This window comes from Nocardioides sp. zg-DK7169 (assembly GCF_013155365.1).
Lineage (GTDB): Bacteria > Actinomycetota > Actinomycetes > Propionibacteriales > Nocardioidaceae > Nocardioides.
The window spans coordinates 280,529-333,625 of record NZ_JABJRA010000006.1 but is presented as its reverse complement, the minus strand read 5'-3'; the positions used below and the strand labels follow the sequence as shown (position 1 = coordinate 333,625).

Sequence of the window (53,097 nt, the reverse complement as noted above, 5' to 3'; positions counted from 1 at the left end):
CGACATCCCTGAACAGACCAGGTCGAAGACCTCGTTCACATCGTCGTACGGCACGAACTTCGGCATCACCACACCGCCAATCACTCAGCGTTGCTTCGACCGCCTGACTCCGCCCTCGACTCGACCGTCAGAAGTCTCGATTGAACGACAGGCCGGGGTCAGAGGAGGCGGCGGTCGGAGGCCCAGCGGGTGAGCTCGTGGCGCGAGGAGAGCTGGAGCTTGCGCAGCACGCTGGACATGTGGGTCTCGACGGTCTTGATCGAGATGAAGAGCTCCTTGGCCACCTCCTTGTAGGCGTAGCCGCGGGCGATCAGGCGCATCACCTCGCGCTCGCGCTCGGTGAGGCGGTCCAGGTCCTCGTCGACCGCGGTGAGCTCGATGGAGCCGGCGAAGGCGTCGAGCACGAAGCCGGCCAGTCGCGGGGAGAAGACCGCGTCGCCGTCGGCGACCCGGCGTACGGCGTCGACGAGCTCGGGTCCGGTGATGGTCTTGGTGACGTAGCCGCGCGCCCCGCCGCGGATCGTGCCGATCACGTCCTCGGCGGCGTCGGAGACGCTCAGCGCGAGGTAGCGGGTGCCGTCCGGCGGCTGGCGACGCATCACCTCGACCCCACCGCCGCCGGGCAGGTGTACGTCGAGCAGCACGACGTCGGGTCGGTGCGCGCGCACGGCCGCGACCGCCTCGTCCACGTCGGCGGCCTCGGCGACCACGTCCACCACCCCGGCCCCGACCGCCGCGAGCTCGGCACGCACGCCGCGGCGGAACATCGCGTGGTCGTCCACCACGACCACGCGCACCGGCGCGCCGGAGGCGGCGCCAGGTGCGGTGCTGCCGCCCGCAGGTCCCGTCGTGGGGGCGTCCGGCTCGGTCATCTCTCGTCTCCTCGGTGCGGGTCGGTGCTGGTGGGGCGGGGCAGGTGCAGGCGCACCTCGGTGCCCTCGCCGGGCGCCGAGCGGATCTCGGCGCTGCCCCCGTGGCGCTGGAGGCGGTCCACGATGCTGTGGCGCACGCCGTAGCGGTCGGTGGGGATGTCGTCGGGGTCGAAGCCGCGGCCGCGGTCGCGCACGAAGATGTCGACACCTGCGTCGGTGACCTCGGAGTAGACGTCCGCGCGACCGGTGCCGGCGTGCTTGGCGACGTTGGTGACCGCCTCGCGGGCGGCGGCGAGGACCGGGCGCAGCTGCTCGTCGAAGTCGCAGTCGCCGACGGTCACGACGTCGACGCTGATGCCGTGGGCGTCCTCGATCTCGGCCATCGCGACGCGCAGCGCGCTGGCGAGGGTGCGCTCGTCGTGCGCCTCCCCCGCGTAGAGCCAGGCGCGCAGGTCGCGCTCCTGGGCGCGGGCCAGCCGGGCGACCGTGGCCGCGTCGGTGGCGTTCTTCTGGATCAGTGCGAGCGTCTGGAGGACCGAGTCGTGCAGGTGCGCGGCCACGTCGGCGCGCTCCTGGCTGCGGACCCGCTCCTCGCGCTCGGCCGAGAGGTCGGTGGCCAGGCGGAGCACCCAGGGCCCGACGACCACCGCGATGCCGAGCAGCACCAGGACCGCACCGGCGATCGCGCCCCGGGCGTCGGACAGCGAGGCCCCGTCGAGACCCACGATGAGCGCGGCGGCGACGACCAGGCTCACCCCCGCGGCGACCCGGGCGACCGCGCCCCAGCCGCCGGTGCCGAACACGATGCGCAGCGGGTCGACCCGGCCGCTGGTGTCGCGCCAGCGCTCCCGCTGGGCCTCGTCGGCCTGGCGCCACAGCAGCGCCAGCCCCACCAGCCCGAGGAAGACCGGCCAGAAGATCGCCCCGCGACCGAAGATCGCCTCCGCGGTCAGCACCAGGCCGAAGGCCAGGGTGTGCAGCGCGATCATCGGGCCGTAGTCCTGCCAGCGGCGCCGCTGGCCGGGGCGCCGACCGTCGCGGGTGGCGGCCTCCAGGCCCGGCGCGTCGGCGGCGAACCGGTTGTCGGCCGGCAGCACCATCCACAGCCCGGCGTACAGCGCGACGCCGAGAAAGCCGAAGAGCGCCAGCACCAGGAACGCCACCCGCACGGTGAGCACCGGCAGGCCGAGGTGCCGGGCCAGGCCCGAGGCGACGCCGCCGATCACGACGTCGTGGGTGTCGCGGTAGGCCTTGCGCGGCTGGTACGGGGCCCCGGCCGCCGGGGTCGGCGCGGTGCTGGACGGGCTGCTCATGACGGTTCCCATCGTCACACAACCGGCGCTCCCGCCGCAGGGGTCCGACCCCTGGTCCGACCCCGGTCCTTCCCCGGCACCCGAGCCGTCCCGCGGCGGGATTCCCCAGGTGCGGATCAGGGTCGTCCCCGATGGTGGGCGGGCCGCCGGGACGGCAGGCTGGGGCCATGACCACGACACCACCCGACGCCCCCGTCGGACCGGAGCAGGGCCCCCGGCCCCGCGCCGACGAGCTGCGCGACCTCGGTCGGCTGCGGCGCAGCACCACCGACCGCCACGTCGCCGGCGTCGCCGGCGGCCTGGGCCGCCACCTCGACATCGACCCGGTGATCCTGCGGGTCGCGTTCGTGGTCCTGATCTTCTTCGGCGGCGCCGGGCTGCTGCTGTACGGCGCCTGCTGGCTGCTGGTCCCGCAGGACGACGGCACCGAGGCCCCCGTGCGCCTCGACGACCGCACCCGCAGCATCGTGCTGCTGGTCGCCGCCGGACTCGCCGGGCTCGCGCTCGCCGGCGACTCGTGGGGCGTGATCGGCTTCCCGTGGCCCCTGGCGATCCTCGGCGCGATCGCGCTGGTGCTCGTCACCCGCAGCCGGCGCCAGGGCACCCCACCGCCGCCGCGGCCCTATCAGCACCCCTACGGCCCGCACCCGTACGCGCAGTACCCCTACGCCCAGCAGTACGCCGCGCCTGCAGCGCCCGGCGCCGCGCCTGCGGACTCTCCCGACGCGACCGTCGCGCCGGCCCCCGACGCCCCTGCCGACACCCCCGTCGACGCCCCCGGCGCCGCACCCCAGACCGAGCCCGCGGGCTGGAGCACCGGCCCGTACGCCGCGCCGTACGCCGGCCCGGGCACCCCCTACGTCTGGCAGCACGTCGCGCCGCCGACCCCGCCGAACCCGGCCCGCCGCGGGCCGCGGCTGTTCTGGCCCGCCATGGCCCTCGCGGCGCTCGGCGTCGGGATCCTCGGTCTCATCGACGCTGCGGGCGCCCCGGTCCCGGACAGCGCGTACGCCGCCCTCGTCACCGCCACCTGCGGGGTGATGCTGCTGGTCGGCGCGTTCTTCGGCCGCACCGGCGGGCTGATCCCCGTCGGGCTGGTCGCCGCCCTCGTGATGGGCGGCACCGCCGTCGGTGAGAACCTCACCGAGACCGACGCGCAGTACCGCCCGCTGACCTCGCTCGAGGTCGAGAGCTCCTACGACATGGATGCCGGCGACCTGGTCCTCGACCTCACCGCGCTCGAGGACCCCGAGGCGCTCGCCGGCCGCTCGATCGAGATCGACGGGGGCGTGGGCCGCGTGGAGGTGATCGTCCCCGACGACCTGCGGGTCGAGGTGACCGCGGACGTCGGCATCGGCAGCGCGGAGGTCTTCGAGCACGACGACGGGGGGCTGGGCATCACCAGCACCGGGACCACCGGCCCCTCGGGCGAGGCGCTCGAGATCACCGCGGACCTCGGCATCGGCCGGGTCCGGGTCCACACCGAGTCCCAGGAGGCGGGCCGATGAGCAGCTACGACGACCGCTGGAGCACCCCCGACACCGGTGGGCGGCACCCGCTCAGCGTCGGCCCGCTCGTGATGGGCATCGCCCTGGTCGGCCTGGTGGCGGTCTGGGCCCTGGTCAAGGGCGACGTGGTGACCGGCGACGCGATCCGTTTCCTGCTGCCCCTCCCGTGGGTGCTCGCGGGAGCCGGTGGCCTCGCCGCCAGCGTGCTCGCGGCGAGGCGCCGCTCCCGTCCGGCCGCGCAGGCCGGCCGGGACACCGACCTCGACGACCTGCTCTGAGGCAGCGCCGTCCGGGCGCGCACCGCTCAGGCGAGCGCCCGGACGGCGGGCAGCACCAGGTCGGGGTGGTCGGTGATCAGCCCGTCCACCCCGGCCGCCAGCAGCGCGGCGGCCGCGGCCCCCACGTCGCCGTGGCCGGCGGGGTCGGCGCCGCGCCGGTGCTCGCGGGCCAGGAACCGGTTCTCCGCGCGCAGGGTCCACACGTGGACGCCCAGCCAGCGCCGGTGCGCGTCGCGGACCAGCCCGGTCGCCGGCGCGAGAAACCCCTCGGGGGTGCGCGGCAGCACCAGCTCGTGGTGGACGCCCAGCCCGTCGGCGTACGTCTCGATCTCGTCGAGCGCCGCGGGGCCGACGTCGTCGCCGAGGTCGAGCAGCCGGACCAGCGGCAGGCGGGTCCGCGCGGCCAGGCGCCGCAGGACACCGCCGTCGAAGGACATCAGCACCACCGGCGAGCGCGGCCCGTCGAGCCCGTACCGGGCCAGGTCGGCGAGCAGCGGCTCCTCCACCGCGATCCCGCGCCCGGCGAAGTACGCCGGCTCCTTGATCTCGACCAGCAGCGCGATGCTCCGCCCGGCCCGGGTCGACTCGGCCCCCAGCATCGCCAGCACCTCGGTGAAGGTCGCCACCCCCTCACGGCCGTCGTGGCGGGTGTTGCCCGGCCGCAGCCCCGGCATCCGCTCGCGCGCCGTCAGGGTCCTCAGCTGCGCGAGGGTCAGGTCCTCGCTGAACCAGCCGGTGAGCGTCGTCCCCGCGACCACCCGCGTGGTGCGCAGGTGGGCCAGCTCCGGGCGCTCGGCGACGTCCGTGGTGCGGCTCAGCTCGTTCTCGTGGCGCGCCACCAGCACCCCGTCGGCGGTGGGCACCAGGTCCAGCTCGAGGGCGTCGGCGCCCATCCGGATCGCGGTGCGGTAGGCGTCCAGCGTGTGCTCGGGGCGGTGTCCGCTGGCGCCGCGGTGCGCGACGACCTCCGGGGTCACGACGAGGCTCGCCGTCCGCCTGGTCGGGCCCGGGCCGGGGCGCACGGTCGGGGGACGGGTCAGCAGGCTCGTCGGCAGGCTCACGGACCATGCCTCCCATGCCCGGGTCGCGCGGGGGTGGCGCGCCCGTGTCCGGACCGTGGCGCGGGGATGAATGCCCGGGGCCGCGCCATCATGGGCGCCATGCCTGCGCTTCCCTCGCTTCCGACGCTCCCCTCGCTGGCCGCCCGCGAGCACCCCGAGCTGCTCGCGGCGCCGGTCGCCGCCGCCCTCGCCGGCTGGGAGCACGCCGACCAGGTTGCCGTCGTCGAGATCGACCCCGCCCTCGCCGACACCGCCGCCATGAGCGAGGCGTACGAGGTCCCGCTCGCCTGGAGCGTGAACTGCGTGGTGGTCGCGGGCCGGCGCGACGGCGCCGAGCGGGTCGCGGCGTGCCTGGTGCGAGCCGACACCCGCGCCGACGTCAACAGCCGGGTCAAGCGGCTGCTCGACGTGCGCAAGGCGTCGTTCCTCGCGATGGACCGCGCGGTCGCGGAGTCGGGCATGGAGCACGGCGGGATCACCCCGGTCGGGCTGCCCGCCGGATGGCGCGTGCTCGCCGACAGCCGGGTGCTGGACTGCGAGGTCGCCGTCATCGGCACCGGGCTGCGGCGCTCCAAGCTGCTGGTGCCGGGGAGCCTCCTCGCCCGGCTCCCGGGTACCGAGGTCGTGGAGGACCTGGCCGTGCCGAGCGGGGGCGACCCCGCCTAGGGACGGGCAGCCCAAGCCCGAGCACCGGGAGGTGCGGTGGAGCCGATGGATCCGGTCGACCAGGGCGGGCGGCGCGAGACGCCCGCGGAGCGCCTGGACCGCAAGTTCGCCGACCAGCTCCAGGAGCTGCGGGTCATGCAGACCGGCGCCCAGCTCACCGCCGGCTTCCTGCTCACCCTCCCCTTCCAGGAGGCCTTCGACGACCTCGACGCCTTCCAGCGCGGCTGGTACCTCGGCCTGGTGCTGCTCGCCGCCCTGACCACCGCGCTGGTGCTGACGCCGGTCGCGGTGCACCGGCGACTGAGCGGTCGTCACGTCAAGGAGCTGATCGTCGACGCGACCCACTGGCTGATGGCCGGCGTGCTCGGCTGCCTGGCGCTCCTGGTCAGCGGCATCACGGTGCTGATCTTCGACGTGGTCGTGGACCGCAGCGCCGCACTCGTCACCGGCTCCGTGGTCGCGGCGGTGCTCCTCGTCCTGCTGGTCGTGCTGCCGCTGCTCCTGTCGGCCCCCGGCACCCACCGGCACCCTCGATAACGACTGGATCACGCCGCAGCCCCTTACGTACTGTCGGTCGGTGCACCAGCTCCCCCACGCCCATCCCGGCACCGCCGACCACCGCTCCCCCGGGAGGTTCCTGTGGTGGCTGGCCCGCCAGCAGTGGCGCACCCTGGTCATGGGGATGCTCTTCGGCATCGTCTGGATGTGCACCCAGGCCGCGATGCCGGCCGTCATCGGCCTGGCCATCGACCGCGGCGTGGCCGCGCGCGACCGTGACGCGCTGCTCGAGCTCGCCGCCCTGATGCTGCTCATCGGGCTGGTGCAGTCGGCCAGCGGCATCATGCGCCACCGCTTCGCGGTCACGAACTGGCTGATCGCCGCCTACCGCACCGTCCAGCTCGTCGGGCGCCACGCCGTGCACCTCGGCGGCACGCTGCCGCGCAAGGTCTCCACCGGCGAGGTCGTGGCGATCGGCACCAGCGACCTGTCCCACCTGGGCCAGGTCATGGACGTCTCGGCGCGCTTCGCCGGCGCCGTCGTGTCGTTCGTGGTCGTCGCGGTGATCCTGCTGCAGACCTCGGTCACCCTGGGCCTGGTGGTGCTCCTCGGCGTACCGCTGCTGATGCTGCTGGTCGGGCCGGTCCTCGCCCCGCTCCAGCGCCGCAGCACCGAGCAGCGCGAGCTGATGGGCTCGCTGTCCAACACCGCCTCCGACATCGTCTCGGGGCTGCGGGTGCTGCGCGGCATCGGCGGCGAGCAGGTCTTCCACGACCGCTACGTGCGCCAGTCCCAGGCCACCCGCCGCGCCGGCGTCCGGGTCGCCAAGGTGCAGTCGGTCCTCGACGCGCTCCAGGTCTTCCTGCCCGGCGTCTTCGTCGTGGTCGTCGTCTGGATCGGGGCGCGGTACGCCGTGGAGGGGCGCATCACCGCCGGTGAGCTGGTGGCCTTCTACGGCTACTCCGCGTTCTTGATGATCCCGCTGCGCACCGCCACCGAGTACGCCAACAAGCTGATCCGGGGCCGGGTCTCCGCGCGCCGGGTCGCCCGGGTGCTGGCGCTGACCCCCGACCACACCGACCCCGCGGTGCCGGCCACGCCCCCGCCCCCGGGCTCGGACCTGGTGGACGCGCGCAGCGGGCTGAAGGTGCGGGCCGGCTCGCTCGTCGCGATCGTCAGCGAGCACCCCGACGAGGCCGCGGCCCTGGCCGACCGGCTGGGCATGTGCGCGGCCGAGGTGGACCGCGACGTGACCCTCGGCGGGGTCGCCCTGCCCGACCTGCGCCGCGCGGACGTGCGCGAGCGGATCGTGGTCTCCGACACCGCCTCGGTCTTCTTCTCCGGGCGCCTGGGCGACCGCCTCGACGTCACCGGCACCGGCGGCGACCGGGTCGCCCGGGCGCTGGACACCGCGTCGGCCGACGACATCCTCGCCGCCCTCCCCGACGGCCTGGACACCCGCGTCGCCGAGCGAGGCCGCTCCTTCTCCGGCGGCCAGCGCCAGCGCCTGGTGCTGGCCCGCGCGCTCACCAGCGACCCCGAGGTGCTGGTCCTCGTCGAGCCGACCTCCGCGGTCGACGCCCACACCGAGGCGCGCATCGCGGCGCGGCTGCACGCCCAGCGCGCCGGTCGCACCACGGTGGTCACCAGCTCCAGCCCGCTGATGCTCGACGCGGTCGAGGAGGTCGCGTTCCTGCGCGACGGCGTGGTCGTGGCGACCGGCACCCACGCCGACCTGCTCGCCTCCTGCCCCGACTACCGCGCGGTCGTCACCCGCGAGACCGCCGCGGACGTCGCACCGGACACCGCCACGGACAACGAGGAGCTGCGCGCATGAGCACCACCGCCCTGCCGGTCGCCGACAGCCGCGCCCTGCGCTCCTACGTCAAGCGCCTCGCCCGCCGCCACCCGCGGCTGCTGTTCGGCGCCCTGGGCCTGCACGTCCTGGCCGCCGCGGCCGCGCTCGCCGCACCGCGCCTGCTCGGCGACCTCGTCGAGGCGGTCGAGCTGGGCACCACCGCAGGCCACGTCGACGAGATCATGCTGCTCCTCGCGGGGTTCGTGGTCCTCCAGACCGTCCTGACCCGCTTCGCCCGCTACCTCAGCCAGGTGCTCGGCGAGCAGGTGCTCGCCGAGCTGCGCGAGGACTTCGTCGAGAGCTCCCTCGCCCTGCCCGTCGGGGTCGTGGAGTCGGCCGGCTCCGGGGACCTGCTCACCCGCACCTCCCGCGACGTCGACCAGCTCGGCTGGTCGGTGCGGTGGGCGCTGCCGGAGTGGACGATCGCGCTGGTCACCGCCGTGATCACCTTCGCCGCCGCGATCAGCGTCGGCTGGTGGGTGGCGCTGCCGTGCCTGCTCGGCGTCCCGCCGCTCGTGATCGGCCTGCGTTGGTACCTCGCCCGCGCCAAGGACGGCTACCTGCGCGAGAGCGCGTCGTACTCGGCCATCAACGCCACGCTCACCGAGACCGTCGAGGGCGCGCGCACCGTCGAGGCGCTGGACCTGGCCGACGAGCGGCTCGGCGCGATCGACGACGACATCCGCGAGTCCTACCGCGCCGAGCGTTACACGCTGCACCTGCGCACCGTGTTCTTCCCGAGCATGGAGCTGTCCTACCTGATCCCCACGGTGGCGACGCTGCTGCTCGGCGGCTACCTCTACACCGAGGGCCGGGTCTCCCTCGGCGACGTCACCGCCGCGGTGCTCTACGTGCAGATGCTCATCGACCCGGTGGACCGCATCGTCTCGATCCTCGACGAGCTCCAGATGGGCGCCGCGTCGCTGGCCCGCCTGCTCGGCGTCGCCCAGGTGCCCGACGACCGCGAGGTCACCGGCGCCCGGCCGGACGGCGAGCAGATCGAGGCCGCCGACGTGCGGTTCTCCTACGTCGAGGGCCGCGACGTCCTGCACGGCGTCGACCTGAAGGTCGGCGTCGGCGAGCGGATCGCGATGGTCGGCCCCTCGGGCGCCGGCAAGTCCACGCTGGGCCGGCTGCTCGCCGGCATCCACCCGCCGCGCACCGGCTCGGTGACCGTGGGCGGTGTGGGGCTGACCGAGCTGCCGCTCGACGACCTGCGCGGCCACGTCGCGCTGGTGACCCAGGAGCACCACGTCTTCGCGGGCACGGTGCGCGACAACGTCGTCCTGGCCCGTCCCGGCGCCGACGACGACGCGGTCCGCGCGGCGCTGGACGCCGTCGACGCGCTCGGCTGGGTCGAGGCGCTGCCGGCCGGGCTGGACGAGGTGGTCGGCTCCGGCGGCGCCACGCTGAGCGCCGCACAGGCCCAGCAGGTCGCGCTCGCCCGGCTGGTGCTGGCCGACCCGCACACCCTGGTGCTCGACGAGGCGACCTCGCTGATCGACCCGCGCGCCGCGCGGCACCTGGAGCGCTCGCTGGGCGCGGTCCTCGAGGGCCGCACGGTCATCGCGATCGCGCACCGGCTCTTCTCCGCCCACGACGCCGACCGGGTGGCCGTGGTCGAGGACGGGCGGATCAGCGAGCTCGGCTCGCACGACGAGCTGGTCGAGGCCGGCGGGTCGTACGCCGCGCTGTGGGACAGCTGGAACGGCAAGCACCAGGACTGACCCACAGCACGGCCGCGCTCAGCGCTCGACGTCCTCCAGGCCGCTGAGGCGGATGCCGGAGTTGACCTTGTACTTGCGGTTCACCGAGATCAGCACCGCGGTGAGCGGCTCGAGGACCCGGGCCAGGCGCAGCTTGCCGGCGTCGACGCCGCGGCGGCTGGTGACCGCGACCGCGAGGTCCTGGGCGACCTGCTTGGCCTCGACGACGTCACCGACGACGAGGACGTCCTCGTCGAGGTAGTCGTGGTCGCCCCACAGGTGGACGGCCGAGACGTTGTGGAAGGCGCCGACGACGGTCGCCTCGGGGGCGAGCGACTGGGCGTGCTCGGCGGCCGAGCCCTCGCCCTCGTCGATGACCCGGCCGTGCGCGCCGCGCTTGTCGAAGGCGAGCGGGTTCACGCACGAGATCACGGTCTTGCCGGCGAGGTCCAACGTGGCGACCAGCTCGTCGTGGCCGTCCCACGGCACCGCGAGCAGCACCACGTCGGCGGCGGCGACCGCGTCGGCGTTCGAGGCGCCGGTGACGCTGCCGGCACCCTCGACGCCGGCCAGCCGCTCGGTGACCTCCTGGGCCACCGGCTCGGCCTTCTCCGCCGAGCGGGAGCCGAGCACGACGGTGTGGCCGTGACGGGCGAAGCGGTAGCCCAGGCCCTTGCCCTGCGGGCCGGTGCCTCCGATCACGGCGATGCGGTACGACGACGACGACAAGGTGCTCTCCTCGGTTCAGCGACGGTCTGTCCCGCGATGATCCCAGCACCGGCACCGGGGCGCGCGGCGGAGTATCGAGGAGTGGCACGCGCTGCTACGTTGACAGTTCCGCTGTCAAGGACGGCGGTGTCCTGACGTCGAGGCCCGAAGAGGTGACCATGAAGCTGTCGATGCCCCTGGTGTACGCCGGCAACCCCCGCGAGAGCGCCGACCAGGTGGTCGGCCTCGAGAAGGCCGGCCTGGACACCATCTGGGTCGCCGAGCCGTACGGCTTCGACGCGCCGACGCTCATGGGCTACCTCGCCGCGCGCACCGAGACAGTCGAGATCGGCGCCGGGATCCTCAACGTCTACTCCCGCACGCCCGGGGCGCTGCTGCAGACCGCGGCCGGGCTGGACAACGTCTCCGGCGGCCGCGCCGTCATCGGTCTCGGCGCCTCCGGCCCTCAGGTGGTCGAGGGCTTCCACGGCCTGCCCTACGACCGGCCGCTGGGACGCACCCGCGAGGTCATCGAGATCATCCGGATGGGCCTGCGCCGCGAGCCGCTGGTCCACGACGGCATCTTCACCCTCCCGCTGCCCGAGGACCAGGGCCTCGGCCTCGGCAAGCCGCTCAAGCTGCTCAACAAGCCCGAGCGACCGGCCGTCCCGCTGTGGGTGGCCGCGCTCGGCGAGCGCAACGTGGCGATGACCGCCGAGGTCGCGGACGGCTGGCTGCCGTTCCTCTTCTTCCCCGAGAAGGCGCAGTCGGTGTGGGGCGAGGCCCTCGCCCGCGGCGCCGCGAAGCGCTCCCCCGACCTCGCGCCGCTCGAGATCAGCGCCGGCGGCATGGTCGCCATCGGCGAGGACGTGAAGGGCCTGCTGGACCTGATGCGTCCGATGTACGCCCTCTACGTCGGCGGCATGGGCGCGCGGGGCAAGAACTTCTACAACGAGCTGGCCTGCCACTACGGCTACGAGAAGGAGGCCGCGGAGATCCAGGACCTCTACCTCTCGGGCAAGAAGCGCGAGGCCGAGGCGAAGGTCCCGCTGGAGTGGCTCGAGGCGGGCAACCTGGTCGGTCCCGCGTCCTACGTCCAGGAGCGGATCGCGGCGTTCCGCGAGGCCGGCGTGACCAGCCTCCAGGTCGCCCCGGTGACCGACGACCCGGTCGCCACGATCGCCCAGGTCAAGGAGTGGGTCTCCTGACTCCCGGACCGCTGGGGACGCCTCAGGGCGCATGAGGGCCCGCACAGGGGGTAAAGAGGGCTCCCCGGACGTGTGACAGGGTGGCGTCGCACCCCGATCCGACTCGGAAGGACCCTCGTGCGCCGCAGCGGATTCCGCGACGACATCCAGGGCATGCGAGCACTCGCCGTGCTCGCCATCCTGCTCTACCACGCCGGCTACAGCCCCTACCCGGGTGGATTCGTGACCCTCGACGTCTTCTTCGTCGTCTCCGGGTTCCTGATCACCTACCTGCTGCTACGCGAGATCCGGCGCGACTCGACGATCTCGCTGGTGGGGTTCTACGCCCGGCGCGCGCGCCGGATCCTGCCGGCGGCGACGTTCGTGACCCTGGTGACCGTCGGGGCGTCGTGGCACTTCCTCAACGTGGTCGACGCCCGCGACGCGGCGTACGACGGGCTCTGGGCGGCGTTCTTCGGCGCGAACATCCGCTTCGCCTCCGAGGAGACCGACTACTTCGCGCAGGACATCCCGCCCTCGCCGCTGCAGCACTACTGGTCGCTGGCGGTCGAGGAGCAGTTCTACCTCGTGCTGCCGCTGGTGCTGGTGCTCTGCATCTGGTGGGTACGCCGTCGCTCGGCCGGCGCCGGTGCCCGCGGCGCGCGCTCGGCGGCGCGCTCGCCGCTGCCGGCGATCGCGCTGGTGCTCGGGGTCATGACCCTGACCAGCTTCCTGTGGTCGCTGCACGCCTCGAGCGCCAGCCCGGACACGGCGTACTTCTCCACCTTCACCCGCACTTGGGAGTTCGGCGTCGGGGCGCTCCTGGCGATGGCCGCGCCGCTGTTCGCCGGGAGCCTCACCGACCGGGCGCGCAACCTGCTCGCCGCCACCGGCCTGGCCGCGATCGTCGTGGCCTGCTTCGCGGTCACCGAGGAGATGCCGTTCCCCGGCTGGGCCGCCCTGCTGCCGGTGCTGGGCACCGGCGCAGTGATGGTCGCGGGCGCCGAGCACCGCGGCACCGAGCCGCCGCTGATGCAGCGACTGCTCGGCATCCGCCCGCTGCGCGTCGTCGGCGACGCGTCGTACTCGCTGTACCTGTGGCACTGGCCGGTGCTGGCGATCGCCACCCAGCACGTCGGGCGCGACCTGACCGGCCGCGAGACCCTGGTGGCGGTCGCGTTCATCGCACTGCTGACCTGGGCGAGCTACCGCTGGGTCGAGACGCCCTTCCGCACTCTGTCCCCCACCCCGATCTCGCGGGCGCTGACGCTCTACCCGGCCGCGGTCGCGGTGGTGCTCGTCGGCTCCCTGACCTCGGTCGCCCTCCTGGACCGCGCGACCAACGACGCGCCCGCCATCACCGTCACCGACTACAACGAGGCGCCCTCGGGCGGGCAGCTCTCCGACGACTCCGCCGTGGCGCTGGTGCAGGCCTCCGTGACCGCCGCACTGGCCGACGCCCGCGTGCCGGGCTCGCTCGAGCCGCCCGTGCTGGAGCTGCGCAAGGACCGCGCCGACGTCGGCGACTGCGACTATCGCGAGGAGCCGTGGACGCTGTGCGTGCGCGGCGACGCGGACGCCGAGCGCACGCTGGTGCTGCTGGGCAACTCCCACGGCCGCCACTGGATCCCGGCGCTGGACCGGATCGCCGAGGACGCCGGCTACGCCGCCTACTACCTGGTCCGGCCCGGGTGCAGCCCGGTCCGGGTCACCCATGGGACCAACGCCGGCGAGGAGGTCAAGGACTGCACCCGCTTCAACGAGTGGGCCACCGAGCAGGTCGCCGAGCTGGCCCCGGACCTCCTGGTCGTCACCGGCACCGCCCCCGCCCGCGCCATCATCGACGGCGAGCTGACCCGCGACGACGACACCATCCGCGCAGCGACCCGCACCGGCTTCGCCGAGCTGTTCGACGAGGTCTCCCCGCACGCCGGGCGCACCGTGCTGCTCGGCGACACCCCCAAGCGCACCGACTCCCCCGTGGACTGCCTGGGCAGCACCGGTGCCAGCCTCGGCGACTGCCTCAGCGACCCGGTCGAGCACGACCGGCTGGTCGCCCTGGACAGCCGCCGCGTGGCCCACGAGCGCGGCATCGACTTCATCGACGTGCAGCGGTGGTTCTGCACCGACGAGGGCTGCCCGGCGGTGATCGGATCCCACGTCGCGATGCGCGACGGGGAGCACGTGACCACCGTCTACGCCGAGCAGCTCACCAAGCCGCTGCGCCGCGCACTGGGGATCAGCCCTGGCGCAGGGAACGGGCGATGACGGCGTTCGCCGCCCGCTGGAACCCGGTCACCACGGCCTCGAGGGTCAGCTGACGCAGCCGCGACATCGTGTGCTCGAGACGCGCGGCGTCCTCGGGTGAGTGCGGCTCGCGGCGGTACGGCGCGAGCACGCCCTCGCGCAGCACGTCGGTGAGCTCGTCGGCCAGCGCGCCCATGTGCCGGCGGATCGCCTGGCCCGCGGCCTCGACGGCGTCCTCCGGCACGTCCATGTCCAGCAGCTCCACGCCCACCGCGAGGCTGGGGAGCGCGACGTACCCGGTGGCCCCGCGCTCGATGCTGCCGACCTTCTCCAGCATCCGCAGGTCGTGGGCGTCCAGGCGGCGCCCGGCCCGTTCCTCGAGCTCCTCGAGGACCAGCTCCACCGCCGGCTGCCCGGTCCAGGAGGTGAGCATCGCGCGCTGCAGCGCCAGCTCCTCGACCGTGGCCTCCGAGGGGAGGCCGGTCAGGAACCGCTCGATCGCCTGGAGGGTGAACCCGTGGTCCTGGAGCGCCCGGACCATGTCCAGCCGGGCGCGGTGCACGGGGCCGTAGTAGGCCACCCGTCCCCGGCGTACCGGCGGCGGCACCAGGCCGAGGCTGGCGTAGTAGCGCGTCGTGCGCACGGTCGTCCCCGTGACCGCGGCGAGCTCGTCGACGGTGAGGAGCTGGTCGCGCCCGAGGTGCTCGCTCATGACCTCCACGGTATCGACCGCCTCGACAGCCCTTGAACTGTGACAGCGATGCTGTCACAGTTGGGCTGCACGAGACCCAGGTCACGTGCCCGACCCCGCACCTGAGCCATGACGTCGCCTCGCACCCCGCCCGGCGGCGCCACCCGGAAGGAACCCCATGCCTGAGACCCCGTCGATCCTCGAGCAGGAGCACGAGGACTTCCGCGCCACGATGCGCGCGTTCCTGGAGAAGGAGGTCGTCCCGTTCCACGAGCAGTGGGAGCGTGACGGCCAGGTCTCCCGGGAGGTGTGGCGCAAGGCCGGCGAGGCCGGGCTGCTCTGCTTCGACGTCGCCGAGGAGTACGGCGGCCCGGGCATCAAGGACTTCCGCTACAACATGGTCGTCTCCGACGAGATCGGCCGGGTCGGCGCGAGCGGCCTCGGCTTCCCGGTGCACACCGACATCATCGTTCCCTACATCAGCGAGCTGGGGACCCCCGAGCAGAAGCAGCGCTGGCTGCCGGGCCTGGTCAGCGGCGAGCTGATCTCCTCGATCGCGATGACCGAGCCCGGCGCGGGCTCGGACCTCCAGGGCATCCGCACCACTGCCGTCGACAAGGGCGACCACTACGTCCTCAACGGCTCCAAGACCTTCATCAGCAACGGCATCCTGTCCGACCTGGTCATCGTCGTGGCGCGCACCAACCCCGAGGCCGGCCACCAGGGCATCAGCCTGCTGGTCGTCGAGCGCGGGATGGAGGGCTTCGAGCGCGGCCGCAACCTCGACAAGATCGGCCTGAAGGCCCAGGACACCGCCGAGCTGTTCTTCGACAACGTCGCGGTGCCCAAGGAGAACCTCCTCGGCGAGGAGGGCTCCGGCTTCATCAACCTGATGGTGAACCTGCCCCAGGAGCGGATCTCGATCGCCGCGATCGCCGTCGCCGCCTGCGAGCACATCCTGCGCCTCAGCCTCGACTACGCCAAGGAGCGCGAGGCCTTCGGCAAGCCGATCGGGAAGTTCCAGCACAACCGGTTCCTGCTCGCCGAGATGGCCACCGAGGTCCACATCGCCCGGCTCTTCGTCAACGACTGCGTGCTCAAGCTCAACGAGGGCAAGGTCGACACCGCGCTGGCCTCGATGGCGAAGTGGTGGACCACCGAGCTGCAGAAGAAGCTCGCCGACCAGGGCGTCCAGCTGCACGGCGGCTACGGGTACATGAACGAGTACCCCATCGCCAAGGCCTACGTCGACAGCCGGATCCAGACGATCTACGGCGGGACGACGGAGATCCAGAAGGAGATCATCGGTCGGACGCTCGGGATCTGAGCGGGGGCGCGGCGATGGACTTCGATCTCCCCGAGAGCGCACTGGCCGTGCGCGAGGGGGTCGCGGCCGTCGCCGCGCGCTACGACCACGCCTACTGGTCGCGCTGCGAGGCCGAGCACCGCTTCCCCGCGGAGGCGTGGCGCGACCTCGCCGACGGCGGCTGGATCGGGCTCACCGTCCCCGAGGAGTACGGCGGCGGGGGCACCGGCATGCTCGAGCTCGCGGTGGCCTGCGAGACCCTCGCCGCCTCCGGCGGGACGGCCGGGACGTTCCTCTACATCCTCACCCCCGGCTTCGGTGCCACTACACTCGCGCGGCACGGCACCGAGGAGCAGCGCCGCGAGATCCTGCCCGGGGTCGCCGACGGCAGCACCCAGTTCTGCCTGGCGCTGACCGAGCCCGACGCGGGCAGCAACGCCATCGAGATCCGCACCTCCGCGCGCCGCGAGGGCGACGAGCTCGTCGTACGCGGGCAGAAGATCTGGATCTCCGGCGTCGAGAACGCCACCTGGATGCTGGTGGTCGCCCGCACCACCCGCGCCGAGGACGCCCAGGAGCAGCTGGGCTCGCGCACGGCCGGGTTCACCGTGCTGCTCGTCGACGTCGCGGAGGCGCGGGACGCCGGGACGCTGAGCTGGACGCCGATCCCGAAGATGGGCGGCAACGTGGTCACCTCCAGCCAGGTGTTCCTCGACGACGTGCGCGTGCCGCTGGACCGGGTGGTCGGCGAGGTCGACCAGGGCTTCCGGGTGCTGTGGGACGTGCTCAACCCCGAGCGGATCCTGGCCGCGGCCGGCGGCGTCGGGGCCGCGGACGCGGCGCTGAGGCTGGCCGCCGACTACGCCCGCGAGCGGGTCGTCTTCGGCCGCCCGATCGGGGCCAACCAGGGGATCGCGTTCCCCCTCGCCCAGGTGCGCGCGAAGACCGAGCTGGCCCGGCTGATGACCTACAAGGCGGCGTGGCTCTTCGACCACGGCCGCCCCTGCGGCAACGAGACGAACATCGCCAAGCTCACCGGCGCGCAGGTCGCGTGGGAGGCCGCCGACCGCGCCTTCCAGACCTACGGCGGCATGGCGTACTCCCAGGAGCATCCGGTCGAGCGGCTCTTCCGCGACGCCCGGATCGGCAGGAACATCCCCGTGGCCGAGGAGCTGATCCTCGCCCACATCGGCACCCAGATGCTGGATCTCCCGAGGAGCTACTGATGACCGACCCCGCCGCCCCCACCGCCGACCCGACCACTTCCTCCTCCACCGATCCCGCCGTGCTCCAGGCGCGGCGCGAGATCGAGCAGCAGATCGCCGGGCTCACCCTCCCGGCCGCCCTCGCCCGCACGGTCGAGGAGATGGGCGACTCCCCGGCGTACTCCGACAAGGTCGGGATCGTCGAGCCGGGCGGCGCCCACGCGCCGGGCTGGCGCACGGTGTCGTGGCGGGAGCTGCACGGGCAGGCCCTCGACGTCGCGGCCGCGCTGGTCGCGCTCGGCGTCGCTCCCGGGGACACCGTGGCGATCATGGCCGGCAACCGCATCGAGCACGTCGTGGCCGACCTCGGCGCCGTGCATGCGGGAGCGGTGCCGATGTCGGTCTACCTGACCCTGGCGCCCGACCAGGTCTCCTTCGTCGCCGGGCACTCCGAGCCGAGCGTCGTGGTGCTCGAGGGCGCCGACCAGCTCACCCGCTGGGGCCCGGCGCTGGACGCCAGCGGCTCGGTACGCCGCGTGGTCGTGCTCGACGAGAGCGCGCTCGACGGGCTGCCCGAGGGCGAGCGGTACGTCGGGTGGTCGCAGCTGCTGGCCGAGGGGGCGGCGTACCGCGCCGCGCACGCGGACGAGGTGCGGGCCCGCATCGACGCGATCGAGCCGGACCAGGCGGTGACGATCCTCTACACCTCCGGCACGACCGGGAACCCGAAGGGCGTCGTGCTCACCCACCACAACGTGATGTTCGAGGCGGAGTGCTCGCTGCGGACCTCGCGGCCCGAGGGCGAGAACATCTTCATCTCCTACCTGCCCTTCGCCCACATCGCCGAGCGGATCCTGGGCATGTACGTCCCGCAGGTCAAGGGCGCCCACGTGCACCTGATCGCCGACCCCGCGCTGCTGCTCGCCACCCTCGGCGAGGTGCGCCCGACGCGCTTCTTCGGGGTGCCGCGGGTCTGGGAGAAGATCCGCACCGGCGTCTCGGCGAAGCTCGCCGCCGAGCCCGACGAGCAGCGCCGCGCCGGGATCGAGCAGGCGATGGCGGTCGGGCTGGAGTGGGTGGAGTCCACCCAGGTCGGGCACAGCACCTCCCCCGAGCTCCAAGCGCGCTTCGAGGCGGCCGACGCCCAGGTGCTCGGCCTGCTGCGCGCCCTGCTCGGGCTGGACCGCTGCGAGTGGGCCGCGTCCGCCGCCGCGCCGATGCCGCTGGAGGTGGCGCGGTTCTTCGGCGGGCTGGGGATGGCCATCTACGACGTCTACGGGATGACCGAGACCACCGCGGCGGTGACCGCGTGCGGCCCCGGGTCGTTCCGGATGGGGACCGTCGGGCGCGCCCTGGCCGGCATCGAGATCCGGATCGCCGAGGACGGCGAGATCCTCGCCCGCGGCCCCGTGACCACGCCGGGCTACCACCAGCAGGAGGACGCCACCCGCGCGCTGGTCGACGCCGACGGCTGGGTGCACACCGGGGACATCGGCGTGCTCGACGAGGACGGCTTCCTGACCGTGGTGGACCGCAAGAAGGAGATGATCATCACCTCCTCGGGCAAGAACATCGCGCCGTCGAACATCGAGAACCTCCTCAAGGAGTCCCCGATCGTGGGCCACGCCCTGGTCTTCGGCGAGGGCCGGCCCTACGTCGTCGCGGTGCTGACCCTCGACGCGGAGGTCGCCCCCGTGGTCGCCGAGCGGCTCGGGCTCGGCACCGCCGACCTGGCCGAGCTCGCCCAGCACCCCGCGATCCTCGCCATGGCCCAGCAGGCCGTCGACGCCGCGAACTCCCGCCTGTCGCGCCCCGAGCAGGTCAAGGCCTTCGAGCTGCTCCCCGTCGAGTGGTCCCCGGAGTCCGAGGAGCTCACCCCCACCCTGAAGCTCAAGCGCCGCGTCGTCCACACCAAGTACGCCGACGTCCTCGACTCCCTCTACACCTGACCCTCCGCCGACTCGGGCCTTGTGGTTGCGCGAGTCGGCTCGTGTGGTTGCGCGAGTCGGGCCTCGTGGTTGCGCGAGTCGGCCCTCCTGGTTGCGCGAGTCGGCCCTCGTGGTTGCGCGAGTCGGCTCGTGTGGTTGCGCGAGTCGGCCCTCGTGGCGAGGTTCGGCACAGGAACCTGGGGAGAACCCCGCCATTGACCCCGACTCGGCGCACCATCAGCCCCGACTCGGCACGCCATTGACCCCGACTCGGCGTACGACGCGGAGCGGAGCCGACGAGCACGGGCGGGGGAAGGAGTCAGGGGTCAGGGGTCAGGGGGACTCGGCGTACTCGGCGCGGAGCTGGCGCTTGACCATCTTGCCGGTGGGGGTGCGCGGGAGGAGGCGGCGAAAGACGATCTCGGTCGGCACCTTGTAGTGCGCGAGGCGCTCCCGGGCGTGGGCGCGCAGCTGGCTGGCCAGCGCCGGACCCGGTACGGCGCCCTCCGCGGGCTGCACGAAGGCGACCACCCGCTCCCCCATCTCGTCGTCCGGCAGCCCCACGACCGCGATGTCGGAGACCGCGGGGTGCAGGCTGAACAGGTCCTCGATCTCCTGGGGGTAGATGTTCACCCCGCCGGAGATGATCGTGAACGCCGCCCGGTCGGTGAGGTAGAGGTAGCCCTCCCCGTCGACGAACCCGAGGTCGCCGACCGTGGTCCAGTCCGGGTGCTGCGGGTGCTGGGTGCCGGCGGTCTTGGCGGCATCCCCGTGGTAGCTGAACGGCATCCGCCCGCCGAGCTCGCTGCGCTCGAAGTAGACCGTGCCGACCTCGCCCGGCGGCAGCTCGGTGCCGTCCTCCCCGCAGATGTGCAGTACGCCGAGGAGCGCGGTGCCCACCGAGCCGGGGTGCGCCAGCCAGCGCTCGGCGTCGATGAACGTCGCGCCGTTGGCCTCGGTGGAGGCGTAGTACTCGTGCACGACCGGACCGAGCCAGTCGATCATCCGCCGCTTGACCTCGACCGGGCAGGGTGCGGCGGCGTGGATGACGCAGCGCAGCGAGCTGACGTCGGCCCTCGCCCGCACCTCGTCGGGCAGCTTCAGCAGTCGCACGAACATCGTGGGGACCATCTGGGTGTGGGTGACCCGGTGCTCCTCGATCGCGCGGAGCACCGATTCGGGGTCGAAGCGCTCCATCATCACCAGGGTGCCGCCCAGGGCGTGCACGACGCCGCCGAAGCGCAGCGGCGCGGCGTGGTAGACCGGCGCCGGGGAGAGGTAGACGGTCTCCTCGTCGAAGCCGTACAGGCCGCCGAAGATCGTGACGTAGCGGTAGCCCGGCTCGTCCACGGCGATGTCCGGCAGGTCGACCTTCACGCCCTTGGGGCGCCCGGTCGTGCCCGAGGAGTACAGGAAGTCGTCGCCGTGCGGCTGCTCGGCCAGCGGCTCGACGGACGCCGCCGCCAGCGCGGCCTCGTAGTCGCCGTAGCCGGCCACCTCCCCGCCGTATGCCAGCCGCTCGGGGACGTCGACGTCGAGGCGCTCGACCAGCTCGGCGCGGCCCGCGGAGACGACCAGCGCCCGCGCGCCGCAGTCGCGCACGATGTAGGAGGCCTCCTCGGGCGCGAGGTGGTGGTTCACCGCGGTGACGTAGAGGCCCGAGCGCAGCGCCGCCCAGTAGACCTCGTAGGCCTCCGGGCAGTTGTCGCTCAGCAGCGCCACGACGTCGCCGCGCCGCAGCCCCGCCGCCCTCAGGTGCTGGGCGAGGCGCAGGCTGCGCTCGTCGAGCTCGGCGTAGGTGAGGCTCCGGCCGGAGCCGGACATGACGAGCGCGACGCGGTCCGGATGCGTGGCTGCCCAGGTCCCGGGATACATGCCGCCACCCTGCCAGCGACCCTCCGCGGGCACCAGAGGTCCCCCACGAGGAGGCGCCGCGGTGTGGTCTGGACCGCAAGGCACTGCCTGTCACGCCGTCTTGTAAGTCTATTAATTCCATGTGGTTTGATGACTCCATGGCCCTGCTCGCGACCTCCTCACCCGCGGCGCCCGCGCGACCCGGCACCGGGCCTCGCCGGCCCCCGCGCACCGCCGCCCGCCTGCGGCGCGCCGGGGTGCACGCGCTGTCCCTCGCCGTCCTGGTCGCGGCCTGGTGGCTCATCACCCGCCTCGAGCTGGTCCGGCCGCTCTACCTGCCGGGCCCCGGTGCGGTGTGGGACGCCTTCGTGCAGGCCAACACCGATCACCCGGTCCGCGAGGGCTCGGACCGGATGGTGCGCGGAGAGCAGAACCACTACCTGTGGGAGCACCTGCTGGCCAGCCTCCGCCGCATCGCGATCGGGGTGGGCGCCGCCATCGTCGTCGGCGTCCCCCTCGGTCTGCTCATGGCGACCACCTGGGTCGGCGTCGTGCTGGAGCCCTACCTCAACTTCCTGCGCTCGCTGCCGCCCCTGGCCTACATCGGCCTGCTGATCGTCTGGTTCGGCATCGGCGACACCTCCAAGATCTGGCTGTTGTTCCTCGCCGCGTTCCCACCGGTCGCGATGGCCACGATCAGCGGCGTACGCGGGGTCCGCGAGGACATGCTGAACGCCGCGCGCTCCCTGGGGGCCTCGCGGCGCCAGGTGCTCACCTCGGTGGCCCTGCCCGCCACGCTGCCCGAGGTGCTCACCGGCGTCCGGGTGGCCGTCGGCTTCGCCTGGACCACCGTGGTGGCCGCCGAGATAGCCAACGGCATCCCCGGCATCGGCGGCCTGGCCTACCTGGCCGGCGAGCAGCTCAACTCCGCCCTCGTCATCGCCTGCATCGTCGTGATCGGCCTCGCCGCGATCGCCCTCGACCTGGGCCTGAAGAGCCTCGAACGCGCCCTCGTCCCGTGGCGCGGCAAGGCCTGACCGGCCCCGCCCCCGGCGCCTCCGCCCGCCCACGTCCCCCGACTCCCCCTCCCGTCCCCGGCTCGGGCCGACCCATCCCGACTCCAAGGAGCACCACCCGTGAGAACCTCCCTGACCAGGGGCCTCGCCGCCCTCGGCGCCGTCGCGCTCTCCACGTCCCTCGCCGCCTGCGGTGGCGACTCCGAGACCAGCGCCGACGCCGGTGCGGCCCCCGCCACCGACTGCCCGTTCGAGCCCGACGAGTCGGTCACCTCCACCGCGCGGATCGCCTGGCAGGCGATCCCGAACGCCGACGTCGTGGTCAAGGACCTCGGCCTGCTCGAGGCCTGCCTGCCGAACGCCGACATCTCCTGGGTCCAGGCCGCCTCCGGCGGCGACGTCATCACCTACTACGGCGCCGGCGAGGTCGACCTCGGCCTGATGGGCTCGGCGCCCGCCACGCGGGCCTCCTCCGCGCCGGCGATGCGCGACGTCGACCTCGCGGTCGTCTGGATCCACGACGTCATCGGCGACGCCGAGTCCCTCATCGTCAAGGACGCGTCCATCACCGACGTGGCCGACCTCGAGGGCACGACGATCGCGACGCCGTTCAGCAGCACCGCGCACTACTCGCTGCTCCAGGCGCTCGCCGATGCCGGCCTCGACCCCGCCAAGGACGTCGAGGTGATCAACCTCGACCCCGAGAAGATGCCCGCCGCCTGGCAGAGCGACCAGGTCGACGCGGCGTGGGTCTGGGACCCGGTGCAGAGCCAGCTGCTCGAGGACGGCGGCACCCGCCTGCTCTCCAGCGCCGACACCGCCGCCGCCGGGCGCCCGACGTTCGACGTCGGCACCGTGGAGCGCTCGTGGGCCGCGGACAACGAGGACTTCCTGACGATGTGGGCCAAGGTCCAGGACCATGCGGTCGGCCTGATCCAGGACGACCCGGTTGCGGCCGCCGACTCCGTCGCCGTCGTGCTCGGCATCGACCCCGAGGCCGCCGAGGCACAGTTCGAGGGCCTCGACTACCTCCGCGCCGACGAGCAGGCCTCCGCCGACTACCTCGGCGGCAAGCTCGCCCGCGACCTGCGCACCACCGCGGAGTTCCTCTACGAGCAGGGCGAGATCGACGCCGTCGGCCCGCAGGCGCAGTACGACGAGCACGTCGACGCCGGTCCCGCCACGAGGGCCGCGCAGTGAGCCACGGCCGCGCCATCGCCTTCGAGGGCGTCCGCCACCACTTCGACGTCGGTGGCGCGGCCGTCCCCGCCCTGGACCGCATCGACCTGGCCATCGAGCCCGGCGAGCTCGTCGCCCTGGCCGGGCCCTCCGGGTGCGGCAAGACCACCCTGCTGCGCCTGCTCGCGGGCTTCATGTCGCCCAGCGAGGGCCGGGTGACCCTCGACGGCCGGCCCGTGCAAGGCCCAGGCGAGGAGCGCGGGGTGGTGTTCCAGCAACCGACCCTCTACCCCTGGCTCTCGGTACGCCGCAACGTCGAGCTCGGCCCGCGGCTGCGCGGCGTCGGGCGCGCCGAACGGCGCCGGGTCACCGAGGAGCACCTGCGCCTCGTCGGCCTCGAGGACTTCCACGACCACCGCCCCTACGAGCTCTCCGGCGGCATGCAGCAGCGCTGCCAGATCGCCCGGGTGCTGGCCAACGACCCCGACATCGTGCTGATGGACGAGCCGTTCGGCGCCCTCGACGCGCTCACCCGCGAACGCCTCCAGGAGGAGCTGCTGGAGATCTGGCGGGCCACCGGCAAGACGATCCTGTTCATCACCCACAGCGTCGACGAGGCGGTCTTCCTCGGCTCCCGAGTGCTGGTGATGAGCCCGCGCCCGGGCCGGATCGTCCTCGACGTCCCAGCGGTCCTCAACGAGGGCGGCCCCCGCCTGCCCGCCGCCGAGATCCGCGCGTTCCCCGAGTACGTCGAGCTCTGCGACCGGGTGCGCCAGGCGATCCACGCCCCCGCCGGCTGAGGCGCGCCGCACCTAGGGTGGCCGGATGGAGCTGTCCTTCAGCGGCGAGCTGGTGGAGTGGCGCGGTCCCGCGCCGTACCACTTCGTGGTGGTGCCGCCTGAAGAGTGCGTCGCCCTCGACGAGGTGGCCCCGCTGGTCTCCTACGGCTGGGGCATGGTCCCGGTGACGCTGCGCGTCGGCGGCACCGAGTGGACCACCGCGCTGTGGCCCCGCGAGGGCGGCTACGTGGTCCCGGTCAAGGACCGGGTGCGCCGCGCCGAGGCGCTGCACCTCGGCGACCCGGTCCACCTCTGGCTGCGCGTGGACGTCTGAGCGCGGCGTACGCGACCGCGCCCCGCCACGTGTGACGCGGCCCCGACAACTGGTCCAGACCACCTGCCGCGGACAGGTGAGATCGGCGCGGAGCGCGGGTCGTCACCCTGGAGCCCGGGGCGCCCCGGGGAACCGATCGGACCGCGGGAGCACACATGCATCGCCAGATCGCAGGACGACTCACCGGCCGGGTCACCAAGTGGGTGGTGGCCGTCGTCTGGGTGCTGATCGTGATCCCGATGGCCGGTCTCGCCGGCCAGCTCACCGACGTGCAGAACAACGAGGCGTCGTCGTGGCTGCCGGAGTCCGCGGAGTCGACGCGGGCCATCGAGCGCCTCGAGCCGTTCCGCGACCCCGACGCGATCCCGACGATCGTGGTGCACCGCGCCGACGGCGGCTCGCTGGACCCCGCGCAGCTCTCCACACTCCGTGAGGACGTGGCCGAGTACGCCGAGGTGGACGGCGTCTCGGGCCAGGTGCTCGGCCCGTTCGTGTCCGCCGACGGCGCCGTGGCGCAGACCATCGTCACCTTCGACTTCGGCGCCGAGGGCTGGAACCGGATGCCCGACGCCGCCGAGGACCTGCGCGGCATCGCGGCCACCGACGGCACGGACGTCTACATCGCCGGGCCGGGCGGCCAGGCGGCCGACGCCGCCGAGGCCTTCGAGGGCATCGACACGACGCTGATCCTGCTGACCCTGAGCGTGGTCGTGGTGATCCTGCTGTTCACCTACCGCAGCCCGGTCCTGTGGCTGCTGCCGATCCTGTCGGCCGTGGTCGCCTACTTCACCTCCGGCGGGGTGGTCTACCTGCTCGCGCGCTACGCCGACCTCACGGTCAACGGCCAGTCCCAGGCGATCCTGGGCATCCTGGTCATCGGTGCCGGCACCGACTACGCGCTGCTGCTCACCGCGCGCTACCGCGAGGAGCTGCGCCGCCACGAGGACCGCCACGAGGCGATGGCGGTCGCACTGCACCGTGCCGCCCCCGCGATCCTCGCCAGCGCCGCGACGGTCTGTGCGGGCATGCTCTGCCTGCTCGCCGCGGACCTCAACTCCACCAAGGGCCTCGGCCCGGTCGCGGCGGTCGGCATCGCGGTCACCTTCCTGGTGATGATCACCTTCCTGCCCGCCCTGCTGGTCATCTGCGGGCGCTGGGTCTTCTGGCCCAAGCGGCCGGCGTACCGCTCCCCCGAGCCGACCCGCAGCGGGTTCTGGGCACGGGTGGGCGAGGCGATCCGCCCGCGTCCCCGCGCGGTGTGGGTGGTGACCGCCGCGATCCTGGCCGTGGCCTGCCTGGGCTGGCTGCGCCTGGACACCCAGGGGCTGGCCACCGAGGACTCCTACACCGTCGACCTGGAGTCGATCGACGGTCAGGCGGTGCTGGCCGAGCACGGCCTGGTCGACCAGTCCAACACCGTGCAGGTGGTCACCGACTCCAGCTCGGTGCCCGCGGTCGTCGACGCGCTCGCGGGCGTGGACGGCCTGGTGGCCGCCGGAAAACCGGTCGTGCAGGGCGACACCGCCTTCGTGGAGGCGGCCCTGGACGGCGCCGACGTCTCCTCCACCCAGGCCTTCGACGTCGTGGAGGCGACGCGCGAGGCCGTGCACGCCGTCCCCGGCGCCGACGCGGTGGTCGGGGGCAGCTCCGCGGTCTACCTGGACACCAAGACCGCCGCCATCCGCGACAACCTGGTGATCATCCCCCTCATCCTCGCGGTGGTGCTGCTGATCCTGATCGTCCTGCTGCGCGCCCTGGTGGCGCCGCTGGTCCTGATCGCCACGGTCGTGCTGTCCTTCGGCGCCGCGCTCGGCATCTCCGCGCTGCTCTTCGAGTACGTCTTCGGCTTCGAGGGCTCCGACCCAGGGTTCCCGCTGTTCGCGTTCGTCTTCCTGGTCGCCCTGGGCATCGACTACAACATCTTCCTGATGACCCGGGTCCGCGAGGAGACCGTCCTGCACGGCACCCGCCAGGGCGCCCTGATCGCGCTCGCCTCCACCGGCGGTGTGATCACCTCGGCGGGCGTGGTGCTGGCGGCGACCTTCCTGATGCTGGGCACCATCCCGGTGGTCTTCCTGGCCGAGCTCGGCGTCACGGTGGCGCTCGGCGTCCTGCTCGACACCCTGGTGGTCCGCTCGGTGCTGGTCACCGCGCTCAACCTCGACCTCGGCCCGCGCATCTGGTGGCCCAGCCGCCTGGATCGCACCGGGCCTCCCGCGGACCGGGCCCCCGACGCGGAAGCCGCCCTGCGCGGTTAGCCTGACTCGGGTGAGCCAGACCACTGACCGTCCCACCCCGCAGCAGGTACGCCGGGCGCTGGCACGCGCCGAGCGCGGCGCGGCCCTCGACGTGGCGGAGGCGGGCGCGCTGCTCGCCGCGAGCGGGCCCGACCTGGACCGGCTCTGCGCCGCCGCGGCGAAGGTCCGCGACGCCGGGCTCGTGGCCGCCGGCCGCCCCGCCGTGGTGACCTACTCCCCGAAGGTGTTCATCCCGGTCACCCGTCTGTGCCGCGACCGCTGCCACTACTGCACGTTCGTGGAGACCCCTGGCCAGGCCGCCCGGGAGGAACGCGCGCCGTACCTCTCCCCCGACGAGATCCTCGACATCGCCCGCCAGGGCGCCGAGCTGGGCTGCCTGGAGGCGCTGTTCACCCTGGGCGACCGCCCGGAGGACCGCTGGCCCGAGGCCCAGGACTGGCTCGACGAGCAGGGTTACGACTCCACGCTGGCCTACGTGCGCGCGATGGCCGTGCGGGTCCTGGAGGAGACCGGCCTGCTGCCGCACCTCAACCCCGGCGTCATGTCGTGGGAGGAGATGAACCGGCTCAAGGCGGTCTCCCCCTCGATGGGGATGATGCTGGAGACCACCTCGCGCCGGCTCTTCGAAACCAAGGGCGAGGCGCACTACGGCTCCCCCGACAAGGACCCCGAGCTGCGGCTGCGGGTGCTCGAGGACGCCGGCCGGCTCGCGGTGCCGTTCACCACCGGCCTGCTGGTCGGCATCGGTGAGGACCTCACCGAGCGCGCCGAGACGATCTTCGCGCTGCGCGCCACCGCGCGGGCCTACGGCGCTGTGCAGGAGGTCATCGTCCAGAACTTCCGCGCCAAGCCGGACACCGCCATGCGCCACACCGACGACCTCGGCCTCGAGGAGTACCGCGCCGCGATCGCGGTCACCCGCCTCGTGCTCGGCCCGAAGGCCCGCGTGCAGGCCCCGCCCAACCTGGTGGACCTCGCCGAGTGTCGCGCCCTGCTCGACGCCGGCGTCGACGACTGGGGCGGGGTCTCCCCGCTGACCCCCGACCACGTGAACCCCGAGCGCCCCTGGCCCTCCCTGGAGCGCCTGCGCGAGGTCAGCGCCGCGTGCGGCTTCGAGCTGGTCCCGCGCCTCACCGTCCACCCCGAGTACGTCGTGCCCTCGCTCACCGGCGGCACGCCGTGGGTGGACCCCCGACTGCACCGCCACGTCGCCGCGATGGCGATCCTCGAGGGCCCCCGCGCGGGTCTCGCGCGCCCCGGCGTACGCCCGGTGGGGCTGCCGTGGCAGGAGCCTGACGGCGGGTTCGCCAGCGCCGGGCGCACCGACCTGCACACCGCCGTCGACTCCGAGGGCCGCAGCGAGGACCGCCGCGGCGACTTCGAGAGCGTCTACGGCGACTGGGACGCCGTGCGCGAGGCGGCGGTGTCCACCAGCGGGATCTCGACGGGCTCGGCCGACGGGGCACCGGCGGTGCTCACCGCGGAGGGCCGCGAGGCCCTGGCCGCGGCGGAGGCCGATCCTGGCAACCTCTCCGACGCCCACGCGCTGACGCTGATGACCGCCGAGGGCGAGCTGCTCGACGAGGTGTGCCGCTTGGCCGACCACCTGCGCCGCGAGGCCGTCGGCGACACCGTCACCTACGTCGTCAACCGCAACATCAACTTCACCAACGTCTGTTATGTCGGCTGCCGCTTCTGCGCCTTCGCCCAGCGGCGCACCGACTCCGACGCCTACTCGCTGTCCCTCGACGAGGTGGCCGACCGCGCCGCCGAGGCCTGGGACCTGGGCGCCACCGAGGTCTGCATGCAGGGCGGCATCGACCCCGAGCTGCCGGCGACGGCCTACTTCGACCTGGTCGCGGCGGTGAAGGCGCGGGTGCCGGACATGCATGTCCACGCCTTCTCCCCGATGGAGGTCGTCAACGGCACCGCCCGGACAGGGCTGTCCATCGAGGACTTCCTGATCAAGGCTCGCGAGGCCGGGCTCGGCTCGCTGCCGGGCACCGCCGCGGAGATCCTCGACGACGAGGTCCGCTGGGTGCTCACCAAGGGCAAGCTCCCGGCCCGCACCTGGATCGAGATCGTCTCCACCGCGCACCGCCTGGGCATCCCGACCACCTCGACGATGATGTACGGCCACGTGGACAACCCGCGCCACTGGGTCGGCCACCTGCGGGTGCTCTCGCGGATCCAGGACGAGTCGCTGGAGGCCGGCCGGCAGGGGTTCACCGAGTTCGTGCCGCTGCCGTTCGTGCACACCTCGGCGCCGATCTACCTCGCCGGCGTGGCCCGCCCCGGCCCGACCCTGCGCGACAACCTCGCGGTGCACGCGCTGGCCCGGATCCTGCTGCACGGGCGCATCGACAACATCCAGACCAGCTGGGTCAAGCTCGGCGTCGAGGGCACCCGCGCGATGCTCGCGGCCGGCGCCAACGACCTCGGCGGCACCCTGATGGAGGAGACGATCTCCCGGATGGCCGGCTCCGAGCACGGCTCGGCCAAGACCATCGAGGAGCTCGTCGAGATCGGCGCCGGCATCGGCCGTCCGGTCGCCGAGCGCACCACGACGTACCAGCCCCGCTGAGGGCGAGAGTCGGAGAGCCGAGTTCGACGCCAAGAGAAGGAGCACGTTGACTCCGTACGATGACGTCCGCGGGTTGTGGGCCGATCACGTGCAGCGCACGCGCACGTGGAGCGAGGACCGCAGCCACGCCGTCTACATGAGTCTCGTGCAGCAGGTCGTCGAGATGCTGCGGGGCCAGCCAGAGCTGGCGCCGCAGCTGCTCGAGGCTCTGAGGCAGGCAGACCCCGAGAGCGACTGGCACTCGTTCCTGTACGCGGTGCTGGTCCCCAACCGGATGCTCGCGATGGAAGACCCGGACGCGTTTCGCGCGCACCCCGAGGTCGCGTTCAGTGCTGAGCAGATGCCGATCCGCGTGGCCGCGGCCTTGGTCCGGGTGACGACCTTCCCCCAGACCGATGACGAGGCCGAGCTCGCCCGGTACACGCGGTCCTGGTTCGCGGGCCGCCCGCTCGCCCCGGCGGGCGAGGAGTGGCCGCGCAGGGCCGACGGGACGCCGCTCGCGCACGTGGTCCAGGTCGATCTCGATGACGACTGGGAAATGATGAGACCCGAGATCGGGCTGCCGCCCCGCGGCCTGCTGCAGGTCTTCCATGACCTGGAGACCTACGGGAACCCTGAGGACGCCGGCGACGTCGCTTGACGAGTGCGTTGGTTCGACACCGATGACTTCGATGACTTCGCCCCCACCGCCCTCCCTGACGACCTTCCCATCGCCGCACGTACCGGCCCACTGGCGGCCCGGCCGAGTCCGATGGCCACCGTCCCCTCGGTCCTCGACCTCCACCATCCCGACCAGGACACCTGGGATCGATACCAGCGGAGCCGGACCTGGCTGGAGAACTATCCCTACACCCACAACAGGTTGCTGGCTCCCGACCTGGCAGCCACCAGTGCGCCGTGGGGCGGCGACCCATCACGCCTCGTACCCGTGTCGCGACTCTGTGGCTACGGCTACAACGAGTTCAACCCCGACTACCAGAAGATCCTCGACGCCCAGCTGCCGCTAAGCGGCGATGACGAGCACGTGATGTTCGCTGACATCAACCCGGGCCAGTTCACCGATGAGGACTGGTTCCATGGCCAGCGACACCTGCAGATTTGGATGCGCCGCTCCGACCTGGCCGAGCGCCGCTTCGATGACTGCTGGGCCTTCGTCCGCCTCGACGGCTGAGGAGCGACGCCTTGGGTAGGGCGCCGGCGCCTGCCCGCCTAGCCGTGGGAGGAGATGCCGTCAGACCTCCGGCGGGAGTGTCACCTCCCCTTGGTGGGACGCGCCGCCTTCGTCGTCTCCCTCTGGGCTAGCCGCGTCCGCTGGAGGAGCGCACCCGACGCGACACCGAGTCGATGGCCACGGCCAGCAGCAGCACCGCGCCGGTGACCATGAAGCGCACCGAGGAGTCGACGTTCATCAGGTTCAGGCCGTTCTGGATGGCCTGGAGCACCATGATGCCGAGCAGCGCGGAGTACGCCGTCCCGCGGCCGCCGAACAGGCTGGTCCCGCCGATCACCGCGGCCGCGATGGCGGTCAGGTTGGTGTCGGTCGTGCCGCTGCTCTGCGAGACCGAGGTCAGCTGGCCGGCGAGCAGGATGCCGCCGAGGGCGGCGAAGGTCGACGCGGCGGCGAAGACGGAGAAGTAGATGCGGCCGACCTTGATGCCGGAGCGGCGCGCGGCCTCCTCGTTGCCGCCGACGGCGTACACGTGGCGTCCCCAGCGGGTCTTGCGCAGCACCAGGTCCATCGCCACCACGAGCGCGGCGAACAGCACGAACAGGTAGCCCCACCCGCGGTCGATGCCGAGGTAGTAGGTCAAGAAGCCCAGCCCGGCGAGGAGCAGCACGCCCTTGACCGCGACCAGGGCCATGTTGGGCGGCGTCAGCCCGGCCGCCCGGCGCCGGCGCGCCGCGAGCGCCTGGGAGCCGACGTACACCGCCACCACGACCGCGAGCAGCACGTAGGCCTGCACGTCGGTGAGGAAGCGGTCGCGCGCGAACTCCCGCAGCCCGGAGTCGATCGGGAGCACGATGGTGCCCTGGTCGCCGAGCACGTAGAGCAGCGCTCCCTGGAAGGCGAGCAGGCCGGCCAGGGAGAACACGAAGCTGGGCACGCCGATGCGGGTGTAGAGCAGGGCGTAGACCGAGCCGATCGCGGTGCCGATCAGGATCCCGACCAGCATCCCGACCCACAGCGACTGGCTCTTGTTCACCACGAGCACCGCCATCGACGCGGCGGCGAAGCCCGACACCGAGCCCACCGAGAGGTCGATCTCGCCGAGCAGCAGCACCAGCACGATGCCCAGGGAGATGACGCCGATCGGCGCGGCGAACTGGGTGATGGAGACCAGGTTGCGCGAGGACAGGAACGTGGCCTCCTGGGAGTAGAAGACCAGCGAGATCACCGCCAGCCCGAAGACGACCGGCAGTGCGCCGAGCTCGCCGCCGCGCAGCCGTGCCCAGCCCGACGCGACCGCGCCACCGAGGCCGCGGTCCTGGATCAGCCGCTCGTCGGCGACGTCGGCGGCGACGCGGGAGGACGTCGGGTCCAGCGTGCTGCTCACAGCTCTGCCTCCGGGTGGGTGGGGTCGGCCTGGCGGTGCCGGTCCGCGCGCGCCGCGACGACGTTGTCCGAGGCGCCGGTGATGGCGGCCACCAGCTGCTCGGTGGTGGCGTCCTCGGTGCGGAACTCCGCGGCGTTGCGGCCCAGCCGCAGCACCACGATGCGGTCGGCGACCGCCTGGACGTCGGCCATGTTGTGGCTGACCAGGATCACGCCGAGCCCGGTCTCGCGCAGCCGCTCGATGAGGTTGAGCACCTCGGCGGTCTGGGCGACGCCGAGCGCGGCGGTCGGCTCGTCGAGCAGCACGACCCGCGGGTCGCCGACCAGGGCGCGTGCGATGGCCACGGTCTGGCGCTGGCCGCCGGACAGCGAGGCGATGGGGATCCGCACCGACGGGATCTTGGCGGAGAGGGTGCGCAGCAGTCGCCACGCCTCCTTCTCCATCTCGATCTCGTCGAGGACCGGGCCACGGCGCAGCTCCTGGCCGAGGAACAGGTTCGCCACGACGTCGAGGTTGTCGCACAGCGCGAGGTCCTGGAAGACCGTCGCGATGCCCAGCGCCTGGGCGGCCGCCGGTCCGCCCACCGTGATCATCCGGCCGCCGAAGACGATGTCGCCCGCGTCGGGCGAGTAGACCCCGGAGATCACCTTGACCAGCGTGGACTTGCCGGCGCCGTTGTCGCCGACCAGGGCGACCACCTCCCCGGCTGCCACCTCGAGGTGGACGTCGGTGAGCGCCTGCACGGCACCGAACCTCTTGTGGACCCCGGCGAGGGAGAGGACGACCTCTCCCTGCGCCGGGCCGCTGCCCACCCGTTGCGTCATCGCGCTCATCAGGAGATGCCAGCCTCCTCGCAGGCCTTCACGTAGTCCCCGGTGCAGATGTCCTCCGGGGTGTAGAAGCCGTCGGCGACCACGGTGTCGGCCACGTTGTCCTGGGTGACCACGATCGGGTCGAAGATGTAGGACGTCACGCCCTCGAAGTCGCTCTGGTCCACGCCGGTGTCGCTCGTGGTGCCCGGCTCCTCGCCGTTGACGAGCTGGACGGCGACCTCGGCCGCGGTCTCGGCCTCGATCGCGATCGGCTTGTAGATCGTCATCGCCTGCTCCCCGGCCAGGATCCGCTGGATGGCGGCGACCTCCGCGTCCTGCCCGGTGACCGGCGGGAGCTGGTTGCGCGCGACCCCGGCGCCGGTCAGCGCGGCGACCACGCCGCCGGCCTGCCCGTCGTTCGCGGCGTACACGCCGACGATCTCGCTGGGGTCGTACTTGCTCAGCTGGTCGGTGGTCCACTGCTGGGCGTTCTCGGGGCTCCAGTCGGGGTTGTCGTACTCCTCGAGGACCGTGACGCCGCTGGAGTCCAGGACGCTGTGCGCGCCGGCCTTGAACTGCGCGGCGTTGGGGTCCGAGGGCGCACCGTTGAGCATCAGGATGTCGCCCTTGTCCCCTACCGCCTCGACGAGCGCCTCGGCCTGCATCTTGCCGACGGTCTCGTTGTCGAAGGACATGTAGTAGTCCGCGCCCTCGATGAAGCGGTCGTAGGCGATGACCGGCACGTCCTGGCTCTGCGCCTCCTGGACCATGCCGGTGGCGCCGGCCCCGTTGACCGGGTCGAGCACGACCACCCCGGCGCCCGCCGTGAGCGCGCTGGTCAGCTGCTGGGCCTGCTTCTGCTCGTCCTGGTCGGCGTTGTAGTAGTCGACCTCGCAGTCCGGGCAGAGCTCAGCGACCTTCGCCTCGAAGAGCGGCTTGTCGAACGCCTCGTAGCGGGTGGTCTTGGACTCGGGGAGCAGCAGCGCGATGGTGCCGCCCGAGGCGGTGTCGTCCCCGCCGCTGTCGTTGTCGCTGTCGTCGTCGTTGGCGCCGCAGGCGGCGAGAGAGCCGGCGCCCATGATGAGTGCGGCCGTCAGGGCCGCGACGCGGTGAAGGTGGATGGTCATGTCGCTCCTCGTCTGGGCGGCGGACGCCGCTGAAAGGGACGCCGTCGAGTGTCGAACGTCACACTCTTGTCGTCAAGGTGTGAACGCGAATCGTGACCAAGGGAGGGTAGGAGCCGCTTTGGCATCAACTCTTGACCGCTACGTCGACCGGCAGGCACGCTTCGCCTCATGTCCACCGTCCGCGCTGCCCCGGGCTCCACGTCCTCGCTGCGCGTGGCCAACCAGCAGCGGGTTCTCGACGTGCTGCGCGGCGCGGTCGCCGACGCCCCGGCGGACGGCGCCCCGTCCACGGCGTACACCCAGGCCGAGCTGGCACGCACCACCGGCCTGGCGCCGGCGACGGTGTCGAACATCGTGCGGGAGCTGAGCGCGGCGGGGCTCGCCGAGACCACGCCGGGCGCCGGGAGGCGCGGCTCCTCGGTCCGACTGTCCTCTGGCGCCGGCACCGTCGCCGGGATCGACTTCGGCCACAGCCACGTCGCAGTGGCGGTGGGCGACCTGGTGGGACGGGTCCGCCGGGAGCGTCGCGTACCCCTCCACGACCCCGCGGACCACCGCGGCGCGCTCGCCCTGGCGGCCTCGCTGCTGGAGGAGCTGCTCGAGGGCGAGGGCCCGCCACGCCGCGTCGCGATGGGCCTGCCCGCACCGGTCAGCGACGACACGATCGGGTCGGCCGCCATCTTCCCGGGCTGGGAGGGCGTGAACGCCCGCGCCGCCGCCGCCGAGGCGCTCGGCGCCCCCGTGCAGGTCGAGAACGACGCCAACCTCGGCGCGCTCGCCGAGCACCGGGTCGGGGTCGCACGCGGGCACCGCAGCTCGGTGTTCGTGAAGATCTCCTCCGGCGTCGGCGCCGGGATCGTCATCGACGACCAGCTCTTCCACGGCTCCGGCGGCAGCGCCGGGGAGATCGGCCACCTGACCCTCGACGAGCAGGGCCCGCTGTGCCGCTGCGGCAGCCGTGGCTGCCTGGAGGCCTACACCTCCATCGGCACGGTGCTCTCGCTGATGGCCGGGCAGCTGCCCGGCGCCTGCTTCGACGACATCGTGCGGGCCGCCCGCGCCGACAACGTCTCGGCCCAGCGCGCGCTCGAGGACGCCGGGCTGCACCTGGGCTGGGGCCTGGCGAGCATCGTGAACCTGCTCAACCCCTCCGTCGTGGTCGTCGGCGGCGACATGGCCCGCGCGGGCGACCTGGTCCTGGACCCCGCCCGCATCGGGCTGCGCCGCCACGCGCTGGACGCGGTCGCACTGACCCCCGTGCAGGCCAGCGAGCTGGGCGAGCGGGCCAGCCTCGTGGGAGCGGTCCTGATGGCGGCCGAGCGCACCGTCCTGGCGGTCGGCTGAGGCCTCCGGGCGTGCTCCGGATCTCGCATGGCCGGTGTCGGCCACGGGTACCCACAACCGGACCCACCCCGATGAAGGAGGCCGCATGACGAGCGACGACACCACCCCCGACCCCGGCGACCGGGAGACGTACGGCGACTACAGCGTCGACGACGAGGACCAGCCCAGCGCCGAGGACATGCTGTTGGACGGGGACGTCGCCGACGAGGCCGACCGCGGGTACTCCCCGCCGGAGCGCTACTCCCCCGCCCAGGGCTACGGCAACACGCCCTGGGAGGAGGCGCACCGCGAGACCATCGACCAGCGCGAGCGCCAGGAGATCCCCGAGCCGGACCCGTACGAGCAGGCCGAGTCCGAGGACCTCGACGTCATCGAAGGCGCCGCGGCCAGCACCGAGGTCGGCGACCAGCGGGCCGGGCGGCTCGTGGACCCCGACGAGGGCCTGGGCGAGGACACCGAGGCCGACCTGGTCGGGCGCGACGTCGGCATCGACGGTGCCGCCGCGTCCGCCGAGGAGGCGGCCGTCCACGTCGTGCCCGACGACGAGCCGGGCCAGGGCTGAGCCCGGCTCAGGCCTCGAGGACCCGCTCGAAGTGCTCCACCACCGGGAACGGGTCGTAGAAGCGGTGCAGCAGCCGGCGCCACTCCTGGTACGCCGCTGAGCCGCGGAGCCCCTCGGTGTGGTCGGCCAGCCGCTCCCACTCCACGAGCAGCAGGAAGGTGTCGGGCCGCTCGACGCAGCGCGAGAGCTCCAGGCGCACGAACCCGGGACTGGCCGCGATGATCCGTTTCGCCTCGGCGAAGGCGAGGACGAACTCCTCGGCCTCGCCGGGGCGGACGGGCAGCAGCGCGTGCTCGAGGATCATGGCGCGAGGCTACGGGGACGGAAGTTCGCCCGTGACGCGGGCGCCGCGCGCCTAGGATGCCCGGATGCCGACTCTCCCGTACGTCGTCGACTGCCCCTGGCCCGAGGACGAGGGGCCGTCGAGCTGCGCCGAGGACGGGACCGTGATCTGGGACGGCGAGATGGGCGCGGACATCGGGACCGGCATCCCCGCCGCCTTCGTCATCCTCTTCGTCCTGGTCGCCGCGCTCGGCATCGCGGCGACCATGTGGCGCGTGTCCGCCGCCCGACGGATGGCACGCGAGTCGGGCCTCGACGAGGGCGACGCGGCGACCATGGCGCTGCTCAGCGAGGACGGCCTCGGCGCGACGTACCTCGCCTCCAGCCTGCGCGCCCGACGCCCGCCCGCGGATCCTGACGCCCGCACCGCGGCCGGCTCGGCGCGACCGGTCGCGGAACGGCTGCGCGAGCTCACCTCGCTGCGCGACCAGGGACTGATCACCGAGGACGAGCACGCCGCCCGCCGGCGCGCGATCATCGACGAGGTCTGAGCCCTCAGCGCTCGGCGAGGACGACCTCGACCTCGAAGCCCTCGGAGTTCTCCAGGAACAGCGCCGTGTGCTGCTCCCCGCCCGCGTGCGGATAGCGGTCGGCGAACAGCTCGTGCCAGCCGTGGCCGGAGGACTCGGCGCGGACCCGGTCCAGCATCGCGCGGTCGGCGTCCTCGGGGAGCAGCAGGGCGAGGTGGTTGAGCCCCGGGCGCATCCGGTCGTGCGCGACGTCGAGCTGGTCCGGCGAGCGCTCGAGGAACAGGTAGGTCCCGTCGGGGTGCACCCACGAGGAGCCCGCGATGTCGACCTCCCAGCCGAGCTCGCCGAGCAGCCAGCCCCACTCGTCGACCGCCAGCTCGGCGTCGTCGACCCACAGGTCCAGGTGGTGCACCGCGCGCTCCATCCCCGCATCCTAGGGCCGGGCCGCGGCGCCGCCGGCGAAGCACTCCCCGCGAACGAGAACACGTTCTAGGGTGCGGCATGCACTTCTCGATCAACACGGCCTTCATGCCCACCGAGCAGCTGGTGCCGATCGCCCGCACCGCCGACGAGCTCGGCTACCACGGCATCGCGGTGCCCGACCACGTCGTCGACCTCGAGACGCTGCGCACGCCGTACCCCTACACGCCCGACGGGAGCCGTCGCTGGGCCCTGGACGCGCAGTGGCCCGACCCGTGGGTGCTGGTGGGCGCGCTGGCCGCGGTGACCACCCGGCTGCGCTTCGTCACGACCGTCTACGTGCCGGCGCTGCGCAACCCACTGACCGTCGCCAAGTCGGTGGGGACCGCCGCGGTGCTGTCGGGCAACCGGGTCGCCCTCGGTGTGGGGATCGGCTGGTGCGAGGAGGAGTTCGAGCTCCTCGGGCAGGACTTCCGCACCCGCGGCCGCCGCACCGACGAGGCACTGGCGCTGTGCCGCGCGATGTGGACGCCCGGGATGAAGTCCTTCGAGGGCGAGTTCCACTCCGTGCCGCCGCTGGCGATGGAGCCCACCCCGACCGAGCAGCCCCCGATCTACGTCGGCGGCCTCTCCGAGGTCGCCTTCCGCCGCGCCGCGCGCCACGACGGCTGGGTGGGCGACATGTACCGCACCGACGAGGCGATCGCGCACGCCACCCGCCTCGCCGAGGTGCGCCGCGAGCTGGGCCGCACCGGCGACTTCGAGGTGCTCGTCGCGCTCACCGACGCCTACCTGCCCGAGCACTTCGTCCGGGCGCGCGAGGGCGGTGTCACCGAGTGCATGACGATGCCGTGGGCCTACTACCACGGCATGGACGCCGCCCTCGAGCAGAAGCTCGAGGGCATGCGCCGCTTCGCCGACGACGTGCTCGCTCCCCTGGCCGCAGGGGTCTGAGAGCCCGGAGAGCCCGGCCACGCCTGCCGACGTACTGGTGGAGGTCGGCGGGCGGGCGGGTTGCCGCGTGGGACGGCGGGGACGAGGGACTTCGTCCAGTAGTTCGGCAGCTGTACCGCCCCCATTTGGCCCGGGCGCTGACCTCCGCTCGTACCTCGCTGCGATCACACCCGAACCGGGGTCACTCCCACACTCCCCTTGAACGAGTGGGAGCTGAGTTCCGATCACACCCGAGCCAGGGTCACTCCCACTCTCCCCTTGATCGAGTGGGAGCTGACCTCCGCTCCTTCGTCGCTGCCCAACTTGGCCCGGGCGCTGACCTCCGCTCGTCCCTCGCTGCGATCACACGCGAACCGGGGTCACTCCCACACTCCCCTTGAACGAGTGGGAGCTGAGTTCCGCTCGTACCTCGCTGCGGTCACTCCCACACTCCCCTTGAACGAGTGGGAGCTGACCTCCGCTCCTTCGTCGCTGCGGTCACTCCCACTCGATGGTCCCCGGGGGCTTCGACGTGATGTCGATCGTCACCCGGTTGATCTCCGCGACCTCGTTGGTGATGCGCGTGGAGATGCGCTCCATGACCTCGTAGGGCAGACGCGCCCAGTCGGCCGTCATCGCGTCCTCGGAGGTGACCGGGCGCAGCACGACGGGGTGGCCGTAGGTGCGGCCGTCGCCCTGGACGCCGACCGAGCGGACGTCGGCGAGCAGGACCACCGGCATCTGCCAGATCTCGCGGTCCAGGCCCGAGCGGGTGAGCTCCTCGCGGGCGATCAGGTCGGCCTGACGCAGGATGTCGAGGCGGTCACGGGTGACCTCGCCGATGATGCGGATACCGAGGCCGGGACCCGGGAACGGCTGGCGCCAGACCATGGTCTCGGGGAGGCCGAGCTGCTCGCCGACCGCGCGGACCTCGTCCTTGAACAGGGTGCGCAGCGGCTCGATGAGCTCGAAGTCGAGGTCGTCGGGCAGTCCCCCGACGTTGTGGTGGGACTTGATGTTGGAGGCACCGGCGCCGCCGCCGGACTCCACGACGTCGGGGTAGAGCGTGCCCTGCACCAGGTAGCCGGTGCCGTGGGCGTCGCCGAAGACCCGGAGCTGGGCGGCCTCGAAGGTGCGGATGAACTCGCGGCCGATGATCTTGCGCTTGGTCTCGGGGTCCGTGACACCGGCGAGCGCGTCGAGGAACTGGTCCGCGGCGTCCACCACGTCGAGGGAGTCGAAGACCTCCTCGAAGTCGTGCTTGACCTGGTCGGTCTCGCCGGCGCGCATCATGCCGTGGTCGACGTAGACGCAGGTGAGCCGGTCGCCGATGGCCCTCTGCACGATCGCCGCGGCGACCGCGGAGTCCACGCCGCCGGACAGTGCGCAGATCGCACGCCCCTCGCCGACCTGCTCGCGGATCAGCGCCACCTGCTCCTCGACGATGTTGAGCATCGTCCAGGTCTGGCGGCAGCCGGCGATGTCGTGAAGGAAGTGCTCGAGGATCTCCTGGCCGTGCTCGGAGTGCAGCACCTCCGGGTGCCACTGCACGCCCGCGAAGCCGCGGTCGACGTTCTCGAAGGCCGCGACCGGGGTGTCCGGCGTGGAGGCCAGCACGGTGAAGCCGTCCGGCGCCTGGGCGACCGAGTCGCCGTGCGACATCCACACCTTGTGCTCGACCGGTACGCCGGCGAGCAGGGTGCCGGGCTCCGCGATCGTCACCGGGGTGCGGCCGTACTCGCGCGCACCGGTGTGCGCGACCTCGCCGCCGAGACCCTGGGCCATCAGCTGGAAGCCGTAGCACATGCCGAACACGGGAGTGCCCGCCTCGAACAGGGACTGGTCGATGCCGGGCGCGCCCTCGGCGTACACGCTGGAGGGGCCGCCGGACAGGATGATCGCCTTGGGCTTGCGGGCGAGCATCTCGGCGACCGGCACCGTGTGCGGGACGATCTCGGAGTAGACCCGGGCCTCGCGCACGCGGCGCGCGATCAGCTGGGCGTACTGCGCGCCGAAGTCGACGACCAGGACGAGGTCATGGTCCGGCGTGGCCGCCGAGGGGGTCGCAGAAGACATGGCCAAATCCTACCGACGCGGCGGCCCCGGAAATGCATCAGGGCCCGGCCGGGGAGGGAGGTGGCCGGGCCCTGATCGTCCATGCCCTGGAGGACAGCGCGTGGACCACCGACCCGGCCGGAGAGGAGGGAGCTGATGGGACACCGGGTCTGTCCGGCCCAACGACCCCGCCCGGGGCCGGTTACGCCGGACCGGGAAAAGGCCGCCGAACGGGTGTCCGGCGGCCCTTCCGGTCCAGACCGGTGCGGCGCTGGCGTCAGCTGACGCCCACGACCGGCAGGCGCAGCGCCGCCGGCGCGGTCGGCGGCACCGCCGGGGCGCGGGGCGCGACCGGGTCGATGCGGACGTACGACGACCCGAGCGCGGGCCGCGGGTCGGCCTCGCCCTTGTTGGGCCACAGCGACATCGCCCGCTCCGCCTGGGCGGTGATCGTCAGCGACGGGTTCACCCCGAGGTTGGCGGTGACCGCCGAGCCGTCGGCGACGTGCAGGCCGGGGTGGCCGTAGACGCGCTGGTAGGGGTCGATGACGCCGGTCTCCGCGGAGTCCCCGATCGCGCACCCGCCGATGAAGTGGGCGGTCAGCGGGCGGTTGAACTGCTCGCCGATGTTGCCGCCGGGGGTGCCGCCGATGATGCGCGCCATCGCCTTCACGGCCGTGTTCGCCGCGGGGATCCAGGTCGGGTTCGGCACGCCGTGGCCCTGGCGCGACGTCAGGTAGCGCTTGCGGGTGCCCGGGATGCGTCGGGTGTAGGTGGTGATCGAGTTGTCCAGGCTCTGCATCACCAGCGCGATCACGGTGCGCTCGGACCAGTGCCGCAGGTCGTAGAGGTCGCGCACGCTGGCGCGCTGCTTCCACGTCTCACGCAGCCAGGTCTGCCAGCGCGGCGCCGGCCCGTCGCCCTCGGTGAGCACGGTCTGCAGCAGCGACATGAAGTTGCTGCCCTTGCCGTAGCGCACCGGCTCGATGTGGGTGTCGGCGTCGGGGTGGAAGCTGGAGGTGATCGCGATGCCCTGGCTGTAGTCGACCTTGGTGTCGGGCGCGATCGCCCCCAGGATCGACTCGGAGTTGGTGCGCGAGAGGTAGCCCAGCCGCTCGGAGATCTGCGGGAGGTGCCCCTCGTCGCGCATCCGGTGCAGCAGCCGCTGGGTGCCGAGCGCGGAGGCGGCGAGGACCACCTGGTCGGCGGTGAGCACCCGGCGCGCGGAGCGTCGCCCGGTCTTGGCCTTGGTGAAGCGCACGTGCACGTCGTACCCGCCCCCGGCGCGCGGCGCGAGCCGGGTGACGGTGGTCAGCGGCAGGACGCTCACGCCGCGCTGCTCGGCGAGGTGGAGGTAGTTCTTGACCAGGGTGTTCTTCGCGTTGTGCGGGCAGCCGGTCATGCAGCCACCGCAGCCGATGCAGGTCTTGCGGTCCGGCCCGACACCACCGAAGTACGGGTCCGGCACGACGTCGCCGGGCTCGTTGCCCGGGCCCCCGAAGAAGACCCCGACCGGCGCGGGCCCGAAGGTGTGGCCCACGCCCATCTCGGTCGCGACCTTCTCCATCACCTCGTCGGCCGGGGTGCGCAGCGGGTTCGGCACCACGCCGAGCATCCGCTTCGCCTGGTCGTAGTACGGCGCGAGCTCGGCCTGCCAGTCGGTGATGTGGCTCCACTGCGGGTCGCGGAAGAACGCCGGCAGCGGCTCGTAGAGGGTGTTGGCGTAGACCAGCGAACCTCCGCCCACGCCGGCACCGGAGACGATCATGCAGTCGCGGATCGCGTCGATGCGCTGGATCCCGTAGCAGCCGATCTCGGGGCGGAAGAGGTACTTGTCGACCTCGAAGGAGTGCTTGGGCAGGTCCTCGTCGCGGAACCGCGCGCCCGCCTCGAGGACGCCGACGCGGTAGCCCTTCTCCGCGAGCCGCAGGGCGGTGACCGACCCGCCGAAGCCCGAGCCCACCACCAGGACGTCGAAGTCGAGCCCGCCGTCCGGCCCGGATGCCTCGCCTGTGGTGTCGTCCACGTCCTTCTCCCCCGTTCGGTACGGCGCGCTCACGGGCGGCCGAGCTTCTTCATCACCCGCAGGTTGGCCGTCATGACCTTCCCGTAGAGCTCGTCGGACATGCCCAGCATCGGCGCGATGCGGATCAGCCGCTGGGTGGCCACCGACTGCGGCTCGGTGTAGCGCAGGATGCCCTCGGCGCCCTGGCGCCGGCCCATCCCGGACTGGCGCATGCCGCCCATCGGGCTGTCGATGCTGGCGAAGACCGCACCGAAGGCCTCGTTGACGTTGACCGTGCCGCACTTGATCTGGGCGGCGACGGCGCGACCGCGCGCGCCGTCCCGGGTGAAGACGGAGGCGTTGAGGCCGTACTCGCCGTCGTTCGCGCGGGCGATCGCGTCGGACTCGTCGTGGAAGCGGTACAGCGAGACCACGGGGCCGAAGGTCTCCTGGCCGAAGCAGGTCATGTCCGGCGTGACGTTCTCGAGGATCGTCGGCTCGTAGAAGTAGGGGCCGAGGTCGGGGCGGGCCCTGCCGCCGGCGAGCACCCGCGCGCCCTTGGCGACGGCGTCCTCCACGTGGGCGCTGACCGTGTCGAGCTGCGCCTGGCTGATCAGCGGGCCCATGTCGTTGCCCCACTCGAGGGTCGCGCCCAGGGTCATCGCCTGGGTGCGGGCCACGAAGCGCTCCACGAACCGGTCGTAGACCTGGTCGGCGACGAAGATCCGCTCGGAGGACACGCACAGCTGACCGGCGTTGGAGAACGACGCCCGCACCGCGCCCTCGGCGGCCCGCTCGACGTCGGCGTCGCGCAGGACCAGCAGCGGGTTCTTGCCGCCGAGCTCCAGGGAGCAGCCGATCAGCCGCTCCGCGCACCCGCGCGCGACGACCCGGCCGGTGGCCGTGGAGCCGGTGAAGCAGACGTAGTCGGCGTTCGCGATGACCGCGGTGCCGATCTCCGCGCCCGGGCCGGCCACGACCTGCCACAGGTCGGCCGGGAAGCCGGCCTCCTCGACCAGCTGGGCGGCCAGCGCCGCCGAGAGCATGGTCTGGGCGTCGGGCTTGATCACCACCGCGTTGCCGGCGACCAGCGCGGGCAGGCCGTCGCACAGCGCCATCGTGAACGGGTAGTTCCACGGCGAGATGATGCCGACGACGCCCTTGGGGACGCGGTTGACCTCGACCCGGGTGAGCCCGGGGATCACGCCGAGCTTGCGCTGGGGGTCCAGGTGCCGGCCGGCGGTGCGGCCGTAGTACCGCGCGGTCAGCGCGATGTGGAGCGGCTCGTCGAAGGCGTGCTTGCGGGCCTTGCCGGACTCCCACACGATCAGGTCGACGATCTCGTCCTGGCGGTCCAGCACCAGGTCGTGTAGGCGCAGCAGGGCGGCGGCGCGCTCGGCCACCGGCACCCGGGCCCAGGCCTCCTGGGCGCGGCGGGCCCGCGCGAACGCCTCGGCGACGTCGCCCTCGCTGGACTGCGGCACGTGCGCCAGGGGCGCGCCGTTCAGCGGCGAGCGGACCTCGTGGGTGCGCCCCGAGGTGGCGGCGATCCGGCGGGTCAGCGCGCTGACGTAGTCCGGCTCGAGGGCGTACGACGCGGTCGGGTCGTGCTCGGGGTCGTGCGGTCCCTCGACGAGGGGGCCACCGGAGGGCGTGGGGTTCGAGGCGCTCATGTACCGAGAGTATGTGACGGCGGTCTCCGAAACTACCTCTCGGTAGCATCCGTCCCGATTGACAGGACGCCGACCGATGTCAATGCGGGTGCGCTCAGCCCATCTGGGGCGCGCCGGTGTAGATCGACTTCAGCTCGGTGTACTGAGCCAGGCCCTCGGGACCGAACTCGCGCCCGATGCCGGAGTCCTTGAAGCCGCCGAACGGCGCGGCGAAGTCCATCGTGTAGGTGTTCACGCCGTAGGTGCCGGCGCGCACCCGCCGGGCCACCCCGAGGCCGGCGTCGGCGTCGGAGGTCCAGACCGTGCCGGCCAGCCCGTAGTCGGAGTCGTTGGCGATCCGGACCGCGTCGTCGACGCCGTCGTAGGCGATCACCGCGAGGACCGGCCCGAAGATCTCCTCCTGGGCGATGCGCATGCGGTTGTCGACGTCGGCGAACACCGTCGGGCGCACGTACCAGCCGCGCTCGGGCCCGTCCGGGCGGCCGTTGCCGCCGATGACGAGCCGGGCACCCTCCTCCTGGCCGAGGGCGATGTACTTCTCGACGCGCTCCTGCTGGCGCTGCGCGACCATCGGCCCGATCTCGGTGGCCGGGTCGGCCGGGTCGCCGACGCTCATCGTGGAGACCGTCTCCGCGAGCGCGTCCACGACCTCGGCGTAGCGACTGCGGGGCGCCAGGATGCGGGTCTGGGCCACGCAGGCCTGCCCGGAGTTCATCAGCGCGGTGAAGCGCAGCCCGGCCATCGTGGCCTCGAGGTCGGCGTCCTCGAGCACGATCGCCGCGGACTTGCCGCCCAGCTCCAGGCTGACCCGCTTGAGCTGCTCGCCGCAGACCGCCGCGATCCGGCGCCCGGCCGCCGTGGAGCCGGTGAACGCGACCTTGTCGATGCCGGGGTGCGCGACCAGGTGCTCGCCGACCTCGCGGCCGCCCGCGACGATGTTGACCGCCCCGGCCGGGACGCCGGCCTCGAGGAGCAGCTCGGCCATCAGGTAGGAGTCCAGCGGGGTCTCCGGCGCCGGCTTGACCACCACGGTGTTGCCGGCGAGCAGCGCGGGCACGACCTTGGAGATGGTGGTGAACTGCGGGACGTTCCACGGCGGGATCGCCGCGACCACCCCGACCGGCTCACGGCGTACGACGACGTCGCCGCCGAGCACCCCGGGCCGGGTCTCCTCCCAGGCGAAGTCGCGGGCGATGCCGAGGAACGCCTCGATCTGCATCCACGGCGCCGGGGCCTGCCCGAGCTGGGAGAACGAGATCGGCGAGCCCATCTCGGTGGTGATCAGCTCGGCCATCTCCCCCATGCGGGCGGCGTAGAGCCCGGAGAAGGCCTCGATGACCGCGATCCGCTCCTGCGGCGCCATCCGCGGCCACGGCCCCTCGTCGAAGGCCCGCCGGGCCGCGGCGACCGCGGCGTCGATGTCGGCGGCGCTGCCCTCGGGGACGGTGGCGACCACCTGCTCGCTGTGCGGGGAGACCACCTGCAAGGTGGCGTCGGTGGCGGGCGCCGTCCAGGTGCCGTCGACGAAGAAGGCGTCCCGGTCGAGGCTGTGGTCGAGGGTCATCGGATCTCCTGGTGCGGGTCGTGGCGTCGGATCGGTGCGGCCGGTCGGGCTGGTCGGGTCCGTCAGGGCGCGAGGGTGAAGAAGTCGGTGAAGCCGCTGGGGTCGTGGCGCCCGATGCAGAAGTGCTCGAAGAGCCCCCAGCCCTCGTGGGTGCGACCACCCTCGGTGAGCAGCGCGCGCCCGACGTGGTCGGTGCACCCGAACATGAAGCGCCCGCGCACCGCCTCGTCGTCGAGGTCGTAGGTGACCCGCTCGCTGAACTTCTCCCCGCGCCAGGCGCCGTGCAGCCAGTCCGGGTCCCCGCCGTACCCGCCGCCGACGTGCAGGGGCGCGGCGAGCAGCGAGGAGACCTCGAGGTCGAGAGCCTCCCCCGCCGGGGTCGTGCAGCGGATCGTCGCGCCGCTCGGCGTACGGGTGCCGGGGGCGTAGTGGATGCGGACCTGCGGCCAGCCGAGCTGCTCGACGCGGCCGTCGGGGTGGATGCGGTGGCAGTCGTTGAGGGTGCGGTAGCCGTCCGGGTCCTCCTGGAGGATCACCACGACGGCGAAGTCCTCGAAGCGCATCGGGACGTAGAGCCACCACATGCCCTCGAACGGCGGGTCAGTGGGCGCGCCGGGCGGCTCGGGGTCGCCGACCGGGCGGATCCCCCAGGACCGGTCGCGGGTGCCGACCCAGCGGTCCGGGGTCACCTCGATGCGCTCCCCGTCGACGGTGACGTGCCCGGCCCAGGTGCCGACCTGGGCGAAGCGCTGGGCGTCGAGGGTCACCCGGGCGCCGGAGCGCAGCACGTGCGGCAGCTCCTGGAGCACCGGGAAGGAGCCGGTCCAGGTCAGGTCGGCGGCGATGCCGTCGGTCTCCTCCAGCTCGATGTGCAGCTGCTGGAGCGGCTCGACGACGTCGAGGCGGTAGCCGCCCACGCGCTGGTGGAGCCGGTCGCCGTCGCACAGGTCGGAGAGGTGCACCGCCGTGTGCCGCCCGTCGCGGGCCACCAGCAGGAAGGCGTCCTTGGTGCCGAGGTTGGGGTAGTAGCCCAGCCCGGTGATCACGAAGACGTCCCCGGTGCGGTCGTGGGCGTTGAAGTAGGAGCGGTCGTAGAAGTTGCGGTCGCTGCTGGCGGGCCAGCCGATCGGCAGCGGCGCCTGGTGCAGCGGGTACTCGTCCAGCGGACCGATCATGCGCCGACCTCCTCGAGGAGCCGCTCGACGAGCGACCTGCAGTGGAAGAGCCCCTCGACCTCGTCGGGGCGCTCGATCTCGTTGAAATGGATCTGGCGGGCCCCGGTGCGCATGAAGACGATGCACCACTGCACGCCGTTGAACACGTCGTACCAGCGCAGGTCGCCGAGGGTGACCCCGGTGAGCCGCTCGTAGGTCTCACGCACGTCGGCCTCGGCGAGCAGGTGAGGCATCCCGGGCATCTCCAGCAGCCCGGTGATGGACTCGAAGACCTGGTGAGCGAAGAGCATCCAGCTCACGTCGAGCTCGCGCGGGCCGAGGGTGGCCATCTCCCAGTCCAGGACGCCGACCGGGCGGAAGTCGTCGTAGAGCACGTTGCCGATGCGCGAGTCGCCCCAGCACAGCACCGCCTCGTCGGTCTCGGGCAGGTGCTCGGCGAGCCAGGCGAGGCCGCGCTCGACCATCGGGGAGCGCCCGACGTCGGGGATCGCGAAGTCGTACCAGGCACGGGTGCGGGCCAGGGCGCGCGCGAGCGGGGTGAGGCCCTCGTGGCCGTGGCGACCGGGGTCGAGGAAGCCGAACCTCGAGGCGGCGTCGGGGATCGCGTGCAGCCGGGCGAGCACGTCGACGGTGGCGTCCTGGAGCTGTCGCTGCTGCGCCGGGGTGGCGTCGAAGAGCCAGTTGTCGCCGAAGTTGTAGGGCAAGACGTCCTGCGGCACGACCCCCTCGAGGCGGTCCATGAGGAAGAACGGTGTCCCGAGGACGTCGCCGGTCGGCTCCAGCCAGCGCACCTGCGGCACCGGCACGTCGCTCAGCTCGCCGACCAGCCGGATCGCGTCGTACTGCTCGGCGAGGGCGTACTCCGGGAAGACGGGGAAGTCCTCCTCGGCGGGGGCGACCCGGGCGGCGTAGCGCCCCTCGCGGGTCTCGCCGTCCTCGGTCCAGGTGACGTCGAGCAGCAGCGTCTCCGAGGACATGCCGTTGGCGTCGCTGCCGGTGAGCAGCGTGACCTCCGGGTCGGCGCCGGGTGGCAGGTGGGTGGCCAGCCAGGCGGCGATGCGGGTCGGGACCCCGCTGGCGTCGCGGCTGGAGCGTTGCAGGGTCATGTCGGCCGGGGGCGGTGCCTGGGTCACGAGCGCTCCTCACGGTGTGACGTGCGTCGCACGTGGCGCCAGCATCGGTGGAACACGTTCTAGTTGTCAACGCGTTCCGCCGGATCCGCCTCAGACGATGTCGGCGACCTGCACCCGGGCCTCGTCGGCCTCCTGGTCGGTGGGCATCAGCTGGCTGCGCCGCTCGGCCTCGACCCGGCGCAGGTAGTGGTCGACCTCGCGCTCCACGGTCGCGTCGTCCCAGCCGAGCTCGCCGCCCATCAGGACCGCGGCCGGACGGGCCGCCGCCACCCCGCGGTCGAAGGTCTCGATGGAGATGCGGGTCCGTCGGGTCAGCACGTCGTCGAGGTGACGGGCGCCCTCGTGGGTGACGGCGTAGACGACCTCCCCGGCGAGGTGGTGCTCGGCGCCGGCCAGCGGTTCCGCGAGCTCGGGGCGGGCGGCGAGCAGGTCGAGGACCTCGTCCACGAGCCCGCCGTAGCGCCCCAGCAGGTGGTCGATGCGCCCGAGCTCGAGGCCGGCGGCGCGGGAGAGGGCAACCCGCTGGTTGGTGCGCGCCTCGAACCTGCTGGCGCCCGCCAGCGGGACCCGCTCGGTGATGCTCGCCGGCACCCGCTCGTCCTCGCGCAGCGCGTGGTCGACCGCGTCCTTGGCCATCACGCGGTACGTCGTGAGCTTGCCGCCGGCGACCAGGACCAGCCCGGGCACCGGCTCGGCGACGGTGTGCTCGCGGGAGAGCTTGGTGGTCTCGCCCAGGTCGCCGTCGCGCGCCACCGGCTTGAGCAGGGGGCGCAGCCCGGCGTACACCCCGACCACGTCCTCGTGGTCGAGCGGGTCCTTGAGCAGGGTGTTGACGTGGGCCAGCAGGTAGTCGATGTCGGCGCGGCTGGCCGCGGGGTGCGCGAGGTCGAGGTCCCAGGCGGTGTCGGTGGTGCCGATGATCCAGTACAGCCCCCACGGGATCACGAACAGCACCGACTTCTCGGTCTTGGTGATGAACCCGCACTCGGAGCGGATCCGGTCGCGCGGCACCACGAGGTGGACGCCCTTGGAGGCGTCCACGTCGAGCTGCGCGTCCCCGCCGAGCAGGTCCTGCACGGCGTCGGTCCACACCCCGGCCGCGTTGATGACGGTGCGGGCCCGGATCTGGAGGTCGACGCCGTTCTCCAGGTCGCGCGCGGTCACGCCGACCACCCGCTCCCCCTCGCGCAGGAACCCGGTCACCTGGGTGCGGGTCGCGACGTGTGCGCCGTTGTCGGCTGCCGTGCGCGCCAGCGTCATCACCAGCCGGGCGTCGTCGACCTGGCAGTCGTAGTAGCGGATCGCCCCGTGCAGGTCGTCCACGCGCAGGTCCGGCGCCATCCGCGCCACCTGCTTGCGGAACAGGTGCTTGTGCTTGGGCACGCCCATGTCGTGGCGCCCGCTCATCGCCATCGCGTCGTACAGCGCGACGCCGGCGCCGACGTACGGCCGCTCCCAGGCGTGGTGCAGCGGGTAGAGGAAGGCGACCGGGCGCACCAGGTGCGGGGCGAGGCGGGTGAGCAGCAGGCCGCGCTCGTGGAGCGCCTCGCGGACGAGTGCGAAGTCGAGCATCTCCAGGTAGCGCAGCCCGCCGTGGACGAGCTTGCTGGAGCGGCTCGAGGTGCCCGAGGCGAGGTCGCGCTGCTCGACCAGGCCGACCGACAGGCCGCGGGTGACCGCGTCGAGCGCCGCCCCGGCGCCCACCACCCCTCCCCCGACCACCAGCACGTCCAGCGGCTCGGAAGCCATCGCCTCCAGCGCGGCGGCGCGGGACCCGGGACTCAGGGCGATCGGCGTGCTCATGCCCCCAGTCTCCCGGTCCCCTGGTCACCCCCGTGTTTCCGCGAGTCGGCTCTTGTGGTTGCGCGAGTCGGCCCTTGTGGTTGCGCGAGTCGGCCCTTGTGGTGTGCGCGGGAGTCAGAACTCTCGATTCGAGCGCACCAACTCTCGACTCGAGCGTCAGAAGTCTCGACTCAACCCTCAGACGCGGGCACGGGGGCCGAGGGAGGGGCGGTGGTCGCGGTGCATGGGGTGGGCGGCGCGGGTGGCGGCGAGGAGATCGCGGGAGAGCGTGGCGACGGCGAGGCCGGGCTCGGTGCCGAGACGGGCCAGCGGGCGGCCCTCGGGGTCGTAGACCGCGGAGCCGCCGATGAACGACTCGCTGCCGCAACGCCCGGTCAGCCCGGAGAAGACCACGAAGAAGCCGTTGTCCAGCGCGCGGGCCGGGTAGTAGGTGTCGCGGCGGTGCTCCCCGCCGGGGAAGTACGCCGCGCCGTTGAGGTAGCCCAGCGCCCCGTCGTCGGCCGCGGCCCGGGCGTGCTCCGGGAAGCAGCCGTCGTAGCAGATCGACAGTCCCAGCTCCCACCCGTCGAGCGTCACCGAGGCGCCGTGCTCGCCGGGGGTGAAGTGGTCGTTCTCGTAGCCGGAGAGGTGCTGCTTGTCGTACGCCGCCAGCGTGCGGCCGTCGGGGTGCACGACCACGCTGCTGAGCGTGCGCCGCGGCCCGCGCTGCAGCGCGGTGCCCAGCACCACTGTGGTGCCGGCTGCAGCCGCCGAGGCCCGCAGACCGTCGAGCAGCGGGCCGGCCAGGTCGGCCTCGTCGGGCAGCGGACCGGCGAACACCGCCTCGTCGTACCCGGTCAGGAACGCCTCCGGAAGCACGAGCAGGCGGGCACCTGCGGCGCCCGCCTGCTCGGTGAGCCGGGCAGCGGTGGCGGCGTTGACCGCGAGGTCACCGGCGACGGCGGCCTCCTGCCCGGCGGCGACGATCACCCGAGGACCACCTCGACGCGCTGGAACTCCTTGAGCTCGGTGTAGCCGGTGGTGGCCATCGAGCGGCGCAGCGCACCGACGAGGTTCATCGTGCCGTCGGCGACGCGGGAGGGACCGAACAGGATCTCCTCCATCGTCCCGACCTGGTCGAAGCCGACCCGCTGGCCGCGCGGCAGCTCGGCGTGGTGCGCCTCGGTGCCCCAGTGGAAGCCGCGGCCGGGGGCGTCGGTGGCGCGGGCCAGCGGCGAGCCGACCATCACGGCGTCGGCGCCGCAGGCGATCGCCTTGGACAGGTCGCCGGACTTGCCGATCGAGCCGTCGGCGATGACGTGGACGTAGCGGCCACCGGACTCGTCGAGGTAGTCGCGACGCGCGGCGGCGACGTCGGCGACCGCCGAGGCCATCGGGACCGCGATCCCCAGCACGGTGCGGGTGGTGTGGGCGGCCCCGCCGCCGAAGCCGACGAGCACGCCGGCTGCGCCGGTGCGCATCAGGTGCAGCGCGGCCTGGTACGTCGCGCAACCGCCGACGATCACCGGGACGTCGAGCTCGTAGATGAACTCCTTGAGGTTCAGCGGCTCGGCCTGGCTGGAGACGTGCTCGGCGCTGACCGTGGTGCCGCGGATGACGAACATGTCGACGCCCGCGTCGACGACCGCCTTGGCGAACTCCTTGGTGCGCTGCGGCGACAGCGAGCCCGCGACCGTCACGCCGGCCTCACGGACCTGGCGCAGCCGCTCGGTGATCAGCTCGGCGCGCACCGGCGCCTCGTAGATCTCCTGCATGCGGCGCGTCGCGTCGACGCCCTGCAGGCGCGAGACCTCCTCGAGCAGCGGCTCGGGGTCCTCATAGCGCGTCCACAGGCCCTCGAGGTTGAGCACGCCGAGCCCGCCGTGGTGGCCGAAGGCGATCGCGGTCGCCGGCGACATCACCGAGTCCATCGGCGCGGCGAGCACCGGGATCTCGAAGCGGTAGGCGTCGATCTGCCAGGCGACGCTCACCTCCTCGGGGTCGCGGGTGCGGCGGGAGGGGACGATCGCGATGTCGTCGAAGGCGTAGGCACGGCGACCGCGCTTGGCACGGCCGATCTCGATCTCGGTCACGGTGGATCCTGTCTGGCTCGACGCTCGGGTCAGCGGCCGGAGTAGTTGGGGGCCTCGACGGTCATCTGGACGCCGTGGGGGTGGCTCTCGGTCAGCGACGCCTGGGTGATCCGCACGAAGCGGCCCTTGTCCTGCAGCTCCGGGACGGTGCGGGCGCCGACGTAGAACATCGACTGGGTGAGCCCGCCGAGCAGCTGGTGGGCGACCGCGGAGAGCGGGCCGCGGTAGGCGACCTGGCCCTCGATGCCCTCGGGGACGATCATGTCGTCGCTGGCGACCTCGGCCTGGAAGTAGCGGTCCTTGGAGTAGGACTTCTTGCCGCGGCTCGACATCGCCGCCAGCGAGCCCATACCGCGGTAGGCCTTGAACTGCTTGCCGTTGACGAAGACCAGCTCGCCCGGGGACTCCTCGCACCCGGCGAGCAGGGAGCCGAGCATGACGGCGTCGGCGCCGGCGACGAGCGCCTTGGCGATCTCGCCGGAGTACTTCATGCCGCCGTCGGCGATCACCGGGACGCCGGCGGGCTTGCAGGCCAGCGAGGCCTCGTAGACCGCGGTGATCTGCGGGACGCCCACGCCGGTGACGACGCGGGTGGTGCAGATCGAGCCCGGGCCCACGCCGACCTTGACCGCGTCGGCTCCGGCCTCGACGAAGGCCTGCGCGCCCTCGCGGGTCGCGACGTTGCCGCCGATGACCTGGACGTGGCGGGTGGCAGGGTCGCTCTTGAGGCGCTGGACCATGTCGAGCAGCAGCCGCACGTTGCCGTGCGCGGTGTCGGCGACGAGCACGTCGGCGCCGGCCTCGATCAGCGTCGTGGCGCGCTCCCAGGCGTCGCCGAAGTAGCCGATCGCCGCGCCGACCATGAGCCGGCCCTGGGCGTCGTTGGTGGCCTTGGGGAACTGCTCGGACTTCACGAAGTCCTTGACGGTGATCAGCCCGGCGAGGCGGCCCTGGTCGTCGACCAGCGGCAGCCGCTCGCGCTTGTGCTGGCGCAGCAGGAGGGTGGCCTCGTCACGGCTGATGCCGACCGGGCCGGTGATCAGCGGCATCGGGGTCATCACCTCGGCGACCTTGGTGCCGGCCCACTCCGCGACCGGGGTGAAGCGCAGGTCGCGGTTGGTGATGATGCCGAGCAGGCGCTGGTCGGCGTCGACGACGGGGAAGCCCGAGACGCGGTACTCCCCCGCGAGCTGGTCGAGCTGCTCGAGGGTCGCGTCGGGGCCGATGGTGACCGGGTTGGTGATGATGCCGGTCTGGGTCCGCTTCACCAGGTCGACCTGGTAGGCCTGGTCCTGGATGGACAGGTTGCGGTGCAGCACGCCGAGGCCGCCCTGGCGTGCCATCGCGATCGCCATCCGCGACTCGGTGACGGTGTCCATGGCCGCGCTCACCAGTGGGACCTTCAACGAGATCTCGCGGGTCAGCCGCGAGGTCGTGTCGATGTCCGAGGGCGCCAGGTCGGAGTGACCCGGCAGCAGCAGGACGTCGTCGTAGGTCAGGCCCAGGTTCGCGAACTTGTCGGGGAGCTCCACGATTCCAGTCTAGATCCCGCCGCCCACGATCACCCGAGCGGCGTGAGGTCGCGGACGGGCACCCGGACCGTGAGCACGTCGGCGCTCATCCGGATCCGCCCGCGAAGCCCCGCGGCCATCACCAGCGGCAGCACCGCCCGGTTGTCCGCGCGGGTGGTGAAGACGAGTGCGGCGGCACCGTGGGTGCGCGCCAACCGGGCCGCCTCGACCAGCAGCCGCGCGCCGATCCCGCGTCGGCGCCAGTCCGGGTCGACCCACAGCACCACCCGTCGTACGTCGGGCTCCGCCGGCGACGGCGCCTCCAAGGTGGCGCTGCCGACCACCGCGCCCTCGCGGACCGCCGAGACCGCGCCGGACTGGACGACGTACTGCGGGGCGCGGCCCTCGCCGAGCCGGCGCCCCGGCAGCGGCCCCGGCGCGCCGGGCTCCCGGGCCGGGCGGGTGCGGCGCAGCACGTCGCTGACCAGCTCGGCCATCGCGGCGG

The 53,097-nt window shown here is 72.9% G+C and carries 45 protein-coding genes (1 of these 45 running past the window's edge); 23 read left to right on the top strand and 22 right to left on the bottom strand.

The features are described 5' to 3' along the window. Positions 1 to 158 precede the first annotated feature (158 nt). Positions 159 to 872: a response regulator transcription factor gene (locus HOQ23_RS12305; protein WP_172214870.1), complete on the bottom strand. Its 714-nt coding sequence runs from the start codon at positions 870 to 872 to the stop codon at positions 159 to 161. Then, positions 869 to 2,185, bottom strand: a complete 1,317-nt coding sequence (locus HOQ23_RS12300) for an ATP-binding protein (RefSeq protein ID WP_172214869.1) — start codon at positions 2,183 to 2,185, stop codon at positions 869 to 871. Before HOQ23_RS12300 ends, HOQ23_RS12305 begins: the two co-directional genes overlap by 4 nt. 167 nt (positions 2,186 to 2,352) lie before the next feature. Here HOQ23_RS12300 and HOQ23_RS12295 point away from each other — a divergent pair, with 167 nt between their 5' ends. Together HOQ23_RS12295 and HOQ23_RS12290 are read left to right on the top strand one after the other, a co-directional pair. After that, on the top strand, positions 2,353 to 3,693 hold the full coding sequence (locus tag HOQ23_RS12295; RefSeq protein WP_172214868.1) for a PspC domain-containing protein: 1,341 nt from the start codon (positions 2,353 to 2,355) through the stop codon (positions 3,691 to 3,693). Then, positions 3,690 to 3,971, top strand: coding sequence for a hypothetical protein (locus HOQ23_RS12290; protein ID WP_172214867.1), 282 nt, complete (start codon positions 3,690 to 3,692; stop codon positions 3,969 to 3,971). The genes HOQ23_RS12295 and HOQ23_RS12290 overlap by 4 nt, the downstream gene beginning before the upstream one ends. A 26-nt stretch (positions 3,972 to 3,997) precedes the next feature. On the opposite strand, the gene HOQ23_RS12285 is transcribed toward HOQ23_RS12290, so the two are convergent. Beyond that, positions 3,998 to 5,032, bottom strand: a complete 1,035-nt coding sequence (locus tag HOQ23_RS12285) for a glycerophosphodiester phosphodiesterase family protein (RefSeq protein ID WP_367650478.1) — start codon at positions 5,030 to 5,032, stop codon at positions 3,998 to 4,000. Between the two features lie 90 nt (positions 5,033 to 5,122). Here HOQ23_RS12285 and HOQ23_RS12280 point away from each other — a divergent pair, with 90 nt between their 5' ends. Genes HOQ23_RS12280 through HOQ23_RS12265 form a run of 4 tightly spaced genes read left to right on the top strand, consistent with a single transcriptional unit; the run spans position 5,123 to position 9,781 of the window. Further along, positions 5,123 to 5,698, top strand: coding sequence for a YbaK/EbsC family protein (locus HOQ23_RS12280; RefSeq protein ID WP_172214866.1), 576 nt, complete (start codon positions 5,123 to 5,125; stop codon positions 5,696 to 5,698). Between the two features lie 45 nt (positions 5,699 to 5,743). After that, entirely contained in the window at positions 5,744 to 6,235 is a 492-nt protein-coding gene (locus tag HOQ23_RS12275) for a DUF6328 family protein (RefSeq protein WP_172214865.1), read from the top strand. A 40-nt stretch (positions 6,236 to 6,275) separates the two neighbouring features. Next, entirely contained in the window at positions 6,276 to 8,033 is a 1,758-nt protein-coding gene (locus HOQ23_RS12270; RefSeq protein ID WP_172214864.1) for an ABC transporter ATP-binding protein, read from the top strand. After that, positions 8,030 to 9,781: an ABC transporter ATP-binding protein gene (locus HOQ23_RS12265; protein WP_172214863.1), complete on the top strand. Its 1,752-nt coding sequence runs from the start codon at positions 8,030 to 8,032 to the stop codon at positions 9,779 to 9,781. The genes HOQ23_RS12270 and HOQ23_RS12265 overlap by 4 nt, the downstream gene beginning before the upstream one ends. An 18-nt stretch (positions 9,782 to 9,799) precedes the next feature. Here HOQ23_RS12265 and npdG read toward each other — a convergent pair whose 3' ends face one another. Next, on the bottom strand, positions 9,800 to 10,489 hold the full coding sequence (gene npdG / locus HOQ23_RS12260) for an NADPH-dependent F420 reductase (RefSeq protein WP_172214862.1): 690 nt from the start codon (positions 10,487 to 10,489) through the stop codon (positions 9,800 to 9,802). A gap of 158 nt (positions 10,490 to 10,647) precedes the next feature. Between npdG and HOQ23_RS12255 the strand changes: the two genes are divergently transcribed. Beyond that, the gene (locus HOQ23_RS12255; protein ID WP_172214861.1) at positions 10,648 to 11,676 is read left to right on the top strand and encodes an LLM class F420-dependent oxidoreductase; all 1,029 of its coding nucleotides are present in this window, start codon (positions 10,648 to 10,650) and stop codon (positions 11,674 to 11,676) included. 117 nt (positions 11,677 to 11,793) lie between these two features. After that, on the top strand, positions 11,794 to 13,923 hold the full coding sequence (locus HOQ23_RS21585) for an acyltransferase family protein (RefSeq protein WP_172214860.1): 2,130 nt from the start codon (positions 11,794 to 11,796) through the stop codon (positions 13,921 to 13,923). Here the strand turns inward: HOQ23_RS21585 and HOQ23_RS12245 are convergent. After that, positions 13,895 to 14,614 (bottom strand): MerR family transcriptional regulator, encoded by a 720-nt coding sequence (locus HOQ23_RS12245; RefSeq protein WP_172214859.1) that lies wholly within the window; start codon positions 14,612 to 14,614, stop codon positions 13,895 to 13,897. The genes HOQ23_RS21585 and HOQ23_RS12245 overlap by 29 nt on opposite strands. Before the next feature lie 157 nt (positions 14,615 to 14,771). On the opposite strand from HOQ23_RS12245, the gene HOQ23_RS12240 reads away from it, so the two are divergent. From HOQ23_RS12240 to HOQ23_RS12230, 3 genes are read left to right on the top strand one after another with little or no spacing between them, the layout of a single operon-like run. Continuing rightward, positions 14,772 to 15,920: an acyl-CoA dehydrogenase family protein gene (locus HOQ23_RS12240; protein WP_172214858.1), complete on the top strand. Its 1,149-nt coding sequence runs from the start codon at positions 14,772 to 14,774 to the stop codon at positions 15,918 to 15,920. Positions 15,921 to 15,934: 14 nt separating this feature from the next. Further along, positions 15,935 to 17,125 carry an acyl-CoA dehydrogenase family protein gene (locus HOQ23_RS12235; protein ID WP_172214857.1) on the top strand — a complete coding sequence of 397 codons (1,191 nt, stop codon included), beginning with the start codon at positions 15,935 to 15,937 and terminating at the stop codon, positions 17,123 to 17,125. Continuing rightward, complete coding sequence (locus tag HOQ23_RS12230) at positions 17,125 to 19,053, top strand: long-chain fatty acid--CoA ligase (RefSeq protein WP_172214856.1); 1,929 nt, start codon at positions 17,125 to 17,127, stop codon at positions 19,051 to 19,053. The genes HOQ23_RS12235 and HOQ23_RS12230 overlap by 1 nt, the downstream gene beginning before the upstream one ends. Positions 19,054 to 19,365: 312 nt before the next feature. Here the strand turns inward: HOQ23_RS12230 and HOQ23_RS12225 are convergent, their stop codons facing one another. Next, positions 19,366 to 20,907, bottom strand: coding sequence for an acyl-CoA synthetase (locus tag HOQ23_RS12225; RefSeq protein WP_172214855.1), 1,542 nt, complete (start codon positions 20,905 to 20,907; stop codon positions 19,366 to 19,368). 137 nt (positions 20,908 to 21,044) lie between these two features. On the opposite strand from HOQ23_RS12225, the gene HOQ23_RS12220 reads away from it, so the two are divergent. The 8 genes from HOQ23_RS12220 to HOQ23_RS12185 all read left to right on the top strand — a co-directional run bounded on the left by HOQ23_RS12220 (position 21,045) and on the right by HOQ23_RS12185 (position 30,207). Beyond that, on the top strand, positions 21,045 to 21,923 hold the full coding sequence (locus tag HOQ23_RS12220; protein WP_172214854.1) for an ABC transporter permease: 879 nt from the start codon (positions 21,045 to 21,047) through the stop codon (positions 21,921 to 21,923). A 99-nt stretch (positions 21,924 to 22,022) separates the two neighbouring features. Then, positions 22,023 to 23,102: an ABC transporter substrate-binding protein gene (locus tag HOQ23_RS12215; RefSeq protein WP_172214853.1), complete on the top strand. Its 1,080-nt coding sequence runs from the start codon at positions 22,023 to 22,025 to the stop codon at positions 23,100 to 23,102. Next, positions 23,099 to 23,881, top strand: a complete 783-nt coding sequence (locus HOQ23_RS12210; RefSeq protein WP_172214852.1) for an ABC transporter ATP-binding protein — start codon at positions 23,099 to 23,101, stop codon at positions 23,879 to 23,881. The genes HOQ23_RS12215 and HOQ23_RS12210 overlap by 4 nt, the downstream gene beginning before the upstream one ends. 25 nt (positions 23,882 to 23,906) lie before the next feature. Continuing rightward, a complete protein-coding gene (locus tag HOQ23_RS12205) occupies positions 23,907 to 24,194 on the top strand; it encodes a DUF1905 domain-containing protein (protein WP_172214851.1) in 288 nt (95 codons plus the stop codon). 155 nt (positions 24,195 to 24,349) lie between these two features. Beyond that, positions 24,350 to 26,452 carry an MMPL family transporter gene (locus HOQ23_RS12200; RefSeq protein ID WP_172214850.1) on the top strand — a complete coding sequence of 701 codons (2,103 nt, stop codon included), beginning with the start codon at positions 24,350 to 24,352 and terminating at the stop codon, positions 26,450 to 26,452. Between the two features lie 10 nt (positions 26,453 to 26,462). Then, positions 26,463 to 29,036, top strand: a complete 2,574-nt coding sequence (locus HOQ23_RS12195) for a bifunctional FO biosynthesis protein CofGH (RefSeq protein ID WP_367650477.1) — start codon at positions 26,463 to 26,465, stop codon at positions 29,034 to 29,036. A 46-nt stretch (positions 29,037 to 29,082) separates the two neighbouring features. After that, a complete protein-coding gene (locus tag HOQ23_RS12190; protein WP_172214849.1) occupies positions 29,083 to 29,676 on the top strand; it encodes a DUF1963 domain-containing protein in 594 nt (197 codons plus the stop codon). 3 nt (positions 29,677 to 29,679) lie between these two features. Continuing rightward, positions 29,680 to 30,207 carry a hypothetical protein gene (locus HOQ23_RS12185; RefSeq protein ID WP_172214848.1) on the top strand — a complete coding sequence of 176 codons (528 nt, stop codon included), beginning with the start codon at positions 29,680 to 29,682 and terminating at the stop codon, positions 30,205 to 30,207. Between the two features lie 127 nt (positions 30,208 to 30,334). Here HOQ23_RS12185 and HOQ23_RS12180 read toward each other — a convergent pair whose 3' ends face one another. Genes HOQ23_RS12180 through HOQ23_RS12170 form a run of 3 tightly spaced genes read right to left on the bottom strand, consistent with a single transcriptional unit; the run spans position 30,335 to position 33,530 of the window. Further along, complete coding sequence (locus tag HOQ23_RS12180) at positions 30,335 to 31,591, bottom strand: sugar ABC transporter permease (RefSeq protein WP_367650476.1); 1,257 nt, start codon at positions 31,589 to 31,591, stop codon at positions 30,335 to 30,337. Further along, the gene (locus HOQ23_RS12175; protein WP_253945420.1) at positions 31,588 to 32,424 is read right to left on the bottom strand and encodes an ATP-binding cassette domain-containing protein; all 837 of its coding nucleotides are present in this window, start codon (positions 32,422 to 32,424) and stop codon (positions 31,588 to 31,590) included. Before HOQ23_RS12175 ends, HOQ23_RS12180 begins: the two co-directional genes overlap by 4 nt. After that, positions 32,424 to 33,530 carry a substrate-binding domain-containing protein gene (locus HOQ23_RS12170; RefSeq protein WP_172214847.1) on the bottom strand — a complete coding sequence of 369 codons (1,107 nt, stop codon included), beginning with the start codon at positions 33,528 to 33,530 and terminating at the stop codon, positions 32,424 to 32,426. Before HOQ23_RS12170 ends, HOQ23_RS12175 begins: the two co-directional genes overlap by 1 nt. 168 nt (positions 33,531 to 33,698) lie before the next feature. On the opposite strand from HOQ23_RS12170, the gene HOQ23_RS12165 reads away from it, so the two are divergent. Together HOQ23_RS12165 and HOQ23_RS12160 are read left to right on the top strand one after the other, a co-directional pair. Continuing rightward, positions 33,699 to 34,874, top strand: coding sequence for an ROK family protein (locus HOQ23_RS12165; RefSeq protein ID WP_172214846.1), 1,176 nt, complete (start codon positions 33,699 to 33,701; stop codon positions 34,872 to 34,874). A gap of 85 nt (positions 34,875 to 34,959) precedes the next feature. After that, complete coding sequence (locus HOQ23_RS12160) at positions 34,960 to 35,436, top strand: DUF5709 domain-containing protein (RefSeq protein ID WP_172214845.1); 477 nt, start codon at positions 34,960 to 34,962, stop codon at positions 35,434 to 35,436. A gap of 7 nt (positions 35,437 to 35,443) precedes the next feature. On the opposite strand, the gene HOQ23_RS12155 is transcribed toward HOQ23_RS12160, so the two are convergent. Next, the gene (locus tag HOQ23_RS12155) at positions 35,444 to 35,740 is read right to left on the bottom strand and encodes an antibiotic biosynthesis monooxygenase (protein WP_172214844.1); all 297 of its coding nucleotides are present in this window, start codon (positions 35,738 to 35,740) and stop codon (positions 35,444 to 35,446) included. Positions 35,741 to 35,804: 64 nt separating this feature from the next. On the opposite strand from HOQ23_RS12155, the gene HOQ23_RS12150 reads away from it, so the two are divergent. Then, positions 35,805 to 36,269 (top strand): SHOCT domain-containing protein, encoded by a 465-nt coding sequence (locus tag HOQ23_RS12150; protein WP_172214843.1) that lies wholly within the window; start codon positions 35,805 to 35,807, stop codon positions 36,267 to 36,269. A gap of 4 nt (positions 36,270 to 36,273) precedes the next feature. Here HOQ23_RS12150 and HOQ23_RS12145 read toward each other — a convergent pair whose 3' ends face one another. Beyond that, entirely contained in the window at positions 36,274 to 36,672 is a 399-nt protein-coding gene (locus tag HOQ23_RS12145) for a VOC family protein (protein ID WP_172214842.1), read from the bottom strand. A 77-nt stretch (positions 36,673 to 36,749) separates the two neighbouring features. Between HOQ23_RS12145 and HOQ23_RS12140 the strand changes: the two genes are divergently transcribed. Beyond that, positions 36,750 to 37,622, top strand: a complete 873-nt coding sequence (locus HOQ23_RS12140; protein ID WP_172214841.1) for a TIGR03619 family F420-dependent LLM class oxidoreductase — start codon at positions 36,750 to 36,752, stop codon at positions 37,620 to 37,622. Between the two features lie 477 nt (positions 37,623 to 38,099). Here the strand turns inward: HOQ23_RS12140 and guaA are convergent, their stop codons facing one another. The 11 genes from guaA to HOQ23_RS12090 form a co-directional block, all read right to left on the bottom strand. Continuing rightward, entirely contained in the window at positions 38,100 to 39,677 is a 1,578-nt protein-coding gene (gene guaA, locus HOQ23_RS12135) for a glutamine-hydrolyzing GMP synthase (RefSeq protein ID WP_172214840.1), read from the bottom strand. A gap of 256 nt (positions 39,678 to 39,933) precedes the next feature. Continuing rightward, positions 39,934 to 41,682 carry a GMC oxidoreductase gene (locus HOQ23_RS20555; protein WP_367650475.1) on the bottom strand — a complete coding sequence of 583 codons (1,749 nt, stop codon included), beginning with the start codon at positions 41,680 to 41,682 and terminating at the stop codon, positions 39,934 to 39,936. A gap of 29 nt (positions 41,683 to 41,711) precedes the next feature. Beyond that, complete coding sequence (locus HOQ23_RS20550; RefSeq protein ID WP_216654127.1) at positions 41,712 to 43,334, bottom strand: succinic semialdehyde dehydrogenase; 1,623 nt, start codon at positions 43,332 to 43,334, stop codon at positions 41,712 to 41,714. A gap of 94 nt (positions 43,335 to 43,428) precedes the next feature. After that, the gene (locus HOQ23_RS12125) at positions 43,429 to 44,898 is read right to left on the bottom strand and encodes an aldehyde dehydrogenase (protein ID WP_172214839.1); all 1,470 of its coding nucleotides are present in this window, start codon (positions 44,896 to 44,898) and stop codon (positions 43,429 to 43,431) included. Between the two features lie 62 nt (positions 44,899 to 44,960). Further along, positions 44,961 to 46,073: a hypothetical protein gene (locus HOQ23_RS12120; RefSeq protein ID WP_172214838.1), complete on the bottom strand. Its 1,113-nt coding sequence runs from the start codon at positions 46,071 to 46,073 to the stop codon at positions 44,961 to 44,963. Further along, the gene (locus HOQ23_RS12115; protein WP_367650474.1) at positions 46,070 to 47,206 is read right to left on the bottom strand and encodes a phosphotransferase family protein; all 1,137 of its coding nucleotides are present in this window, start codon (positions 47,204 to 47,206) and stop codon (positions 46,070 to 46,072) included. Before HOQ23_RS12115 ends, HOQ23_RS12120 begins: the two co-directional genes overlap by 4 nt. 90 nt (positions 47,207 to 47,296) lie before the next feature. Then, positions 47,297 to 49,009 (bottom strand): glycerol-3-phosphate dehydrogenase/oxidase, encoded by a 1,713-nt coding sequence (locus tag HOQ23_RS12110; protein WP_172214837.1) that lies wholly within the window; start codon positions 49,007 to 49,009, stop codon positions 47,297 to 47,299. Positions 49,010 to 49,186: 177 nt separating this feature from the next. After that, positions 49,187 to 49,978 carry a carbon-nitrogen hydrolase family protein gene (locus tag HOQ23_RS12105; protein ID WP_172214836.1) on the bottom strand — a complete coding sequence of 264 codons (792 nt, stop codon included), beginning with the start codon at positions 49,976 to 49,978 and terminating at the stop codon, positions 49,187 to 49,189. After that, complete coding sequence (locus tag HOQ23_RS12100) at positions 49,975 to 51,081, bottom strand: GuaB3 family IMP dehydrogenase-related protein (RefSeq protein ID WP_172214835.1); 1,107 nt, start codon at positions 51,079 to 51,081, stop codon at positions 49,975 to 49,977. Before HOQ23_RS12100 ends, HOQ23_RS12105 begins: the two co-directional genes overlap by 4 nt. 29 nt (positions 51,082 to 51,110) lie before the next feature. After that, on the bottom strand, positions 51,111 to 52,613 hold the full coding sequence (gene guaB / locus HOQ23_RS12095) for an IMP dehydrogenase (RefSeq protein ID WP_172214834.1): 1,503 nt from the start codon (positions 52,611 to 52,613) through the stop codon (positions 51,111 to 51,113). Between the two features lie 29 nt (positions 52,614 to 52,642). Further along, positions 52,643 to 53,097, bottom strand: the final stretch of a protein-coding gene (locus HOQ23_RS12090) for a GNAT family N-acetyltransferase (RefSeq protein WP_172214833.1). Its footprint extends 463 nt past the window's final position; 455 of the gene's 918 nt are visible here — the last part of the coding sequence; its start codon lies beyond the right edge, outside the window; its stop codon occupies positions 52,643 to 52,645.

Excerpts from the sequence above, each read along its gene's own strand:
- HOQ23_RS12305 (WP_172214870.1), bottom strand. The coding sequence starts at position 872 with ATGACCGAGCCGGACGCCCCCACGACGGGACCTGCGGGCGGCAGCACC.
- HOQ23_RS12300 (WP_172214869.1), bottom strand. The coding sequence starts at position 2,185 with ATGAGCAGCCCGTCCAGCACCGCGCCGACCCCGGCGGCCGGGGCCCCG.
- HOQ23_RS12295 (WP_172214868.1), top strand. The coding sequence starts at position 2,353 with ATGACCACGACACCACCCGACGCCCCCGTCGGACCGGAGCAGGGCCCC.
- HOQ23_RS12290 (WP_172214867.1), top strand. The coding sequence starts at position 3,690 with ATGAGCAGCTACGACGACCGCTGGAGCACCCCCGACACCGGTGGGCGG.
- HOQ23_RS12280 (WP_172214866.1), top strand. The coding sequence starts at position 5,123 with ATGGGCGCCATGCCTGCGCTTCCCTCGCTTCCGACGCTCCCCTCGCTG.
- HOQ23_RS12275 (WP_172214865.1), top strand. The coding sequence starts at position 5,744 with ATGGATCCGGTCGACCAGGGCGGGCGGCGCGAGACGCCCGCGGAGCGC.
- HOQ23_RS12265 (WP_172214863.1), top strand. The coding sequence starts at position 8,030 with ATGAGCACCACCGCCCTGCCGGTCGCCGACAGCCGCGCCCTGCGCTCC.
- HOQ23_RS12255 (WP_172214861.1), top strand. The coding sequence starts at position 10,648 with ATGAAGCTGTCGATGCCCCTGGTGTACGCCGGCAACCCCCGCGAGAGC.
- HOQ23_RS12245 (WP_172214859.1), bottom strand. The coding sequence starts at position 14,614 with ATGAGCGAGCACCTCGGGCGCGACCAGCTCCTCACCGTCGACGAGCTC.
- HOQ23_RS12240 (WP_172214858.1), top strand. The coding sequence starts at position 14,772 with ATGCCTGAGACCCCGTCGATCCTCGAGCAGGAGCACGAGGACTTCCGC.
- HOQ23_RS12235 (WP_172214857.1), top strand. The coding sequence starts at position 15,935 with ATGGACTTCGATCTCCCCGAGAGCGCACTGGCCGTGCGCGAGGGGGTC.
- HOQ23_RS12230 (WP_172214856.1), top strand. The coding sequence starts at position 17,125 with ATGACCGACCCCGCCGCCCCCACCGCCGACCCGACCACTTCCTCCTCC.
- HOQ23_RS12225 (WP_172214855.1), bottom strand. The coding sequence starts at position 20,907 with ATGTATCCCGGGACCTGGGCAGCCACGCATCCGGACCGCGTCGCGCTC.
- HOQ23_RS12220 (WP_172214854.1), top strand. The coding sequence starts at position 21,045 with ATGGCCCTGCTCGCGACCTCCTCACCCGCGGCGCCCGCGCGACCCGGC.
- HOQ23_RS12205 (WP_172214851.1), top strand. The coding sequence starts at position 23,907 with ATGGAGCTGTCCTTCAGCGGCGAGCTGGTGGAGTGGCGCGGTCCCGCG.
- HOQ23_RS12200 (WP_172214850.1), top strand. The coding sequence starts at position 24,350 with ATGCATCGCCAGATCGCAGGACGACTCACCGGCCGGGTCACCAAGTGG.
- HOQ23_RS12175 (WP_253945420.1), bottom strand. The coding sequence starts at position 32,424 with ATGAGCGCGATGACGCAACGGGTGGGCAGCGGCCCGGCGCAGGGAGAG.
- HOQ23_RS12170 (WP_172214847.1), bottom strand. The coding sequence starts at position 33,530 with ATGACCATCCACCTTCACCGCGTCGCGGCCCTGACGGCCGCACTCATC.
- HOQ23_RS12165 (WP_172214846.1), top strand. The coding sequence starts at position 33,699 with ATGTCCACCGTCCGCGCTGCCCCGGGCTCCACGTCCTCGCTGCGCGTG.
- HOQ23_RS12160 (WP_172214845.1), top strand. The coding sequence starts at position 34,960 with ATGACGAGCGACGACACCACCCCCGACCCCGGCGACCGGGAGACGTAC.
- HOQ23_RS12155 (WP_172214844.1), bottom strand. The coding sequence starts at position 35,740 with ATGATCCTCGAGCACGCGCTGCTGCCCGTCCGCCCCGGCGAGGCCGAG.
- HOQ23_RS12150 (WP_172214843.1), top strand. The coding sequence starts at position 35,805 with ATGCCGACTCTCCCGTACGTCGTCGACTGCCCCTGGCCCGAGGACGAG.
- HOQ23_RS12145 (WP_172214842.1), bottom strand. The coding sequence starts at position 36,672 with ATGGAGCGCGCGGTGCACCACCTGGACCTGTGGGTCGACGACGCCGAG.
- HOQ23_RS12140 (WP_172214841.1), top strand. The coding sequence starts at position 36,750 with ATGCACTTCTCGATCAACACGGCCTTCATGCCCACCGAGCAGCTGGTG.
- guaA (WP_172214840.1), bottom strand. The coding sequence starts at position 39,677 with ATGTCTTCTGCGACCCCCTCGGCGGCCACGCCGGACCATGACCTCGTC.
- HOQ23_RS20550 (WP_216654127.1), bottom strand. The coding sequence starts at position 43,334 with ATGAGCGCCTCGAACCCCACGCCCTCCGGTGGCCCCCTCGTCGAGGGA.
- HOQ23_RS12125 (WP_172214839.1), bottom strand. The coding sequence starts at position 44,898 with ATGACCCTCGACCACAGCCTCGACCGGGACGCCTTCTTCGTCGACGGC.
- HOQ23_RS12120 (WP_172214838.1), bottom strand. The coding sequence starts at position 46,073 with ATGATCGGTCCGCTGGACGAGTACCCGCTGCACCAGGCGCCGCTGCCG.
- HOQ23_RS12110 (WP_172214837.1), bottom strand. The coding sequence starts at position 49,009 with ATGAGCACGCCGATCGCCCTGAGTCCCGGGTCCCGCGCCGCCGCGCTG.